We start from the raw sequence: 57,671 nt of genomic DNA, 5'->3' as shown, positions 1-57,671 counted from the left end.
AATCGTTCCTCCGGTCCCGGAAGTTGCAACGAAGGCATCCAAGCGGCCTTCCGTCTGCTCCAGAATTTCCAGAGCTGTCGTTGTCCGATGAATATTCGGATTCGCCGGGTTCTCGAACTGCTGCGGAATATAGCTGTTCGGGATTTGATCCCGCAGCTCCACAGCTTTGGCAATGGCTCCCGGCATTCGCTGCGCGGCAGGCGTAAGCACAACCTCTGCGCCGTAAGCCTTGAGCAGATTAATGCGCTCTTTGGTCATATTGTCCGGCATAATCAGAATCGCTTTATAGCCCTTAGCCGCGGCGTTCATCGCAAGTCCGATGCCCGTGTTGCCGCTCGTTGGCTCAATAATCGTAGCGCCCGGACGAAGCAGCCCTTGCTTTTCCGCCTGCTCAATTAAATTAAAAGCAGCGCGGTCTTTCACACTACCACTTGGATTGAAATATTCAAGCTTCACATAAAGCTCGGCATCTCCCGGTTTGACCAATCGGTTGATTCTCACCGCAGGTGTATCACCGATCAGCTCTGTGATGCTGTTTACCATTTTGTGTTGTGCCACGTATTACTCACTCCTCTTCCCAACAATAACCGATACCCACATTTTTATCGGGAAGCCCTATCGATGTCAAGGTTTAATTACAGATAGCTGCTTTTTCATGAAATACCAACTGAACAGCGTAGAGCTGCCAATGACCAACAACAGCACATTGATGACCAGAGGAGCTTTGCTCCATGAAATGACACAGATGAAAAGCAGAACGCCCAGCATTCGCCCCACATTCAGGGACAGCTCGCGAAGTACGATATACTCCTCCCTTTGCTTTGCGCTCTCTTCATTGGATCCAATAAGATCGAATACAGCCGAAACCATCGGTACCGAGTACATCGGAAAGAACAGCGAAGCTCCCAAACCGAATACGAGCAACGTGGCATAGCCCATTTTCCAGAAAAAAGGAAGGATAACGACAACCGCCATTAAAGCACCGATAAACATGCTGATTTTCCGAAAACGAGGCTTAATGAATCGTCCTGCCGCCCAGAAGCTGACTAAGGACACAGCGGAAGTCATGAGTACAAAATTGCCTAAGCTCGCTTCACTAGCGGTAGAAATGTAGACGAGCAAAGCAATCATGAAACCAAATACCCCTTCTCTAACACCTTGAAATACGAGTGCTAAGCTTACCCGCTTCCAAGGGGTCTCCGATTGCCGCAAAATGCGCAAAGGAAATAACCACTCATACGTGCCCTCGACTTTGCGTTTTTTCAAAAAGAAGCTAATGACCACCCCAAGCAGAAAAATGCCGAGTGAGATGGAGAAAATCAAGCGGTATCCCAAGCCGTCACCCAGGTTAACGATCAACAGCCCCGAAATCCATGGTGCAATGATGCCTGCTCCCGAGCCTAACAGCCCGACCCATCCATTGAAGCGGTCACGATTATCCGGATCTGTCACTTCAAAATAAACGACATTAAAAGCAACCCAGAAGAAAGCCGCTGATATGCCCTGCACCATACCCAGCCACACAAAATAGTGGATACTGCTTGTCCCCATCCATAAAACCAGCATATAAAAAACGGCTGAAACGAAGACACCAGCCCGCAAACAGTTCATTTTGTTATGTTCCTTGACCCATTTGCCAGCGAGCCAGAAGGTAATCGCCATCGTTACGTGTGTCGCTAAAGTAAACCAACCGATTAAAGCGTAATCATTTTTCGCCTTCCACAGATAGACACCCACAAAGGTTCCCGACAAGGCATTCGCCCCGCCAAATAGCGTATGAACGATGAGTAATAAAATAGCCTGAGCGTCTAAACGTCCTTTTTGTACACTAGCTTGCTCCTGAACAGCGCCGCTGCTTTCTCGATTCTCAAAATACGTGCCTGCTGGATTTCCTTTCGCTTTGCCTTGTCCAAATCGCTGTCGGCTCTGCCCTTTTTGCATGCGCGCCTCCCACCCTTTCCCATACATCGAAATCGCTCTTGTTAAGCTTCCCCAACGTAGTGAAAATATGAGGCGTCGCAAATAAAAAACCGAATCCCGCAGGATTCGGCTAACGATTATTCCGATTTAATTCTGGATACCATGAGCAAGCGATCCGTATCCGATAGGATCTTCTCAACCTTGAAGCAAGATGGACATACATAAACATTCAAGGTAAAAGGACCTGTTAGAAAAGCACTTCCCAAGGTTTTGGGAATAACGGGTGTAAATGCCGTTTCACTGACGACTTCATCTCCCGCCAGCAAGAGCAATTCATGACAGTTTGAGCATTCCGGCGCTTCTTCCTGCTCATCTGTGATATGTTGAACCTTTTCCCCGTATTTATCGAGAGGTTCATCAGAGTCATCCCAGGCCAGCGACAAATCTTCATCGGCATCCGTATATTCCTGCTCTTCAAAACGGAGCGGCTGACCTGTCAGCTTCACCTTAAGATCAATACTCCGGTAATCATTCAACTCGTTAAAACAATGTGGACATTCGTCCTCGGGTCCAATTTCCGGATCCCAAACGATCTCCGTTTGGCACCATGGACAAACAACTTCTTCGTTGGCACTCATTGCGTAATCCTCCACTTAATGCATTCATGCATATTTCAATAAATAATAAACCCCTGCCGCCACAAATACAAATGCTATAGCAAACAGAGTGCCCCACAGGTATTTCATCGTTCAAGCCCTCCAAGAATATGTAGGATACTAGGTTACACAAGCTCCAACTACATAGGATAGGGAGACAGATATCGTTAAGGACAGGAATCCGACGGCGCGGTTATCCTTTTTGATTTCTTCATCGATTTTAAAATGAGGCGTCAAGACTTCAAAAATGAAGTAGGCAACTAACAACAGCAAGAAACCGTACCCTGCCCAGATGAGGGAGTGCATCATCGTATCATTGTTGAGAATAGAGAATCGGAACAAATTACATATCCCAAACACTTTCCCACCTGTCGCCATCGCCACAGCTAAATTGCCTTTTTTGATTTCAGCCCAGTCATCATACTTGGTGAGCAAATCAAAAATCTTGAGAAATACGACTAGTGCGATGACAGCCACTGCAAAAAATGCAAGCGTCGATAAATACGGGTTACTAAACAACACATCCACCTCTTCGTTCATATCGTCTCCTGCCTTCCTTCATTGTAGAGAAACTTCGATGCAAAGATCCCTATATATGGTAGAAGAGACTGAGTTTAGCTCAGTCTCTCGCAGGTACTACTTAGTATAACATTAGGATTGTTTTTTTTCAGCAAGCTTTGCTTTCATCGCTGCAAGTTCGTCGTCAATACCGCTGCTGCCAGCGCCAAGTCCAGCAAGCTCATCATCCAAGCTGCGGTTTTTGGCGCGAATCTCGCCGCTTGCTTGCGCTTCAGCTTCCATTTGAAGCACTTTCTCGCTCATACGGTCAAAGCCTTTAGCCGCATTGTCGGTACCAAAACCAGACATAGCTTGATTGATTTGCTTTTGAGCTTTGGCTGTTTCAGCACGAGCAATCAACAAATCTTTCTTGTTCTTCATTTTGTTGAACTCGTCTTTCATTTCCGTCAATTGACGGCGAAGCTGATCCGCATTCGTTTTGGCAAGATCATACTGTTGTTTCAATTCATCGAAACGAACTTGATGCTCTTTCTTGTCTTCCAAAGCGCGGCGAGCCAAGTCTTCATTGCCGGATTCAAGAGCTTTCATGGCCTGTTCGGTACGCTTCGTCACCATTTCTTCCGACTCTTCGAATTGAAGCTTGAATTTCTTCTCAATTGCGATGGACTTGGCAACAGCTGCCTCAGCTTCCAAAATGTCCTCTTCCATGTCACGCAAGAACTGATTCAGCATCTTAACCGGATCTTCTGCTTTATCCAGCAAGTCATTGATTGAAGCCATTGTCATATCGCGCAGCCTTTTGAAAATTCCCATTGTAAATTCCTCCTAAGGTTTATAAAAATTGGATTGTATAATTGGATGTTGCGTTTTGTTTTCTAATCACCGGTGCTTACACACATTACATACGCAGTCCCAAACTAGGAGTTTCAAAAAGTTGAAAAATTTTTGAAAATTATTTTAATTCGACCACCGTTACGCCGGCTCCGCCTTCATTGTAATTGCCCATTCGGTAGCTTTTCACATGCTTGTGACGACGCAGATACTCCTGCATGCCTGTGCGCAGCACCCCGGTGCCTTTGCCGTGAATCAGAGATACTTGCCCGAAATTGTTTAAGAATGACTCATCCAGGAAGCGATCAGCCTCAATCATGGCTTCCTCCATATTCAGTCCACGCATATCAAGCTCCATCTTCACACTGTCGTCACGAGTCCGTTTGACGATTGTCGCCGGCTGGTGTACCGGCTTTTTCTGTGCTGGGCTGCCTATTTTCTCGAGATTCGAGAGGGCAACTTTCATTTTCATAATGCCCAGCTGCACGTTAGCTTCCGTGGCGCTGACAATTTCAACGACGTGACCCTTCTGGCCTAGGGTCACGACACGCACTTCATCGCCGGCCTCAATGCGCTCTGGCCGCTTCTTCACTGCGCGAACCTGCTTATCGCGCAGCTCTGGCGCCGCCTGATCGAGGCGGCGTTTCGCTTCCACCAGCCGGTGGTCCTTGACCCCGCCGGCTTCTTCCTGCGCCATGCGCCGCAGATCGGCGATGACTTCGTCCGCCTCGCGGCGCGCCTTGGCGACTGCCTCGCGCGCGTCGCGCTCGGCCTTCTCGAGCAGCTTATCCCGCTGCTCGTCGAACTTCGCCTGCTGCGACTCCAACGTCCGGCGCATCTCCTCTGCTTCGCGCCGCATCTCTTCCGCGCTTTGGCGCTCGGCTTCCGCAATCAGGCGATTCTCTTCGAGGGAAGCGATCATCGATTCGATACGCTTATCTTCCTCGCCTACCTGTGTGCGCGCATGCTCAATAATGCGGCGTGACAAGCCAAGGCGCTCTGCAATTGCAAAGGCGTTGCTTCGACCAGGAACACCGACTAGCAAACGGTATGTTGGACTTAGTGTTTGTATATCAAATTCCATACTGGCATTAATGGTGCCTTGCTTTTGATAAGCGTACGCTTTGAGCTCGGAATAATGCGTCGTTGCGATAATGCGGCATCCAATTTGATGAATATAATCCAGAATAGAAATCGCCAAAGCCGACCCTTCCGCAGGATCTGTACCTGCGCCTAGCTCATCTAGGAGGACTAAGCTTTTGGGGGTCATGTCTCTCAAAATGCTTATGATATTCGTCATATGGCTTGAAAATGTACTTAAATTCTGTTCAATGCTTTGCTCATCACCGATATCCGCATAAATGGCGTCAAACACACATAATTGACTGCCTTCCTCAGCAGGGACAAACAGTCCTGACATCGCCATCAGACTCAGCAGGCCCACCGTTTTGAGAGATACGGTTTTCCCCCCTGTATTCGGACCCGTGACAATGATTTGCGAGTAATCATTGCCGAGCTCCAGATCAAGCGGCACTACGGTGTCCGCGGCAATCAATGGATGGCGCCCTCGTTTGATTTTGATAAAACCTCTGTCATTCAAATAAGGCATCGTTGCTTTCAATTCCCTAGCTAAACCAGCTTTCGCAAACGTAAAATCAAGCTCAGCCAGCAGATCAACGTCCATGACCAGCATTTCAGCCTGTTCCGCAACAAGCTCGGTTAATGCGCGTAGAATCTTCTCGATCTCGACTTCTTCTTTGAACTTCAGCTCACGAATTTTGTTGTTTAATTGGACAATCGCATCCGGTTCAATATACAGAGTCGCACCTGAAGCGGATTGATCATGAATCATCCCTCCGAAGCTCGAGCGATATTCCGATTTGACGGGGATGACAAAACGATCATTCCGAATTGTAATCAATACATCCTGAAGCATCTTCTGGATGGAGGAATTGCGAAGCATCTGCTCAAGCCGCTCACGGACCCTGCTCTCTCCTGTGCGAAGCTCACTGCGCACGCGTCCAAGCTCTGGACTTGCGCTGTCTACAACAACCGCATTCTCATCAATACAGCTATTTATTTTATCTTCCAATGGTTTATTCTCTGTGAGCAGGTCAACTTTATCTTTGAGCATCGGTACCGCATAGTCATCTTCATGAACCGCCACAACAAAGCGCTTCAGCCTGCGGGTTCCAAACAGCGTCGTTGAAATATCAAGCAGCTCAGAAGGATTTAGCATGCCGCCTATTCTTGAACGGTGCAGCGAGGAACGAATATCCCGAATTCCGCCAAAAGGAGCATTTCCTTTTAAGCGTTCAATGTTCACAGCCTCATCGGTTGCTTGCAGCCTAAGCTTAACCAGTTCAAAGTCGCCCTTGGGTTCAAGCTGCTCTACAGCTTCTTTACCCAAAGAGGTAGCCGCATGATGAGCCAGTTTATGTAAAATCTTCGCATAATCTAATGTTTTGATAATTTTCTTATTCAACAGTTCCAACCTCTTTTCTCTACCGTATATTATAAACCAAATCGCCCCTGATTAGCTACGGAGACAATGATTATATGGAAGATGCTGCCTGCCATAATCTTCTTCCGACTGGGATACACTAAGGTGTGCACCTATTCCTTCTGCCAAAGGAACAACATCTCCAATACCAAGCAAATTCCAACAAAATCATCATTTCTGACTTTGAGACTTCACGCTCATTGCAGAACGAAGGAGGTTCACGACATGCATCTTCTTGGACATCTGGTCAGGTTTATTGTGTCTGCTTTGGTCTTAATGTTTGTCAGTTGGCTTGTGCCGGGCTTTAAAGTCGGTGGATTCTGGAGCGCTTTTTTCCTAGCACTAGTCATCGCCGTGGCCGCTTGGGTCATTGAAGGGGTTTTCGGCAAACAAATCACTCCTTTTGGCAGAGGAATCGTAGGTTTTCTTGTGAGTGCGCTTGTCATTTGGGCCGCTCAATTTGTCGTGAGCAATGTGTCGACGAGTGTAATAGGTGCGATTTTAGCCGCTTTGGTCATCGGAATCATCGACCTGTTCATCCCTGTGAAGACTCCCTTTGAACAAGGGATCTCAGGAAGAGAAGAACGTCGATAACACCCGCCAGCTTCAATAGCTGGTATCCGGGCAAAGCCAAAAAAAGATCGGTCTGCAGCGGATCCATTCGCCGGGCCGATCTTTTCTTTGACATGCTTTCACGAGTTTGTCACTGTTTTTTAAGATTAGGTCGTGTACAATGAGGAAGAAAGTAGCAATCCAACTTATTGTCCGGAGGGGTACACGTGAAAAAATTACTCGTTCTTTTAATGGGAATAGCTTTAGTTCTGGCAATTGCGGCTTGTGGAAGCAAGGATACGAAGTCAGCCGGGTCCACAACAACGCCTGCCGCCAGCGCAGCGGCCGGAGGTCAACAGGTTGTTTTGAAAGCAACGAACTTTAAGTTCGATCAAACCGAATACCGCGTCAAAAAAGGTGAGCCTGTAACGATTTCTCTTGAAAATGCGGAAGGCATGCACGGTGCATCGATTAAAGAATTCAAAATCAATCTAGATAACAGCAAAAAAACAGCCACTTTTACACCAGATAAAGCCGGCTCGTTCCCTATCAACTGCTCGATTATGTGCGGTACAGGACACGCCAATATGAAAACAACTTTGATTGTTGAATAATAAATAACAAAAAGCTTACTGCGATAAAGTCTCGCGGTAAGCTTTTTTTCTCTTTTTAGCTATTCATGATTTTTGCGATTGTCTCTGTGACTTTGTCCTTATGAAAGGGCTTCACCAAGAAATCCTTCGCTCCGGCCGTATAAGATTCCATAATCATTTGCCTCTGGCCCATCGCCGAGCACATCACGATCTTTGCTTTGGGGTCGAATGAAAGAATGCCTTTAACAGCGGCAATCCCATCCATCTCGGGCATCGTAATATCCATAGTCACCAGATCGGGCCTAATTCTTTTATACACTTCTACGGCCTCCAGCCCATTAGCTGCTTCTGCAACTACCACATGTCCGGCATCCATAAGTATTAATTTGAGCATCGTCCTCATAAATGCCGCATCATCCACAACCAGTATATTTGCCAACCCTAGTACCTCCATCCTAACAACTACAAATTTAATGCTTGCTAGGATTATAAATCATGATTCTGGACAATCTCTGAACATTCTATCGCGCGTGATGCTACATGCAAATAGAAGCTGCCCTTTCTAAACAGATTAGAAAAGAGCAGCTTCTATATGGGTATTCCTTGCTTCCACAGGTCTTGGAGCTTGCCTGCTATATTAGGAAGTTCATTGATTAGATACGGAGCCAGGGTAGAGCTTGCGAGCAGCTTTTGGAGTCCATCCGAAGGGATGATCGTAATAACATTGACGGCTATAATAATGATCAATAAGGCTTCAGCTAGTCCCAGAAGCGCCCCGCTCCAGCGATTAATAAAATTCAGTCCTGGGGTCTTGGCCAAAATATTCAGTGCCCTGCCGATGAAAACAAGCGCAAATTTGACGCCAAAAAATAACAGAGCGAAAGCAATTGCATTCAGGATATACGTATCCAGATTGAGCCCTTTTACGATAAATTCGTATTTCTGATAATTCTGATACGTTGGTAATGAGATGGCATTGCGAAGATAGGGCGCAAAATCTTTGTAAAAATAAAAGGCAACGAGATACGCTAAGATGAAGCCTGAAATTGAAACAATTTGGGCTATGAAACCTCTAAAATAACCAAGCAATAAACCCAATGCGACTATTGCCAACAAGACATAATCTAAAGTGTTCATTGTCACGTAGGCTACCTGCTGGGGCTATCTGTTTCTACAAGCTCGATCCATTCGTTATATTCATTTTGCAGTTTCGCATATTCTTCGCGCAGTTCTCTGTATTCTTCCTTGATTCGTTGAAATTCCTTAAGCTGATCTTCATCATTCACGCTTTGCTGCATCAGCTCTTCTTTTTCTTGCTGTATCTGGGCGAGCAACCTTGCTTTTTCTTCCTCAAAACGACTGGCGAGTGCGCTTCGCTTAGCTTGCTCCTGTGCCAATAAAGTTTCTATCTGGCTTTTATATAACTTGATTATCGTTTCCTTTTGGCTTTCAAACTGTTGAATAATGTTCGTTTGTTGTTCTTGATAGTTCCCGACAAGCTCGCCTTTCTCTTGCTCGGAGAGCTTTAATCTCTCGTTTATGTCGTCTTGATGCATAGCGCTGATTTGCTTGAGCTCCTCATCATGCTTTGCTTTGATGGTTTCTTTATCTCGTTCATATTGTTGCGCCAGCTGTTGTTTGATTTGTTCTTTTTCCCCGTTATAATGCTGTTTCAGCTCATCTGTATCTTTCTGATGGATCTGCGATAGCGTGATCTTTTCAGCCCGGTACTGTTCGTTCAGCTTTTGTAATTGAGCGGCTCTTTGCTGTTTCTCCTGCTCAAGCTGCACTTTCAATTGCTGGTGGTACTGCTTTTCTTGCTCAAGTGCTTGCTGCAACTGATCTTGCAGCTGCAATACTTCGTCTCGCTGCTGTTTGTCTTCTTCCAGCTGTTTTGTAACGTTGTGGTTCTGCTTCTTAGCCTGCTCCAGAAGCTGCTTTGTTTGCTGATGCTGCTGCTTTTCTTGATTCAGCAATTGATTCACTTTGTCTTGCTGCTGTTTGGCTTCGATTTGCTGCTGTTTCTCTTGGTCCAATTGCTGTTTCGTTTGCAGCTGTTGTTGTTTAATCTGTTCCAGCTGCTGTTTCATTTGTTCATGCTGCTTTTGTTCTTGCTCCAGCGATTGATCAGCTTTCTCTTGCTGCTGTTTGGCTTCAGTTAGCTGCTGTTTCTCTTGCTCTAATTGTTGTCTCGTCTGTTGGTGCTGCTGTTTGATCTGTTCCAGCTGCTGCTTGATTTGTTGATGCTGCTTTTGTTCTTGCTCCAGCGATTGATTCACTTTCTCTTGCTGCTGTTTGGCTTCAATTAGCTGCTGCTTCTCTTGCTCTAATTGCTGTCTCGTCTGTTGGTGTTGCTGTTTGGATTGTTCCAGCTGCTGTTTGATTTGTTGATGCTGCTTTTGTTCTTGCTCCAACAATTGTCTCACTTGGGTTTGTTGACGTTTTTCTTGCTCCAATTGCTGCTTGATTTGTTCAGCTTGCTGTTTGGCTTGATCATGCTGCTGTTTCGCACTCTCTTGTTGCTGCTTCGCTTGCTGTAGCTGCTGCTTCACTTGATCCTGCTCTTTTTTTGTTTTCAGCGCTTCTTCTTTGGCTTGCTCGAGCTCTTGATTCGTTTGGGCAAGTGTTGCTTTATGCTCATTGATTAAGGCTTGCTGACTTTCTTTCTCTTGTTTTAAATCGTTGTAGGCTGCCAATAATTTCTCATGAGCTGCTTTGGTTGCTTCATGCTCTTTTTGAGTTTTGCTCAGCTCTTCCATGACTTCGTTCATGCGGAAGCATTCATCAGCCATATTAACGGCGGCAAGGACAGCGATCCGCTGGGAATCCAGTCGTGGATACCCCTTGGCAATGCGCGTCATTTGGTCGTTCACGTATTCGGCAACACTCTTCATGTAATTAGTGCTGTTGCTTGCTTTTAACTTATATTGGTGTCCATATATATCAACGGTAATTCTCGATTTATCTTCAATTGTCACTTTTAAATCCTCCCTTAGATGAAAGGCTGGCCCTATCGAGTGTAATTTCGATAAGACCAGCCTGTTTTCCTGCAACTTAAATGGAAAGTTGCACTATTTTCTTAACTCTGCCTCATATTGCTGTTCTAGGGTTTGAACAACTTTGGCATGCAGCTCTGTGACTTCTTCATCCAGGAGTGTTCTTTCGGCGTGGCGGTAGACCAAAGCGATGGCTACACTCTTGCGATCAGCGCCTAATCGCTCTCCTGTATAGATGTCGAAAACTTGAATGGATTCTAACAACTCACCAGCTACTTCTTTGATGGATTGCTCCATCAGGCCAACGGGAACGTTAGCTTTCACCACGACAGCAATGTCGCGCCCAATGGATGGGTAACGCGGCAGCAATTTGTACACGATGGCATCGCCAGCAGCTTCCAAGATCGGAGAGAAATCCATTTCGAGAACGTAAGTGTCATCGAGGTCACGCTGTTGTTGAACCGTAGGATGCAGCTGTCCCATTCGGCCGATTACCTTTTGATTAAGCACAAGCTCCGCTGTACGCCCTGGGTGGAAGCCATCCGGTGATGCGGATTGATAAGTTAACCCTTTCACACCTAGGTAGCTCACAAGCCGGTCAAAAATCCCTTTGATATCATAGAAATCAACGGCTTCTGATTTTTGCGCCCAATGTGCTTGGCGGCGTTTGCCCGTCAATACGATAGACAGAAGAAGCTTCTCTTGCGGCAAGGTTGTTAAGGTCTCTTCGTCCGTGAGGAAAACTTTGCCGATTTCAAAAATGGCCACATCATCCATCGTACGGTTGCGGTTATAACTTACAACGTCCAGCAAATGCGGAAGCAGGCTGGTACGCAATTGACTTCGATCCTCGCTCATTGGCATTGCGAGGGAGATTGGCTTCGCAGCTGGATATAAACCAGGCAGCGAGGTCGTTTGATTCGGATGCGTGAAGGAATACGTGATGACTTCATGCAGGCCGCTTTGTGTCAGCAAATTCCGTGTAATACGGCGGATCGACTGTTCTTTGGACAAGGAGCCTGGTGTGGTCACACCGCTCATCAAGGTCGTCGGGATGTTGTCGTAGCCGAAGAGGCGTGCCACTTCTTCGATCAAATCGACATCCCGTGTAATGTCTCCGCGGCGGCTCGGCACATGCACGAGCAGCGCGCCTTCGCCCGCCTGCTCATAAGTGAAATGCAGGCGCTCGATAATTTGACCCATCTCGGCCAAAGAAAGTTCAGTGCCGAGATATTTATTCACACGGTCAGCGGCTAGCTGGATGCTGACCGGCTTGTGTGAGCCTGCTACGGCTTCGACGATGCCGTCAGCGACTTGACCTGCTGCGTACTGAGCAATTAGCGCAGCCGCACGGTTCAAGGCCGGAAGCACGGCTTCCGGGTTGACTTCTTTCTCGAAGCGAAGACTCGCTTCAGAGCGAAGGCCCAACTGGCGCGAAGTGCGGCGCACGGAGCTGCCTGCGAACTTCGCGGATTCCAGCAGGATCCGCGTCGTGCCATCGGTCACTTCAGAGTTAGCTCCGCCCATGACACCAGCGATCGCTACAGGCTTCGTACCGTCCGTTACGAGCAGCATGTGCGGCTCCAGCGTACGTTCCACATCATCAAGCGTTACGAGCATCTCGCCGGCTGCAGCGAGGCGTACGTCGATATGACCGTTGTTCAGCTGCTCTGCATCAAAGGCGTGAAGCGGCTGACCATATTCAAGCATCACGAAATTCGTGATGTCTACGATGTTGTTGATCGGGCGGATACCTGCGGCCATCAATCGGTTCTGGATCCACAGCGGAGAGGTGCCAACGCGAACGCCTTCGATTAAACGAGCGGCGTAATGCGTGCACTGCTCTGTTGCCGTAATGTTCACGCTGATACGGTCCGAAGCTTTGACAGCGCTTGTTCCAGCTGTTTCTGCATCAGGCAGCTTCACACTGCGGCCAAGAATAGCTGCGATTTCGTACGCTGCTCCAAGCATGCTCAAACAATCTGAACGATTCGGTGTCAAATCGAGGTCCAGCACTTTATCATTGATCGCCAGAACATCCAGAACAGAGCTGCCGATTTCTGTATCTTCCGGGAGAACTAGAATACCCTCCTGAATTTCTTTGGGCAGGAGCTTGTCATTGAGTCCAAGTTCCTTGGCTGAGCAAATCATTCCTTGAGATTCGACGCCGCGCAGCTTAGCACGTTTAATTTGCAGTCCGCCAGGAAGCACAGCGCCAATCATTGCGACAGGCACTTTTTGTCCTGCCTCCACATTTTTGGCTCCGCAAACGATCTGCAAGTCTTCGCCTTGTCCTGCATCAATCGTACAAACGCTTAGTTTATCAGCGTCCGGATGTTTTTCACGTGTTTTGACATAACCTACGACAACGTTGGTTACACCTTTATTGCGATCCTCCACGATATCCACTTCGATGCCGCTTCGGGTTAATTTTTCTGCTAATTCCTCTGCTGTGAAGCCTGTTACATCCACATATTCCGATAACCATTGATAAGAAACCTTCATGTTTAACCCCTCCTTTTCCTCTTGCTTACAAGTGTAAGAATTGCTTTAAGAATCGCAAATCATTGGTATAAAAATGACGAATATCTTCAATCCCGTATTTCAGCATAGCAATGCGCTCTACGCCCATGCCAAATGCAAAACCGGTATATTCTTTGGGATCATAGCCACCCATCTCAAGCACGCGCGGATGCACCATACCCGCTCCAAGAATTTCCAACCAGCCTGTTTGTTTGCATGTCCGGCAGCCTACGCCGCCACACATCGCACAGCTAACGTCAACTTCAACACTTGGCTCTGTGAATGGGAAAAAGCTCGGACGCAAGCGAATGCGCGTCTCTTTGCCGTACATCTCTTGTACGAATTGAAGCAGCGTTCCTTTCAAATCGCTCATTCTTACGTTGCGGTCGATAACCAGACCTTCAATTTGGGTAAACATATGAGAATGTGTCGCATCATCATCATCGCGGCGGTAAACCTTGCCTGGGCAAATGATTTTAATCGGAACCTCGCCTTTGCGTTTCTCCATCGTCCGAACTTGAACGGGTGAAGTCTGGGTTCGCATCAGAATCTCATCGGTAATATAGAACGAATCTTGCATATCGCGCGCAGGGTGATCCTTCGGCAAATTAAGCGCCTCGAAATTGTAGTAGTCCTGCTCTACTTCTGGACCTTCAGCAACCGTATAGCCCATACCGATGAAGATATCTTCAATTTCTTGAATGACTTTGCTAAGCGGATGCACAGCACCTTGCTGAGACGGGCGACCTGGCAACGTGACATCAATCATTTCTGCGCGAAGTCTGTTTTCCGTTTCTTGCTGTTGATACGCCGCTTGCTTCTCTTCAATGACCGCTTCGATCGCAGCACGAACATCATTCGCTACTTGGCCGATCACCGGTCTTTCTTCTGCACTCAAAGCGCCCATACCGCGCAGAACCTCGGTTAATGGCCCTTTTTTACCCAAATACTTAATCCGTAAATCGTTCAGCTCCTGCTGACTTTGCACGCCGCTTAGCTCTTGCAGCGCTTCTAGCTTTAAAGCTTCTAACCGCTCTTTCATTGCAATCCCTCCTGAATTAGGCCCCTCTATCGCCTGAAATGAAAACACAAAAAAGACCTTCCGCTCCCTCGCAAGGGACGAAAAGCCGTGGTACCACCCTAATTAGATTCGTTCATAAGCAAATAAGCCCCATGAATAAATCTCACTTCATTCCAGATAACGGACAATGTGTCCGGTTCCCTCTACTTAGAAGCTAATTCTAGCTTTCTGTTCAAAGGACTGCTCGGGAGCGAACTTCAGCAGCCTGATTCTCGGGGACCGCTCTCAATCTTCGGCTTTCCCTCCCTGTCAAGAAGCACTGCGTACTCTTCTCCGTCAAAGCATTTCCACGTATATGTATCAGTTATTATATGCAAGATACGTTGGAGATGCAAGTTGAACCGCCTTAAAAGGCAAAAATTCCTGTTGACATCGAAAAGCGATCGGCGTATATTTTACTTAAACAGTTTAACTATTAATTATTATAACAATTTCATTATTTAAATATTCAAAAATTTAATGAAATTTCGGAGGAGGTTTTGCCATGGAAGATGATTTGCTTGCTTACACCGATCGCTTCCGTACAACGCTGGAAACGACTCATCGTAAAATCAGCTTAGCTGTTCTCTCCCAGTTGGATACCGACCTAACCAGGCCGCAGTTGTTCCTGCTATTCATGATTGCCAAAGAAGGCATGCCCAAACAATCCCACCTGGCTGAGAAGATGGGCGTCAAACCTAGTGCAATCACGGTGATGATTGATCGTCTAGTCCAGAGCGGGCATGTTATTCGCAGACATCACGAGACGGATCGACGCATTGTTTTGGTTGAAGTAACGGATACAGGGAAAGCTATCATCAAGATGACTGAGAATGTACAGAGGGACGTTATTGCACGTGGACTTTCTGAGCTTTCTCCGGAAGATCGACATGTTCTTGTGAATGCTTTTGAGAAGCTGAATACTTATTATTAATTTATTTCTTTTATTACAATAAGGAGTGATTCAAGTGGAAAACATTCAAAAATCAACATCTACCGATTCCATTGAAGCAGAAACAGCGCCCGAGCTTAAAAATCGTGGCCTCCTGTTAACAGGTCTCATCATTGCCATGCTTTTCGGCGCCTTGGACGGTACCATTGTTGGTACAGCTATGCCGCGCATCGTCGGCGAATTCGGTGGTCTCGGGCTCATGGCTTGGTTGACCACAGCTTACATGCTAACATCGACGGTTGTTGTTCCAATTGCAGGTAAACTCGCCGATTTAATCGGCCGCCGTGTCATTTATGTAACGGGTTTAGTTATCTTTATCGGAGCTTCCGCCCTTTGCGGGATGTCTCAGAACATGACGGAACTAATTTTGTTCCGCGGCTTGCAAGGTTTGGGCGGCGGTATTATGATGCCGATGGCTATGATTATTATCGGTGACTTGTTCACTGGCAAACAACGTGCCAAATGGCAAGGTGTTTTCGGAGCTATTTTCGGTTTATCTTCCGTTATTGGGCCCCAAGTCGGCGGGTGGATTGTTGACGCATGGAACTGGCGCTGGGTTTTCTACATCAACCTTCCGGTCGGTATCCTAGCTGTTATCCTAATCGCCTTTGCCCTGCCTAAACACAAAGCAACAGGAAAAGTAAAATTCGACATTCCAGGTATCGTCACCATGATTGTCGGGGTTGTCAGCTTATTGCTTGCTTTAACTTTCGGTGGCAAAGACTTCGCTTGGTCATCTTGGCAAATCATTGGCATGATCGCACTAGCTGTCGTATCCTTGGTTTCCTTCGTCATTATTGAAAGCAAAGCGCAAGAGCCTATTCTACCTGTTCGATTATTCAAAAACAGAACCTTTTCAACCATTAACGGCATAGGTTTCCTGATGTCTGTCGGCATGTTCGGCGCGATCATGTTCGTCCCGCTCTTCATGCAAGGCATTGTCGGCATCAGCGCATCTGCATCCGGTACCGTTATGACGCCGCTTATGCTTACGATGATTGCGGCCAGCGTTGTTTCCGGTCAATTCATCCATAAAATCGGAATCAAGCGGCAAATGCTGGTCGGTATGGTCATCATGGCTGCAGGCTTTTATTTACTCAGCACAATGGGTATTGATACAACCAAATTGATCGCATCCAGCTATATGTTGGTCCTTGGTCTTGGTATGGGGCTTGTTATGCCAATCCTGACGCTTGCCTTGCAGGAAAGTTTCCCGAAATCAGAGCTTGGCGTCGTTACCTCTTCCAGCCAATTCTTCCGTCAAATCGGGGGAACCTTCGGGATGACGATTCTGGGGGCCATCATGAATCATAAATCAACGGTTTTATTAGAACAAAACTTGTTGCCCGTCGTTAAGCAGCTGCCCGCAGAAGCGAGTGAGCTAGCGAATCAAATGACAGGAATGGTTCACACGAACCCTCAGTCGCTGTATTCTTCTCTGTTAAGTCCGGAGGCATTGGCCAAAATGCCAAAAGAATTCGTCGAGCATATGTTGCCTATTCTCAAAAATGCGCTGGTTACTTCCCTTCACCAAGTGTTCATCGTAGGCTTAGTGTTCGTCTTGCTTGGGGCCGTGCTTACTTTGTTCGTCGGCAACATTAAAGTGTCCGATCGCAAATCGAAACCAAAAGACGAGAAAGAGCTTTCGCCAAATCCCGCATAACGGAACACACCCGTCAGGAGTTGCTATCTCCTGACGGGTGTGTTTGATTTTCTCTCTATTCGATTGTTCCCATATGACTCAGCGGAAACAAACGAAATACCGCTTTGCCGATCAAATCCTTCTCTGGGACGAATGGAGTTGGCCACAGGTGTGAATCGTAACTTTCATTTCGGTTATCGCCGAGGAAAAGGTAATTCCCTGCTGGAACTGTTACTTGTTTAAATGTGTAGGTCATCGCAGATTTCACGTAGGGCTCATCCACTTTTTGACCATTACGAATCAGGCTGCCATCTTTGATTTCTATCGTATCTCCGGGTAAACCTATCAAACGCTTGACGTAGCGGTCCTTGTTATTGGCCAGCGGCGGCCAGAAGACCACGATATCACCGAAGCTGAAATCGGTTAACGGCTTCATTTTCTCCACGATCAATTCGTCTTTTAACTGGATGGTTGGAAGCATGGAACCGGTTGGCACCGTAACAGCCTGAGCCACATACGTATTGATAATTAGCGCCGCGATTACGGCAACTGCGATACTGGGCACCCATTCTTTCAAGGTTTTCAAAATCATTTTCATCGTAATATGACTTCCTTTCTGTGACGGATGATATCTATATACACATTAGATGATCTAGCGCGAACGTACATTAATATAAAATAAAAGTTTGTTGTATAATGAGGTTGAAACCTAAATAGGAGAGTGATAATCATGAAATATCGTAGACTTGGGAAAACAGATTTGAAAGTTTCCATCGTTGGAGTTGGCACTTGGCAATTCGGAGGGGAATGGGGACTTACCTATACACAGGCTGAAGTCGACGCCATCCTTGACCAGGCAGCTGAGGTGGGCATCAACTTAATCGATACCGCCGAATGCTATGGCGACCATTTGTCAGAGTCGTTCATTGGCAATTATTTATCACGCCGCAATCGCGAGAAGTGGGTCGTGGCTACGAAATTCGGTCATCATTTCCACGATTTGTTTACTAGAACGGACGATTTCAGTGCTGAAGGGGTTATCAAGCAATTGGATGATTCCTTAAAATCTTTACATACGGACTACATTGATTTGTATCAATTCCATTCCGGACCGGATACTCTTTTTGATAATGATCTCCTGTGGACTACGCTCAACAAGCAAGTGCAAGCTGGTAAAATTCGTCATCTGGGCACTTCCATCGGCAGCAATGCGAATATCCACCAAACAGAAGCTTCCAGCAAGGTTAACTCCAAAGCGATTCAAGTCGTCTACAACCGCTTGGACCGCGCCCCTGAGGAGCTTGTCTTCCCTTCATGTGTGAGCCAAGATCTAGGCGTTCTAGCCCGGGTTCCTCTTGCTAGCGGCTATTTGAGCGGTAAATATAAGCCAGGTGCTGTGTTCGGCAATACGGATGTTCGTCACCGTCACGACGCGGACAGTGTGAAACAGAAGCTGGAAGAAGTCCAGCGTATTCAACAAGACGAAGTACCACAAGGGATGGACATGGCCAAATGGGCACTTGCTTGGTGCCTGAAGCACGATGCCGTCACTACGGTTATTCCTGGCTGCAAAAACCCTGAACAAGTCATCGCAAACGCCAGTGCTACAGATTTGATCAGCGACAACCACCCGCAAGCTTGGAAAGCCTAGGCGTAATAAGGAAGGAATGACTTCAAGATGAGTCACAACCCACACGATCAAACATGGAAGCAGCTCACAGACCATTTGGGGGAGTGGGTTACCGAAAGCAAGAAACGTACAACAGATGGTCATGTTGCTTCCTACATTCCTGAACTTGCCAATGCGCCTGCGGATATATTAGGAATCTGCATCATGGATGCAAGCGGCAGCATCGCTGCAGCCGGGGATTCCAATTTCCGATTCACTTTACAAAGTATTTCAAAAGTATTTACGCTAATTCTCGCATTAATGGATAATGGCGAAGCGGCTGTCTTCTCTAAGGTAGGCATGGAGCCCACCGGTGATGATTTCAACTCCATGCTGAAGCTGGAGCTGGTGGAACCAGGTATTCCTTTCAACCCGCTTATCAATGCCGGTGCTATCGCGATATCGTCTTTAATTGCAGGCAAGGATTCAACGGAGCAGATTGCACGAATCGTGACATTTTTCCGGGAGATTGCGGATAATCCTTCACTTGAAATCAATGCTGATGTTTACAAATCCGAGTCCGATACTGCGCACCGCAATCGTTCGCTTGCTTACTTCTTGAAAGACAACGGTGTGCTCGACTGTGAAGTAGATGACGTGCTTCGCAACTATTTCAGCCATTGCTCCATCGAGGTCAACTGTACGGACTTAGCTAGAATGGCACTCGTTCTCGCTCATAACGGGGTTGATCCGATTCGCAATCAACGTCTTATTCCGCGGCGCTTCGTACAGATCGCCAAGACGTTCATGTTTACCTGCGGCATGTACAATGCGTCAGGCGAATTCGCCATGAACGTTGGCTTGCCTGCCAAAAGCGGGGTGTCCGGCAGCATTTTATCGATGGTGCCTGGGCAATACGGGATCGGCGTAGTCAGCCCGCCCCTGAATCGCAAAGGCAACAGCACCGCCGGCGTTCACTTATTGGGCAAGCTATCGCAGGAATTCGATTGGAGCTTGTTTTGAGCACGTTAACGTTATCGGGATCTGGCGTTTCCATCGAGCATGGTTTCACATGCTGTTAAAACCTGCGAAAATGCAGGTTTTTTCCATAAAATCAGATGAAAAGTGGAAAAGCCCGCAATAAGGCAGGAATTTTCCACTTTTCCATCCAGTCATCAAGAAAAGGCCTCAAAAGCCTGCAGAATCGCAGGAATTTCACGTTTATAGGTTAATCCAAGCTTAAAAGGATGCACAATTGCAGGTTTTTATAAATAAATGTGAGTTCATCAAAAAAACTACGACAGATTAGCATCCATGCATGGAGCATGGCTTATGTTTGTAAAAATCCAGACTGCGCACACGCAGGCGTTGCGTATAAATCTGCTCAAGCTGAGATGCTTAGCATGAAGCATTCCTCGTATGGATATGAGCTTTACTCGCTATAAATTTCGAAAAGTACTGTGGGATCAGCGTATAACCAGCGTTATATTACGCAAAAAATTCAATCGTAATAGAGCAGTTGTCTCTTTCACCAAGGAAGCAGTTATTACAAAAATAGAAGCTATAGTTCAAGTTAACCCAAAGCCGCGAAAGTGGCTTTGGGTTCTTTAGTGGGTGCAGGCTCAGAGGCACGCATCCAGCAGCCATAGCTATGTGATCTTCGATATTTGATGATTGCCTTTACTTGAATTGCGCTTCTGACGGAATCGAATGACCGTCTCGATGAATAGTAAATTGGGAATCCAGCACAGCCATGCGACGACATGATAAGCGGCAATAAAGCTGCCATCGTAAAGAATCAGTAATACAGGGAGCCAGAGCCTCAGCGTAACGGCAGCAAAAGTGAGAGCATAGCTCCGCAGCATCCATTCCTTGTGTGCCTGAATATCGCCCAGTACTGCTACTTTGTTCACACTTATCCAAGTGACACTAACCCATAGTACATCTAACAGTAGAAAACCTAGTCCAGCCACCCACCCGCCTGTCGCATATAGAGATAAATATACACTGACGAGCCCGCTAATCGAAACGGATAGAACATACGTATAGCCGAGCATACGGTGCCTCTTGACCCGTTTCAGGCTAGTAGGCTTCAAGAACAGTTGAAACGGACCGATCACAAGAGCCAAAACGGCAGTAATGATGTGAGCATACAGGACATAGACCCACGGCTCTAGATGGAAATCGGGCTTCCTAAGCTTGATGGAGACGAAGCCGGCATCTTTGGCACTGAAAAAACCGTATTGGATTAGCGCATAGGCGCATATGCCAAAAGCCAAAACAAAGACAACGATGCGGATTGTGATTTTACCCAACGATATTCCCTCCTCTATCCCTGTCGATATACCTTCACTTTGACCGAAACACTTGAATTTTTCCATTGGTTGTAGACAAAAGCATCGCGTGGGAACCTGTTCCCATCGTGCTCGAATATTTACCATTTCCGTCGATTTGCCATGTGGCGTCTCCACCTATGCTGCCGTTCGATGTTTTCGCTTGAATAGTAACATTTGGCTCCCCGGATAGGGTCATCTTAATCGTTCCATTCGATGTATGACTTTCCCAGTCTTCATTTACGACAGAGGTGGCCTGAATATCACCATTAGATGTTCTCGCAAATACCGAGCCGGCGATGCTCGCAATCGTAATGGAACCGTTACTTGTGTCCATATAAGCGGATCCTTCAACCTTTGTCATTGCTATGGAACCGTTAGAGGTTTCAGCTTTGACATTGCCTTCAACTTGTTGGACGGCGATGGGCCCATTGCGAGTATTCATCTCCATATCGGCTTTCATATCCATGACTTCGATTGCGCCGTTGCTCGTGCTCACTTTCGTCAACAAATCTTGGGGAACTTGGACGTTCAAGTACGGCGATCTTGGGGATTTGCGGAGCCAATCGAATAGACTGAAATTGCGGCTGAAATAGGGCTGCTCCAGCGTGAGCACCAATCGATCCCCGGATGTCCGAATTTTCCAGTTCGCTGCAATCGCTTTGTCCGCCTCCGACTGCGACGACTCCTTTGACGCTAATTGACCGGTATACGAAAGTACTTGTTCTGTTGTCCCGGTAATGCTGACTTTCCCGTCAGGAATTTGGATCTCGACTTGCTTGATCGTGCTGCCCACCTGAACCTTTCCATCGAGCGGACTGCTAAACGTCGGTTGCCAAGGAAGAATAAACTGCGCTAGGTTGATCATCAACACGATGATTAGCAGCATAATGCTTCCCATGCCAAGTGTTACCTTCTCCCCTGTCTTGGACTGGAAGTACAAGCCTCGTAAGATTTCTATTCCGAATACGATTAAAAGAGCTGGGCCTATATATTCGAAAAGCTGAATCGCGACCCTATCCATCCATCTCATCAGGATTAGAATACATGTCAATATCAATCCGAATGTTAAGGTCAAAGTACCTATTTTTCTTGATTTCACATTACGGTCCCCTTTCGGCTCCGAGCATGTTTCACGCTGCCCTACTTTTTGCCGACATGCTTGCTGACTTGCCAGATTCCGAATCCAATGATCACGAGAGCCAATAGTATGCTGCTATTTTGCTCCTGAAGCAACCATGACCACACTTTGGGAAAAAGGATTCGGCTTAAAACAACAATACCGAGCATAATTGACCCGATGCCTATCCACAGAGGAGGAATTGCATTTTCTTTGTACAAAGTCTGAATTTGATCAGCATCCAACCTATATTGATGTAACAGCGTCGCCTTCTGCAGCGCGTCAAACAACCCGTAAAACCAAATTACCGCTAGTACAAACGGGAACACCATGGGAAACGGCGGAATGAGCGAAATACAAGCAAACCCGCCGATTAAAAACTGTAATCCCCGTTTATTCAGTCCCAAATACAAATGCCCAACCCCGGGAATGAAGGATAACAGGAAGGTTATTATTTTGTTTGTCCCAACCATTGCGACAACTCCCTTTTCCGAATATGGAGCTGAATCTTAGCGATCCAGTAACACATGTTTTTCCGACATGTGTTGGATCGTGTGGGAAATATTTATACCCACATGCTCAAACACACCGAAGTAAAATAACGCGAATGCCAATGAAGCAGCGATTCCATAGTGGTACAAAACAGTAAACTTCGAGAAGCCCAATTTTTTGACAGGAGGTAAGCTTTCAATTTGCTCCATGACGGCAGACACCATATCGATCTCCGGAATCGGCTGGTCCTCTTCCATCCAGATTTGCAGCATAGCCAGCACTTCCTCATGCCAAATACGGCAGTCTAGACACGCGTCCAGATGTTCAGTTAGAAGAATGGAGAGCTCAAGCGTCGTCTTGTCGACAGCAAAGGCTGCCATCTGTTGTTGCGCATCTTCGCACCTCATCATAATCCCTCCCCCCTTTCCCGCATTATTCGGCGCGCTCGATATAATTGGGATTCGACGGTTTTGATTGGCAACTGGGTTCGATTGGCAATATCCTGATAAGAGCAATATTGAAGATAGTACAACCGAACTACAGTCTGGTAAGGCTCTTGCAGTTCTTCGATCATCCGGTGAAGCTTTTCGTTCCGCTCTTTATCCAGCAGTTCGTGTTCAGGCGTTTGCCAAGTGACCGTGTCTTGTTCTGTCAGATTAGCATCGGAACGATGCAGTCGGTCCCGAGCTCTTGATCGACGCCAATCCAGACATTTCCGAACCGTAATCTGGTAAAGCCATGTGGAGAACGACGACTGCTCACGGTACGAAGGAAGGGCTCGATACGCCTGTATGAACACCTCTTGCGCCAAATCTTCTGCTGAGAAACGGTCGTCTGTCATTTTCAGGCATACACGGTATACCATACCTTGGTATCGCAAGACTAATTCGGCATAGGACTCTCGGTGACCGGCGATAACGGCCCGTATATATTCCAGATCCTCCAGATCACTCGCCTCCTCTGTCTCTCCCACAGTTAGACGTTCCCTTCAGTCATTCCACTGCAACACTTTTGTTTATTTATGGAAATAGCCAGCCCAATGAAGTTTGCTTGACATGCTTTTCTCCTTTATAAAAAAGAAAATCCCGATGTGATTTCTCATCGGGACTTTCTCAAAGAGGTCATTTTCCAATTTTCTTTATTTATCATCAACATCTGTCGATAGCAGGTGTAAGGAGCTGGTGGAACCAGGTATTCCTTTCAACCCGCTTATCAATACTGGTGCTATCGCGATATCGTCTTTGATTGCAGGCGAGGATTCAACGGAGCAGATTGCACGAATCGTGACATTTTTCCGGGAGATTGCGGATAATCCTTCGCTTGAAATCAATGCTGATGTTTACAAATCCGAGTCCGATACTGCGCACCGCAACCGTTCGCTTGCTTACTTCACCGCCGGCGTTCACTTATTAGGCAAGCTGTCGCAAGAATTCGATTGGAGCTTGTTTTGAGCACGTTAACGTTATCGGGATCTGGCGTTTCCATCGAGCATGGTTTCACATGCTGTTAAAACCTGCGAAAATGCAGGTTTTTTCCACATAATCAGGTGAAAAATGGAAAAGCCTGCAATAAGGCAGGAATTTTCGACTTTTCCATCCAGTCATCAAGAAAAGGCCTCAAAAGCCTGCAGAATCGCAGGAATTTCACGTTTATAGGTTAATCCAAGCTTAAAAGGATGCACAATTGCAGGTTTTTATAAATAAATGTGAGTTCATCAAAAATAAAGCCGCGGCCATCACATGGTTTCTGTGATGGCCGCGGCCCATTACTACTGTATAGCCTGTTTAATACATTGCAGCGCTTCGATTAACTCATCAATCTCATGCTCATTGAGCCTGATCGCGACATAATTAGGCGCAAGTCCGCCATCATTGACCTCTATAATGGCCGCTTCATCCTTGTCATCCAGCTTTACGGACAATTGATTTCGATCCAACATATGAACCCACGCCATGACCGTCCCCCGCTTTCTACCATTAGGATTGTCCATCCATTAATAAACGATAAATGTTTTGTGATACACCGTTTCATTATCCTCGGGATCCATGACGCGCATTTCCAGATCCCAATTTCCTCTAAATGGCAGATAGGCACCTTCAGCTTTGTAGCTGAATTTGGCAAAGCCGTAGGATTCTTCCTCGGTTTTATCCTCATAGAGCGTTAAAGGCACATTAATCGGAGCAATTTCGGCATCATCGGTGTAATGAAGGATCATTAGCACCTGCTTGGGTTTGCCGCTATTTTCGGGAAGGAAAACCTTGGCTACGAAGGAGTTCGTTCCTTGTATTTTTGGCGTAATATCTGCGGAAACGTGAACCTTCTCGCCCATCTGATGCCACTGCAGCGGCTCATTCTCAGGAATTGGCGCCACATAGGTGATAATACCTACCAGCATGACAATAACGATCATAAGTGTAAGATCAAGTCTTACCCACAAGAAAGAACGTTCTGCCTTCTTCTGACGCATGTAGAACCGAATAATCAAGCCTAAGATCATCACAAGAACGACCGCGCCTGTTTTTACCAGCAGCAGTATCCCCCAAGAGGTGTACAGTAAGTAATGCAAGTTAGGCAAAAACAATAAGACGGATGCGGAGCCAGAAAGGGTTAGCACAATAATTGAAATCAAAGCCATATTCGAAAACTGTTGCATATAGACGCTGAGCTCTGGGCTCTTTTGACGCCATTTCACATAAAGAAGGATCAAGCCTCCCACCCAAAGAGCAGCACCAACCAAATGAATGAAATCAAGTCCAATTGTCGCCCATAAAGGCGAAAAGGAAGCCGCGTGACCGCTGAAGCTTTTCACAGCAAGCAAACTTAAAGGCCATAGGAGATCGAACCATTTGAATCTGCCGGCAAGGGCAAAGCCAAGGAAAGATAACACTAACAACAGAACCCAAGAGATCCCAATATTCGTCGCGCTGAAAAGCTGCCACAATTCATTGATACCGCCACCGCCCAGCAAATCCTCCACATGCGTGAAAATAAGCAGCAATAACGCTACCAAATGGGCTCTTTGCAGATTAAGCGTCCAGGCCGACAAGGATTTACGCGCTTCAACACCGCTTACACCCGGAAGCCGAAGCCATATCATCCAACCTGTCATGGCTAATATCATGAAATACCACAGTCCGCGAGACGCATATTGCAGCAAAACTTTCGTTGTCAAAGGACCTGAACCATGCTCATGACCGGCATGAGCGGAAGGCAGATCAAGCGAATCCTCTTGAGGCGGATTGCCGATCGTAATCGGATAGCTTCCCCCAACCGGATGGCCGTCTGCGGATATCACATGATAGCTAATTAAGTACACACCTTCGGAAAGCTTAGGCAAATCAAGCTCTACGCCGGTTTGTTCCTTGTTCAAACGAGCCTTGTTGCTGGTGACCTCGTTGCCGTCATGATTGAATACTTTGATATAAAATAGCCCTGCGTCCAATGATTCATTGAACGTAACCGCGACTTGCGGCGGTGAGTTCTCAAGCTTTGAGCCGGATTCCGGAACAGCCTGTACTAATGAAGCATGCGCTGATGCGCTCTGTGGTACAAGAACAACACTGCCTAACATCAAAGCCAGCATGCACATCAGCATGGCCGGTGCGAACAAGCTGCGCAAGGAAGCGCGGCGTTTAAATTTTTTAAATATCAACATGATTCATATCCTCTACTCCGAAATCGGTTTACGCCCAGCAAATCCATCTTCTTTGCTATGGTAGTAACGAATTCTGTCCTCTCCTTGTTTCCAACACAGCAAGACTTCATGTCCTTCCAGCATCGCCGGAAAATCAACAAGTCCTGTTTCTATATCCTTGAGCTCGATTCCCGTTGTCTGGAAATTATGAATGAGTCCGCGTGCTTCGATCTGGATAAATTCCAATGCAGCTTCCATAACGAAAAAAGGGTCTTTTTCCTGGCTGGGTTTCTCGGCATGTTCATTTTTCAAATCGCGAAGCTCCACATACTTGTCTTCAAACTGTCGTTTCAATGCCTGCATCTTCTTCAACTCTTGGTCGACAAAAGGGAGCATGGCATTCGCCTCTTCCAGGCTAAACCATTTTTTAACAGACATATCACACCTCCACCCCTAATTTTAGCAAAAAAATCAGCTAACTACGAATCCTGCGGATGGGAATGATGATGTCCATGCGCAGGAGCATGCTCGTCTACATGCGTAACGGAAAGCTCCGCATAACCCACGCCTTTGAGCACTTGAATCCGCTGCTGCAGCTCTCTCAATCTCTGCACTTTGCCGCGAACAACCAATATTTCCAAGCATTGCTGATGGTTTAAATGAATGTGCATCGTTGAAATAATGGCATGATGATATTCATGCTGCAGATCCATCAAAGTAATGGGCAAATCGCTGATATGATGGTCATACACCATGACAATCGTTCCGGCAACCGTCTCTTCCGGCTGCATGCCGCTTGAAGTGAGGAGTGCTTTGCGTGTAAGATCCCGGATTGCCTCCGAACGATTATCATACCCTTGCTCGGCAATCAGCCTGTCGTACTGCTCAATGAGCGATTGCGGCATGGAAATTCCGAAGCGTACAAGAACTTCTTTCTCAGACATCAGACCTGCTCCTCTCTGCCTACCAATTTCCCATACCCTTACTCTAGCAGAAAGTCACTCCGGTGCAAAACGACAGCATTGTGAATTCGCAAAAGCAAACAATAGGATATGGTAATCTGAATTTCTATTTTCGAATCCGCTAAAGCTTTATATTGGTGCTGCACAGGTTTCCCTGTGTGATCAATCTCGTAAGAGCCATCTTCTCTGCTGATTTGATAAACAAATTCGGCCTGAAGTGGTATTTGAAGCTGCTTGGCATATGTGGCGCTATCCGGATCATACCGTATGATCAGGACCCGTTAGGGTTCGAAACACAGCATCCACACATATGGTTTTAACTCTTCAATAATAAACGCTTCATAATAAAGAGCCTTTGGGCTTAATTTGAACTTTATCGGATGAATAGAGGACACCTTCCAGCGCATGGATAAATTCATCGACCCTCTCTGCTCCCATGTTAGGAATGCCCACAACAATAATCTCTTCAACGAACGGTTTTGATTCAATCTATCGACAGTTACGTTTACATGCCAGGAGCAGCCGTTAAAAGCAGCATGGGAAATATTTTGCCCATCATGCATATACAGGACCGGATATTTCTTGTTCTGTTCATACCGATAACTGGGAGGAAGATATACGAAGATATCTCTCTTATTGCCCCTGGAAATACGAAATTCAAAGGACATATCCCTAGGCACCTCAAATGTTCCGCCATACAGCCCTTCATGAATCATCGGCAGTTCTATAACTTTTAACCCTTGCCCAAGTCAATGCCCAAATTAATTCGTGCTTAATGCTGGGCTTTTGGGGCGGGTTCAGAGGCACGCACACATCTCAAGGCTACTTTGCCGCTGAAACATAAAAAAGATTGCCCACCACCTAGCCAAAATGGCAGGGTAGCAGGCAATCAGTTTAACCTTGATAGCTGGTCGCTATGTTTTTATTCCCAACTTCAACAGTAACATCCTTCGTCTGACCATCCCGAGAGATGGTTACTTTCAGCTTGTCTCCAACGGCCGCGGCCTGGACCGCTTTTGTAACGTCATCCGTATTTGAAATGGCTGTGCCATTCACATCCATAATAACGTCGTACTGACGAATGCCCGCTTCGAAAGCTGGCGTGCCTTGCTGCACTTGAGCAACTATAGCACCTTTCGTGCTGTTGATTTTCAAGTCTTCCAGCATATCATTCGTAATATTTTGTAGAGCTACACCGATGTATGGTGCTGGTTCTTTGGGAATCGTTTCGTTATTTTTCAGTTTATCTACAACAGAACTAATCGTACTTGCGGGAATTGCAAAACCCATTCCTTGCGCTTCAGAGTTTACGGCTGTATTGATGCCGATCACTTCACCGTTCAAATTCAAAAGCGGACCGCCCGAGTTGCCTGGATTGATCGCTGTGTCTGTTTGCAGCAGATGTTTGTAATTTCGAGTACCCTGCTCATCGTCGATGCTGATCGTGCGCTCTTTGGCGCTTAAAACACCCGTAGTTACAGAGTAATCGAAGTCATACGGGTTGCCGATCGCAACGAGCCAATCCCCTACTTGCGTATTGTCGGAGCTGCCTAGTTTCAGAGAAGGGAACGCTTTATCCCCTTGAATTTTGAGCACAGCCAAGTCTAAATCGTAGCTGCTTCCGAGAAGCTTTGCCGTAAATGGTGTATCGTAGCCTTGCACGTAAACATCGATTTCGTCTGCGCCATCAATCACATGCTCATTCGTTAAAATATAGCCGCTCGCGTCAAAAACGAACCCTGATCCAATCCCATTTTCAATCGTATCTCCGCTTTCAGTACCTTGTTGTAGCGTGTTTCTTCTATTCTGTCCACTTTTCGTCTGCTTTACTTTGGTCTCAATTTTGACAATAGCTGGACTCGCCGCTTTGACTATGGATGAGATACTGTTCGTCCCTGTTGGCGTTAACGATGCCGTTTGGACATTCGCTGCCGCCGAGTTGGCTGCGGCAGCAGCAGATTGAGCAGGCGGGCAGCATAGCCGAACAAATCCATTTTATCCGACGTAAACATCAACCCGCCAACGACTAGCGCGCCAGCCATAAAAGCTGCAAACATAGATTTCATTTTAATGCTCCGCGGCTTATTTTCAACTTTTATATCATTTAAGTTAACCATCTTGTTCATATCTTCATTTTTGTTCATATCTTCATTCATGCTATTACCGCCTTTCGTATACCATTTATTTGATTGGTGTTGATAAATAAAAGTATAGGCGGCTAACCTGAAGGGTTACTTAAGTTTGGCTGATAGGCATATGAAAGTTAACTGAAAGTATGCTGAAAGCGTCAACTAGACGCAAAAAAACCTCTTATTTAACGAAAATTGTTAAACAGGAGGTTTAGTCTAGCAGCCTTATTGAATATATGACGATTACTATTAACCTATCTTCGCTCCATGCGAAAGCGAAAACAAGACAGCTTGCTCCCTATCCATTCTCATACCTGCAATGGTGAATGATTTAAAATTTACGCCTTCCATTTTTGCCCCTCTTACATCAGCGCCCTGCAGCTTCGCATTGGACAGCAGCGTCATCGTCAGATCGCTGTCTCTTAAATCCGCTTTTTCTAAATTGGCTCCTGACAAGTCTGCTTCATGAAATTTAACCCCGCGTAAATCCTGTCTAACTAATCTGCTATTTCTCAAATTGGTATACGACCAATCGCCTTGATAAATGGTGATCCCATCCATATTGGAGCTTGAGAAATCCGAACCAGTCATTTTACATGTTTCAAATTTGGAAACAAAGAGATTAGCTCCGTTAAAGTTGCAATTCTCAAACGCGGATTCTTTATGATACGAACCATTTAAAGCTGCTCCACGAAAATCACACTCTATGAAACGGCAGTTGCTGGATGTAATCTCATCAAGTGATCCGTTAGCAAACAAGCAACGAGTAAATGTACAACTTATTAGCTCGCCATACCTTAAGTCTTGTGTGCCAAAATCTAATCCTTCATAAGTTTGTTTGCTATGCTGAAACATTAGATGCCTCCTATGTGCTTAGTGCCCCTCACAATTCTTTTTTTAATATAACAACGGCTGTCAAGTACCCGTTTGATCCTCATTAAATGTCAAGCGTTTTATTTTTTCGTAACATGGATATTAGAAGACGCGGCTGCCTGCCGCCAGTGACGAAATGTCATCATATACTTGTGATAAGTTGATCGGATCTGATCGTTAGAAAGCGTCGCCAATAAAGTCGTAACATGAAATTGTGATGATTTGTAACTAGCTTAAATGATAGTGAGTGCGTGACAATTGGACTACTGAAGGCGACACAATTTGCTTGTGTGCAGGAAGAATCGTACTTCAAAAAAATCCATGAGGTGAGCACCATGAACAAAAGAATGAAAATGATTTACGGTGGAGTTGCCGTAATGCTAAGTGCAGCAATTATAACTGCAGGTTGCAGTACGGGACCAACTGAAAAATTGGATCAAATAGGAACAACCCAAGCCGTGGAGACGACTCAAATATCTCAAAATAGTATTGCAAAATCACTGGAATCGCAAGCGAAGCAGCTGAAGACGTTGGATCCGAAACAACCATTGAATGATTTAAAACCGCTAAAAGACATGATAGGGAATGCAACATATGTTGGGTTAGGAGAAGCTACTCACGGAAGCTCGGAGATTTTTATGATGAAGCATCGCCTTGTGAAGTATTTGGTCACTGAGTTGGGCTTTACCAATTTTGGAATTGAAGAGGATTGGGGCAACGGTTTAAAGCTGAACGAGTATATCCAAACGGGAAAAGGCAACCCTAGGGAGTTTTTGAAACTGTTGTACCCCACTGATGAGATCGTCGCTATGGTAGAGTGGATGCGGGAATACAACTCTGATCCTGTACATAAAAAGAAAATTCAATTCATCGGGCTCGACTTAAAAATGCTGGATCAAACTGTCTTCGATAAAGTGATCAATTATGTAAAGAAGCATCATCCTGATTTGCTGCCGGAAGTCGAGCAAAGCTACAAAGAGTTGTCGTTGGTGGCAGGTAATCTACAGGAATATATGAAGCTGACTACTGAAGTGAAAGAAAAGCATATGGCTAACGCGCAAAAAGTAGTCAAACTACTTGAAGACAAAACGAAGTCAAGTCATGAGACTGGTTCACTCGAGCTAGCGTGGGTGAAAGGAACGACTAAGGTGATAGCAAATTTTACGAAGATGATGATTCCAGCTGATTACCCGAGCATGGTGAAGCTGCATGATCAATTTCTAGCCGAGCATGCCGTTTGGGCTGAAGAACAATTTGGCGGGAAAACGATGGTTTGGGGGCACAATATTCATATAGCCAAAGGTGTTATCACGGAGAAGTGGTATCCTAAAGTCGCCGGGGAGTTTCTGAAAGAACGTGTAGGCGATCAATATGTAGCAATTGGCACCACCACCACAGAAGGCAAATTCACAGCATTCAGTGAGGATAAGATTGCAGCTGATACCATTCAGAGAAACGAGAACAGCTCCAATTATATGTTTGGACAAGTTCCATACGATCAGTTCTTGTTAGATCTTCGCAAGTTGAATGGAGCCGCGCAGCAATGGGTAAAAGAAAAGCAGCCGTTCTTGGATGGCATTGCGCAGATCATTCCTAATGAACCGCAATATTATAATGTTTCCCTTAAAGAGCAATTCGACATTATGGTTCATATTCAAAAAACGACCCCTTCGCATATTAAACAATAGAAAATAATAAAGATAATCCCTTAACTTGTTATCAGGATAAGGGATTGTACCGCTCATCCGATAACCGGACGAGCGGTTTCATACATACTACTTCTCCCGCTCCTTAATCACCTGCTCAATCCCCAACAGAATCAGCTTCAACCCGAACTCAAACGCCCCGTCGGTCCCTACCAACTCGAACAGCCCGTTCTTGAACATCCTTCGGAACAGTCCCGCATCCGTCTCGCTCATGGAGTCCAGAAGACGGATCAACTCCCCCTCCATAAGCACTTCCTGGTCCTTAAGGCTAGCATATGTGCGCTGATGCTGATAATTGTCCAGAACGAAGTAGAAGACATAGTTCACAAGCGTAAGAACCGCTTGTAATTTCTTCTCTTGCTCAAGTGGCGTCGATTCCATGCAGAGCAGCATACGGTTGGTAAACCGGATCATGTCTGGTTCAAGGGGCAGCGTTAGCATCATGAGCTGCGTCGAGCAGGGGTACCGGCTGAGCACGCTCCTTACCGTAACTGCAAACTCTGTCAGCTGCTCCTTCCAATCCCCCTCTGAGCGGAACTCCTCCAGGATTATTTTCGATACCTGGTTGGCTAGACGCTGGTAGAGATTCTGCTTGCTCTTGAAGTACCAGTACAGAGAGGGAGCCTGAATCCCCAGCTTGTCGGCCAATCTTCTCATGCTGAATTTCTCGATGCCTTCCTCTCCAAGAAGCTCCCACGAGGTTTGCAAAACCTTATCCTCCGAAATCTGAGGCTGCTGCTTTTTCATCGGTATCCACCCTTTTATCTAACAGTGTAAGTTTATTCTTTACAGGTTCATAGCTTTATGATAACATCTAACACTGTAAGGTTCAATCTAACACTGTAAGTTGAATTTATATCCAAAGAAAGTGGTGACCCATATGGATGCAGAAAACCTCCATTACTTTGAAAAAGCACCAGTCGCAAAAGCCGTAGCTCACTTCGCTGTACCAATGATGTTGGGCATGTCAATGAGTGTCATATATTCGATCTTGAATGCCTATTTCCTTGGTACACTGGGCAGTACGGCCATGTTAACCGCACTCGCACTAACCTTGCCTTTATTCGCGGCCATTATGGCGCTGGGCAACTTGATTGGCATGGGCAGCAGTACATTCATCTCCCGTTTGCTCGGAGAGAAAAAATATGATGATGTAAAGCATGTGTCTTCATTCGCCTTTTACAGCAGTTTAGTTCTCGGTCTTATCCTGATGGCCGCCGGCCTCCCATTGATCGATTCAATCGTTCATGGCTTGGGAGCGACGCCTGACTCCTTCGGCTTCACGAAGGAATATGTCACGATAATGATTATTGGTTCACCATTCATCGTATTATTTTTCACGCTGGAGAATATTGTGCGCTCGGAGGGTGCAGCAATGACGTCGATGATTGGTATGATTCTCAGTGTTATCGTCAATATTATTCTCGATGCGCTAGCAATCTTCGTCTTCCATTGGGGCGTGATCGGCGTTGCGTCTGCTACGGTCATTTCTAACATGGTTGCGAGTGCATTCTACGCCTTCCATATAGGGTATAAGAGCCCATTCTTAACCATCTCCATAAAATGGTTCAAGGCTACCAAGGACATCCTTAACAATGTATTCAAAATCGGAGTTCCCGTCTTTGTTATGAGTATTTTCCTGGGCGCAATGTCGCTTATCTTTAACCGTTATTTGGTCGAATATGGGGAGCAGGCCGTAGCGGCATTCGGAATTTCTTCACGTTTATTGCAATTTCCTGAGGTTATTCTTATGGGCTTATGTGAGGGAGTCGTGCCGCTCATTGCCTTCTCTTTTACAGCGAATAAATTACGAATGAAACAAACCATTGGATTCACGATCAAAGCGATTGTGGCGTTAGCAATCGTGTTCGGCATCATCGTCTTTCTGATTTCCGATCACTTAATTGGTTTATTTACGCATGACCAGCAATTAATTGAAATGGGCAGCTACATTCTACATGTTACGTTCTTATCCTTGTTCATTACAGGAATAACCGCATTGTTTACGGGGATCTTCCAAGCAACAGCGCAAGGAACTGCTGCATTTATTATGTCAATTATTCAAGGAATTACTCTGATTCCTGTGTTGTACATCGCCAATCGAATGAACGGCTTCCACGGAGTTGTCTGGTCGCTCGTCATTTCGGATGCCGCCGCATTCCTTGTTGGTGCCATCATGCTATATGTTCTGCGGACCAAATTGCAGCCAGATTTGGATACTTTAGTCCAGTAGTTTAGTCCTGATGCTGTATGAATTGAACTTTTTTATAAAATTCTTTTGGTCCTTTGTAAACAAATAGCCACGTCGTTCATAGAATCTGTGAGCATGTACTCGACTTGGGTGAGAGAGCAATTTGATCCCAGAAAATCCATTGTTCTTTCCCCACTGCTCAAGACATTCAATCAATATGCTCCCTAAACCTTGGTTTCTATATTTTTCTTTAACAACAAATCCAAGGATATTTACTAAAGAGTCAGAAAAAAGCAATTCATACGGGCTTCCATGTATATACCCTATTACCTCGCGATTGTGTTCATACACAAAGATGATATCTTTTGTTTTCTTGATAATGATTTCAATCTTTTCTTTTACTTTTTCTTCAGAAAATAATGTTAGATTCGAGTTGAATTCTTGATTTAACAAATATATATCATGATAATCAGTTACCCTGATTTCCCTAACCTTTTTTTCTCTCATTTTGGAACACCTCAATTCGTTATATTAACAAGGCAGCTCCAGCACAGCCTCTAGTCCTTTTCCCGACTCGCTGTTGAGCAAAAGCCGACCATGATGAGCCTTCGCAATTCTAGCAACCATGGGCAGTCCGAGCCCGTGCCCATTTGCCGCGGCACGCTGTCTCCCTGAAGCATAAGGAAGCTCCAGCAAGTCGGATAGTGCTTCCTTCCGAATCCCCCGTCCCGTATCCGTTACGACAAGGCGGCACAAGGATATGGAAGATTCCAGTTCCAACGGCTGACTCGTTTCAATCTTTATTTCACAGCCTTGCGGGTTATGGCGGATGCTGTTATGCACCAGATTGGCAATCCCCCGCAGCAGCAGCTTTTCATCCGCTTGCACCTGGATGCTCTCGTCCGAAATATGCAGGGTAATCGGATAGCGCTCATCCAGCCCATTATTAATCAATTCGGAGACCGTCAGTCTTGCGACGGCCGACAGCCGAACCGTCTTCAAGTGCAGAGGCTGCATCTCGTACTCGAGCATGGAGACCAGATTCAAATCGCTGACCAGGGAGCGAAGCTGCTCTCCTTGCTTGCGAATAATGCCCGCATGCAGCCGCTGCTGCGCGGGTACCTCTTCGTGCTCCTCCAGCTCACTGGCATAACCAAGCACCATGGACAGAGGCGTGCGGATATCGTGGGAAATTCCAGCTATCCAGTTCGAGCGCGCTTCATCCCGTGCCTTGAGAGCCGTATTTTTGCTTTGAAGCTTGTCGGAGGTGCTGTTGATGCTTTTGGCCAAGTCGCTCAAAATCCCTTTTGGTTCAACATGCACAGGCTCTTCTTTGGCAAGAGCGTGGATTCCGTTCACCAGAGGTCTGATGGATCGAATCATCCGTGTGCCGATGAAAATTGACAGCAGTAAAGCCAGAACCATATTCCCGAGCAGCAGCAGCGCAAGCCGCAGCGGCAAAGTACGGATCCAGCTAATGGAGAAATTGTACTGATATTTGGCATAGCTGGATTGAGGATAACCTACAACGACCAGACCGTCGTCTGCGTGTTCCCAACTGTATACCGGATAGTCCAATAAATAATGACGCGAAAGCTTTGCGATCTCTTGCAAGCTATAAGAAAGAGGAATTTCATCGGGGAGCCGATAGCTCCACGTTACTGATCCCCCGCCGTTGATCAGCATAGCCCATGCCTTATGTTGCTCCAGCAATCTTTCTTCATTGCCGCCCAACTGATAGCCTGCTTTCCCCGCTTGTCTGTCAACGGCTTCAGCCACCTGCTGGGCCACTGCGGCCGGAGACCGTTCTTCTTTCGTTTCATTAAAGATCAGCGTACCGAGCAAGGCAAAATTGATGATGAGCAGCATTGCGAACATAAACAAGGTGCTTCCGATAAAACGCCGTAAAATTCGGATAACGCCATCCATTGCCCATTACTCCTTTACGACCAGCTTATACCCCAAGCCTCTTACCGTAAGTAGATACTTCGGCCTCGAAGGATCCTGTTCGATTTTTGCCCTGATACGGCGGACGTGCACCATCAGCGTATTTTCATAGCTATAGGCGTCATCCCCCCAGACAGCCTGGCATAACGCATCGCTAGTCACAATTCGCCCCTGATTCTCATAAAGCTTGAGCAGCAATCCCCGCTCCTTCGGAGTGAGAGCAATTTCCTCCTCATTGTGAAACACGGTGGCAAGCTCCAGATCGATCTTGTATTCGCCAAGCTGAAAGCAAGGCAGACTCTCCGGCACGGCCGGGGCGTAGACCCGCTTTAATACAGCCATTAGTCTTAGCATCAGTTCACGAGGCAAAAACGGCTTCACCACATAATCGTCCGCCCCCAGGCCAAGTCCCAGCAATCGGTCTTCATCTTCTCCTCTCGCAGACAAGAATAGAACCGGCATGCTGGAAAATTGCCTTATCGCTGTAATCAGCTCGAAGCCGTCTATATCTGGCAGCATCACGTCCATTATCGCGATGTCCGGCTTGTCCGCCCGGCAAACCGAAAGCGCAGATCCCCCGTCAGCTGCGGCATAAATCCGGTAAAACCCCTCTTTGCGCAAAAAACCTTCTATCATCCGCCTGATGTCAGGCTCGTCGTCCACAATCAAAATTTTTCTATCTTTGATATGTTCCATCTCTCATCACCTGACCTCATTATACATCACCCATTCCCTCGTCCGTCAGAGGTGAGGGCGAATTTAAGGTTGCCGTAAGATTGACTTCAGACTCTTGCAAGGTAGGAGGCTTACAGTGGATTAAGCAAGCTTACGCTGCGAATACAAAGAATGGAGTTGATTCGGATGCATACGGATTCCATCGTGTCCACCCACAACCTGTCTAAGCGCTACAACAACGTTTGGCGGGTACATAAAGTCAATCTTTACGTAAAGCAAGGGGAAATATATGGTTTTCTCGGTCCTAACGGAGCTGGAAAATCCACCTCACTCAAAATGCTGCTGGGCTTGACCAAGCCTACGGATGGCCGGGTCACTATATTCGGAAGAGAGCTGCATAGCCACCGTTCATCTATTTTGAGCCAGATCGGATCTCTCATTGAATCTCCATCCTATTATGGGCATTTGACCGGATTGGAAAATATGCGCGTCATGCAGCGACTGCGCGGTGTACCTGACGCCAACATAAAGGAAGCTCTGCAAATCGTCCGTCTGGAAAATCAAAAGCATAAAAAAGTAGAGCAATACTCGCTCGGGATGAAGCAGCGCCTCGGCGTTGCTATGGCCTTGCTGGCCTTTCCCAAGCTGCTTGTTCTCGATGAACCGACGAACGGACTGGACCCTGCCGGAATCGGCGAAATCCGTGAGCTAATCAAATCGCTGCCTGGCCGCTATGGCATGACCGTCTTGCTGTCAAGCCATCTCCTGTCGGAGATCGATCAAATGGCTACATCAGTGGGTATCATCAATGACGGGGAGTTGTTGTTTCAAGGGAAAATGGAAGTGCTGCGGGCCAAGGGACAGTCGTCTATCTCCATGAAAACGCTGGATAATAGCGCAGCCGAGAAACTTTTGCTCACCCGCGGCTATATGCCAGTGAACAGAAAAGGACGCCTGCATTTTGAAAAGCTGAATGATGAGCAGATTTCACATGCCAACCAAATCATTGTGGAGAGCGGAATTCCGGTCGTGCGTATCGAGGAGCACCAAAAAAGCCTGGAAGATATATTCCTTGAGTTGACGGGTAAAGAGAGGAGTTTGTAATGAAAGTATTGGCCCTGGAATTCTACAAGCTGCGCCGCAAACGGATTGCGCTCATGATGACAATATTTTTAACCATCGAACTAATTTGGATCTTTATGTCTATGAGCATCTATATGTCGCGTAATTCCGGCAGCGTCTCCTGGCCGTCCATTATCGTTATGGCTGCCTCTGTTAACGGACTTTTTCTGCCGGTCATGTGTGCCATTGCCGTTTCACGGATCAGTGATATGGAGCATAAAGGGAATACATGGAAGCTGCTGATCGCTACCTCCGTCAAGCGCAGCCAACTGTATCTCGCCAAGTATATTTGCGCCAATACCGTGCTGTTGTCTTACGTGCTTGTGCAAGCCGTAGCCATCGCAGGCTTCGGGATCATCAACGGCTTCGACGGCTCGCTGCCCCTCCCCTTGATGGTATACTTCATCGGTGGAGCTGTGCTGACCAACTTGGCGGTAACCGCTTTGCAACTCTGGGTATCTCTTGCCGTGAAAAATCAGGCATTCGCCCTTTGCCTTGGAATGATCGGCGGTTTTGTCGGCATGACGGCGGGCTTATTTCCTGCGCCCATTCGCCGTGTGTTCGCTTGGTCTTACTATTCCGAGCTTAGCCCCGTAGGTATCGTATATACCGGCCCAACCGTGGAATACAGTTTCCAGTATGCCAGTGCCGGACTGCTAACCGGTATATGGCTGATGACGATCATTTTTTTTGCTGCCGGAAGCATTCATGTAACCCGGCAGCAAATATAGGAGGCATTAAGATGAGAAGAACCGTTTCCGCAGAATGGCTGAAGCTGCGCAGATCCCGTCTGGCGTTTGTGCTCTCGGCTCTCCCTATCCTCAGCCTACTTATTGGCTGTGCCAACTATTATTTCAACCAAACTGTCCTGCAAAACGAGTGGTACAGCCTGTGGACTCAAGTCAGCCTGTTTTACGGCGAGTTTTTTCTGCCTGTGCTTATTGCCATCTGCTGCGCTTATGTATGCAGACTGGAACATATGAACAACAACTGGAATGCGGTCCTGACGTCGCCCAAATCAATTGCAAGCGTATTTCTCGCCAAGCTGGTTGTGGTCAGCGGTTTAATTGCTATGGTGCAAACTTTTTTTATCGTTTTGTATGTATGCGCAGGCTTGACGCTTGGCTTGTCATTCTCCCCTCCCGTGGAGCTATTCGGTTGGGTCGTACGCGGCTGGATTGCATCCGTTGCCATCAGCGCCGTGCAGCTTATGCTGTCCTTGCGTATCCGCAGCTTTTCTGCCCCGATCGGCATTACTCTGTGCGGAGTCTTTGTTGGATTAGGATTTTACGTATCCAAATTGGGAATGTTTTTTCCCTACTCCCTGCTGACCATCGGCATGGGCGTATTGAGCCAGGAAAGCCTGAGCGTCGCTGAGAATAGCCTGTTCTTGGCAACGACTGCTCTGTTTACAATCGTTTTCTCCGGTTGGGCTATACGAAGATTGCGGAGAGCGGATGTAAGTTAACGAGCATCGTTTTCCAGCTTGATTGATGTAAATTCAATAACTTATTATTCAATCCACTTTCTTGGTCCCACAGTATGGAAAAGATGCTGTCTTTCATGATTTAATGCATCCTCAATACGCTTACATGTAAAATCACTAATCGGTTTAGGAAGTTCATCTCTTGAGCAGAATCTGCATTCTAAAATTTCAGGCGAGCTTGGCTGAGGTATTAGATTATTAGTGTTACTTGCGATGAAAACAAAATGATGCATGTCATAGTTCGGGTCGTAGTATATACCAGTTAATTGCCCAATTCCGACTTCTAACCCTACTTCTTCATGAACTTCTCTTTTTGCAGTTTCTTCCGCTGACTCGTTCTCTTCAGCTTTTCCTCCGGGCAGATCCCAATTATTTTTTGCATAGCTATGCTTCACCAACAATACTCTTCCCTCAGAATCCAAAATAACTGCTGCCGCGCCAATTAACTTAGGCAAAGTGATCCCCCCTTTTGCATGATAGTCTCCTTTTTAAGGCTTATGCCGAATATTTTACCATATTTATACTTTTTCAATAACAAAGAAACCTGCTGAGGCAATAAGCCATTCGCAGGTTTCTTTACTTTCACTTTATGGGAGGGCAATTGTACTGCTCGTACCATCTACATATTGAGTTTGGCTAAATGATTCAGAAGCTGATTGCACATCTGACCAGAACCAATCCTTTTGGGAGACATCATTCCAAACATTCTTGCCTAGTTTAGGGGTCGGACGCTTCAAAAGGTTATTAATGACTTTCACCGCTTCAGCACGTGTTAAAGGTTGATCCGGTCGGAAGCTTCCATCCTCATAACCAGACATGAGTCCAGATGCCTTGGCCGCTTGGATGTAGCCGGCTGCCCAGTGGTTTTTGGTATCTACAAAAGCCTGAACATCGTTATTTACTGCTAGTTTGTTAATTTTTACGATAATTGCGGCAAGCTCACCTCTAGTTATTGGAGCATCCGGTTTAAATGAACCGTCCGGATAGCCGCTTAACCACTCGGCTTTCTGAGCCTGATGGATAGCACCTGCTGCCCAATGCTGGTCCGCAACATCCTTAAAGTTCTGTGACGCAACCAAGGATTGAGGCTTAGCGATCGCTTTTACAAAGATACTTGATACTTCAGCACGGGTGATAGACTTATTCGGTTTAAATGTCCCATCCGGGTAACCTTCAATCCAGCTTAGATAAGAAATCGTATCGATCGGCTTTTTCAGAATCTCGATCATACTAAAGGTACTGAACTTAGTAATGATAATTTCCATACTTACCGGATTTCCTTGCGCATCATAGTTAATCTTGCCTTTTAGCCATTCCTTCTCGCCATCACTATGCTCAATATAAATGCCAAGCGAGGCCAAGAATTCATTTCTTTTCTTAGGATCTGTCGGAATGTTAATCCCTTTGAAAGAGAAGTTCAACATTACTTCATTATTCGTGATATTCGATTCAATCGTTAACGGCAAACCAACAACCGCTACTTGCCCACTGCCAGCAGCCTCGGTTACGAGGACCGCCGTCATGACCCGCTTCTCGATTTGCTGTTTGACTGCGTCCGATGAAATCGGAATAAAGCGGATCAACAATTCTTCTTTGGATTCTATGGCTTTAGCCATTGTTTGAAGCGGAATCGTCATTTGAACGACTCCCGTTTCGATACTAATAGCTGTGCCGCCTTTATTTAAAGCTTGTAAGGCATCAGGTGTAAAACCAACGTTAAACTCGTCACTGCCGTCCGGAATTTGCGGGATATTCAGCTTGATCAAATTGCCTTTGCTGCCTGCTGATCCTGCTAATTGAACAATCTCCGGTGTTATGGCTACCATGTCGATTACTCGACCATCGGCTGTATGCTTACGCTCCAAATGGATTGGAAGCTCAGTGCCATTATCTCCGATGCGGATAAAGACTTGTGTCGGTTCTGATGACCCACCTGCTGATCCTGAACTTGAACTACTTGGCTGCCCCTCACGAGTGATAACAGCCGTATACGTTTGCGCATCACCAATTCGAGGTGTAACAACGACTGAAATCGTATTGCTGCCCTCGATTAATTGAATCGGCGCATTAACGTTATTGATTCGAACATTGTTGTGGTATATAGCTATTGAAGCTAATGGGTCATACACAGAGGCAGACACCGTTGTTGACTGAACGTCATAAGAAACAGTTCCGTTATACGCCAATGTTTTAGAAGCAAACAATGGTGCTAACGTCACCCCGCTCAAACTAAATCCATTCAAATCTGCGCTAGTGTTGCGTGTTATCTCGATATTGTATACTTGCTCGCTCAAATTTTGTGCAATGACTTTAACGACTACCGCGTTAGAACCATCTTGCAGTGCAATTACTCTACTTGCCCCAACTACATTGTTAATCAGGATTTGCGATGTTGGAGCGTACACGCTGCCTGATACAGTCACGCTGTATACTTCATTGGTCACAGTGACGGCATATGAGAATTTGCCTTGAGAGAAGCCTGGGACACTTTCCCCATTTAGAAGCAAACTACTCAGGCTCATATTACTGTCTCCGGCGCGAACTATGTTTACGGTGTAACTCATAACCGTTGTCCCATCTTCCGCTGTCACGGTTAATGTGACCTTATTGCTGCCTACAGCCAGATCAGTTCCACCTGCTACAGCAACTGCAGCCAATGGATCTTCTAACGTTTCTGTTACAGCAACCGAGGTTGTCGTATTCGGGACATTCAACGTGTACGTTGTCTGGCTAGGTAGAAAGCCGATAAGACTAACACCATCAATTTGAATATTGCTTAATTTGGCGTTAGCAGATTTGCTAGAACGAATTACCGTCACCGTATATTTCTGTATATCCAAATTTTGCGCTGTCACGGTTATCGTTACGGTATTATTGCCCACGCTCAAGTTACTGCTGCCTACTACACTTACTGTTGCTGTGGGATCTGTTTGCGTACCTGTTACTGAAACCGATGCCGTTGCATTGGAAACATTGACGGTATAAGTAAACTGTCCTGAAGTAAAGCCTGCAATTGGTGTACCATCCACACTCAGACTACTCAAACTTGCATCATTGCTTGCTGCTCGCACAACAGTCACGGTATAAACCTTTTTAGTTGTGCCATCCTCAGCTGTCACGGTTACCGTGACGGTATTGCTGCCTACGAGTAGGTTACTACCTCCATCAACATCATAGGCCTTCGCTGCTGGATCTGTTGTTGTAGCGGTTACTACAACAGATGTCTGGGCATTCGGCACATTGACTGTATACGTCAGCTTCAGAGGATCAAAGTTGTCAACAGACGTTCCATCTACTTTCAACTCACTCAGGCTAGCATCATTGCTTGCTGCTCGCACGACAGTCACGGTATAGACTTTCTTAGTGCCATCCTCAGCTGTCACCGTTACCGTGACGGTATTGTCACCTACGACTAGGTTACTACCGCCAATAACTACAGGATCACTTGCCGTCGTCTCTTTCTTTGTCCCAACTACCACAACCGACTTAGTTGCATTGGGAACATTGACTGTATACGCCAGCGTATTGGGGTCAAAGTTGTCTACAGACGTTCCATCCACTTGTAGGGCGCTTAGGCTTGCATCACTGTTAGCTGCCCGTACGACCGTCACCGTGTAGACTTTCTTGGTTGTGCCATCCTCAGCTGTCACCGTTACCGTAACGGTATTGTCACCTACGACTAGTTGACTACCACCAATAACATCAGGATCAATTGCCGCTGAGTCATCCTTCGTTCCCACCACAATAACCGACGTTGTCGCATTAGGAACATTTACCGTATAGGTGATTTTAGCTGGAGCAAAGTCCGGTATGCTCACGCCATCCACGGTTAAATCTTTTAAATTAGCATTCGTGGACTTGTCAGCTCGCACAACTGTGATCGTATAATCTTGCTTGGTTGTGCCGTCCTCAGCCGTCACTGTTACAGTTACCGTATTATTACCTACGATTAAATGACTTCCGCCTACCACTGCTACACTCGCAGTTGCATAAGCTTTAGTTCCTGTTACGTTAATCGAAGTCTTCGCGTAGAGCACATTGTATGTGTAAGTAAAAGTATCCGATGCAAAGCCTGTTAACGGTGTTCCATCTACACTCAAACCACTCAAAGTCGCATCATTATTTGCTGCACGCACTATGGTCACGGTATAAACCTTTTTAGTTGTGCCATCCTCAGCTGTCACGGTTACAGTGACTGTATTGTTGCCTACCACTAAGTTGCTGCCGCCATCTATACGAACATTCGCTGTTGGATCAGCTTTGGCTCCTGTTACTACAACTGAAGTTGTCGTATTCGAAACATTTGCCGTATACGCCAGAATCAGAGGATCAAAGTTGTCTACAGACGTTCCATCTACTTTCAGCTCACTCAAGCTAGCATCATTGCTTGCTGCTCGCACGACAGTCACGGTATAGACTTTTTTAGTGCCATCCTCAGCTGTCACCGTTACCGTGACGGTATTGTCACCTACGGCTAGGCTGCTGCCGCCAACAACAACAGGATCACTTGCCGTCGTCTCTTTCTTTGTCCCAACTACCACAACCGACTTCGTTACATTGGGAACATTGACTGTATACGCCAAACTATTGGGGTCAAAGTTGTCTACAGACGTTCCATCCACTTGTAGGGCGCTTAGGCTTGCATCACTGTTAGCTGCCCGTACGACCGTCACCGTGTAGACTTTCTTGGTTGTGCCATCCTCAGCTGTCACCGTTACCGTAACGGTATTGTCACCTACGGCTAGGTTACTACCGCCAATAACTACAGGATTGCTTGCGGTTGAATCTTCTTTTGTTCCCATAACCACAACAGAAGTATTGGCATTAGGAACATTTACCGTATAGGTGAGTCTACTTGAAGAGAATCCTGCTACACTTACACCATCAACTTTCAAATCAGTTAAATTAGCATTCGTGGACTTGTCAGCTCGCACCACTGTGACACTATAAACCTTCTTGGTTGTGCCATCCGCAGCTGTCACCGTGACTGTCACCGTATTATTGCCAACGGCTAAGTTACTGCCTCCTGCTACTACTACGTTAGCAGTAGGATCCTCTTTTGTTCCTGTGATAACAATTGCAGATTTGGCATAAAGCACATTGAGCGTGTATGTGAGCGTATCCGATGCAAAATCTGCTAATGGCGTTCCATCTACATTCAAACCAATCAAGTTCGCATTATTGCTTGGTGCACGAACCACGGTTACCGTATACACTTTGGTTGTGCCATTTTCCGCTGTCACGGTTATCGTGACCGTATTATTACCTACGGCAAGATTGCTGCCGCCGGTCACAACAGGCGTACCTGCCATTGCATCCGTCTTGATCCCTATTACAGTAACAGCCTTCTTTTCATTAGGTACATTTACTGTATAGGCCACATCGGCAGGTGCAAACCCTTCAACCGTTACACCATCTACTGTTAAATCTTTCAACGTAGCATCATTAGATTGCAGAACGCGATTCACAGTAATTGTATATGACTTTGTAGCGCTGTTTTCCGCTGTTACAGTGACGGTAATGACATTTGAATTCCCTACGCTTAAAGGGATCGACCCACTATCTTGACCACTGGTTACCAAGGTATTGTTCACTTTCACCGTTGCATGAGACTCATTCACAACCGGTGTTACCTTTAATGAATTTACTGCATACGGAACATCAACCGTGTACGCAATCGTTTCAGGTGCAAAGGTTTCCTTTAACACAGCATTCGATAAGGTGAGTCCCTTCAGCGTCGCATCCTTACTAAGTACTGTCGTATTGTGCGTTCCTGTATCATTGCTGACATCAAGCTCATCCCCGCCAGAAACAACAACCGAACTCGTTACCGAACGAGGGGTGTCCACAGCCACATCTACGGTTACGTCGATGACTGGATAATTACTGCCCCCATTTAATACGTCTGAACGAGAACAGGTTAGCGTCGCAGTTGGACATGTCCATCCGCTTCCAGCTAAATTCGTAGCCGTTAATCCCGTTGGTAAAGTAACAACGGCGGTAACGATTCCATTCGTTTTCACTTTACCATTATTCGTAACCGTTACTGTATAATGTGCTCCTGTCTCCCCTTGAAAGAAAGTTCCGTTCGGGGACATCGTAACGATCAGATCCGTCCCATCGGAGTTCACAGCTACATTGCCACCACTGTTGCCCGTAAAGCTCGTGCGAGTTAACACAGGGGCTTTACTGGCATTGATGAACATACCTCCCCCTCGGACAGCTGAGTTGCCGGTCCCTTCTACATCCGTAAGTGATACGGTTCCTGCAAAGAAATCAAGAACCAATCCTCCTCCGTCGCTCCCCGCGGTATTCCCCGTGAAAGCTGTGTTTGTAACAACAGCTGGACTGCCCAAGTAAAGTCCGCCTGCACGACCTTCTGTTCCGCCATTTTTACTAAACGCCTTATTGCTGCTGAATGTACTGGAATCAATCGTGACATTTCGTAAAATCTTACTTGCCGACACAATTGCTAAACCACCGCCAAGCCCATAAGAAGTATTGTTTTGGACCGTGAGGTTCGACATTTCAAGGGCCATATCCCCCTCTAGATACATACCGCCGCCTCGCGAACCAAAGTTCGCCGTGAACGCTGCTCCCGCTGTATTGTTACTGATCGTAACATTTGTCAATTTAACCTTGCCCGCTGAAGTGCCTGATATGTAAAGTCCGCCCCCGAATCCGTCTTCGGCAGTCGTATTATTAGCAATAATAGAATCAGTAATGGTCAGGGTCTTGTTGCCGACATCGCCACCGATTCCGCCGCCTCCGTAGTTATTAAGAGGTGTAGAGTTACCATAACGGATTGTTAATCCCTGTATCGTAACATTGTATCCAGTGTTATCTAGATCAGGATTAATTTCCACCACCCTATGTGTGGAGGCAGCCGCACTTAAACCAGCTTGTATAATGGTTGCTGCTGAGTTGCTTCCTTGCAGAGTTACATCATCTCTTATTTCCAACTGCGCGGAAGCCGTCGTATAGGTGCCAGTTGGAATAGTAATCACATCTGCGCCAGGAAGTGCGTTTGCTTGCATGATCGCCGCACGCAGTGTACATCTACCATTACTATCTGCGCACACCCCATCACCAATATTGGCATCTACGGTGTCTGCTGTATCGTTTACCATGAAAGTCGCAGCACTCGCTTCACTCACTGCTCCTATACCTGCCGCTACAAGCAGCAACAGTCCCAGCAAGGCTACTTTTGAATAGAATTGATTTACCTTAAACGTACTCCACATATCTCGCCAATGAACCACTGTTCAGGCTCCTCTCCGTCTTACCTTCTTTCTTACTATCAGATCATATATCTACGAACGAGGCGGGTACACACCCTGCAAAGCGATACAAAAATTAAGCGTTAGATACGGCTGCATATTATTGTGAGGCTGACCGCCTCCGGAAGGCAAAATTGCTTCCGCGCCCATCGCAGCAGTATTTACAGCTCCCGTATAAGCCAAGGCCCCACGCCGCCCGCCTGTATCCTTCCAAATTTGCCCCGTCGGTGCTTCCTGTGAGCCTGGGGTAGTTCCATATTGCAAGGCATGACTATGCATAGGCAGTTCAGTACTCAACAAGGTGACCTTCTCTGAACCTCCGGTTTGGCCAAGACTATACAAGGACAGCCCTACGCCTTGACCAGGGTGCATCGGAACCCGGCCTTGTAGATCCGGGAGTGCGAATGTACTTTTCCCATCGCCTCCGTAATAAGTTCCCAATAACGAAAAGAGCGCAGTATTTTGCGATATAGGCAGAAGTTGCCCATTGCAAAAAGCCCACCCCTTAGGCGCAAAGTTAAATGGAAATAGACAAATTTCCCCAACAAATGGATCTGTTCCCGGCATATGATCTCTCCTTAATTTTGACTTGGAAATATTCCCGTTGTTGCAATAATGGCCGTCAATGCTAGATATGGCTGCATATTGTTATGGGGCTGACTGCCGCCAACCAAATCGGTTACAGAAGTGGATTGGCCATCCCGCACAAAAGCATAAGAACTTGTTGACGCCACGCCAAACGTATTTCCTTGGGCAGTTTTTGTAGAAGCTTCATTCTTGCTTGCATTTAAGTAATGGGAGTGAGTAGCTAGCTCACTTTGGATTAATGTGTGGGCTTGTTCTCCGCCTGTTTCTCCCAAGGTATGGCCATTCCCCATGTGAATGGGAGCTCTTCCTCGCAAGTCCGGAAGCCCGAATGTAGTTTGACCATTGCCGCCGTAAGTAGTGCTCAGCAATGCGAATAAACCTTGATTCTGATTGATGGCCAATATTTTTCCATTGCACAGTTCGTTCCCGCTGGGTGCAAAGTTAAAAGCAACCCAACGCACCTCACTTAGAAACGGTTCAGTAACATCTGCTCCGCCGCCCTGTGAAGGATAAGTTCCAAACAAACTAATGATATAATTAATCGTCAAAAAGGGTTGCAAATTCGTGTGAGGTTGATTGCCTCCGGTAGATCCTAGCACTGTGCCAGCGTTCATCATCTTAGCTTGTGATCCGGCAGTATCTGTAAATTGATTCAAGGTCGATCTCGCCACAACAGTGCCTTCCGGACTGTTTGTGCTGCCAAAATTAGATGAAACACCAGCTGTATGGCTGTGAGCAGGTATCTGCTGAACGGTTAAGGTAACATCCTCCGTTCCTGCTTGCTGGCCAAGCATAAATCCATTTCCTTGATGGAGCGGAATTCTGCTTTGCAGATTAGGCAAATTAAACGTAGACTGACCGTCTCCGCCATACGTCGTCCCTATCAAATTAAACAAAGTATCATACTCCGAAATAGACAAGGTTTGACCATCACACTTCATCCAGCCTGCCGGTGCAAAATTGCCCGCAAACATCCGAATTTCACCTACAAAAGGCTGTCCCATCAACTTTCCCCCTCATAATTGTTCAACTGCTATGTATTAAAAAATTATTTTTCCCTAGCGCTCGAAATATGTCGAATTTTATAATACACTCTATGTATAATTCTATCAAAATATTTAGAATAAAGCATTTAAATTCATAGATTATGTGGTATGTTTATCTCAAGATCTTTAACATTCGGAGGAATTCCTATATGGAAATGAAAAAACCGTTATCTCGCCGACATTTTTTGAAATATTTAGGAACTAGCGCAGCTTCCTTAGCTGCTGCTTATTCCGGCCTCAGCTCTCTAACGCAAAAAGCTAACGCTTCTGCCTCCAATATCAATGCTTACGACGAATTGCCGGAAACATTCAACCCTACACGACATACGGCCGACGACACCGATCAGTTGCTTCTCGCGAATGGATTTTCTTACAGCGTCTTGGCTGCCTATGGTGATGTTATTAATAAGTCTGGCGATACATTGGGTTTTAACAACAGTTACACCTCCTTTTTCCCTATTCCCGGATCAAATACAGAAGCCCTACTGTGGGTTAATCATGAATCTGCGCAGTATCCATGGATGCTGGATCGTTCAAAGACCATCGCTTGGGAGCAGCAAAAACAGCTTCTGAACGAACAAGGTGCTTCTATCCTTCATATCAAGAAAGATGCCTTAGGCCAGTGGAAACTCGTTTCTGACTCTCCCCTTGCCCGTCGTATTTCGGGATTGACCCCCATTGAACTGACAGGCCCTGTCCGAGGTTCCCAATCCGTTAACGGTGCTACCCTTGTGCAAGGTACGTTCGCTAATCGCGGTGGCAGCCAAACGTTGTGGAATACCCAGCTTACTTGCGAGAATCGTTTCGAAACCACTTGTCGCGATGCCGGCCTAGCACTTTCTCACTATGGCTGGATCGTTGAGGTTGATCCTTTCGATCCTACGAAATTACCTGTGAAACATACCGCACTTGGACGCTTTCATCACGGCAGCGCAGCCATGACACTGAATTCGGATCAACATGTCGTTGTCTATATGGGAGAAGATTCGGCTGAGGGATTTGTTTATAAATTTGTCAGCGCTGAGCAATGGTCAGAAGATAAGAATGCTAACACAGCTCAACTCCTAAGCAAAGGTTCCTTGTATGCTGCTGACTTAATCAAAGGCCGCTGGATTGAATTGACCATTGAGCTTCTTCGCAAACAATTAAGCAGCCTAACTTACCAAGTACCAACCGTTCTCAACAAATCCAAGGATGTATTGCTTAAACAATTCCAAACTCAGAACGATGTTCTCACATCCGTCAGCGAGGCTGCGCTGATCCTTGGGGCTACTCCCTGTGATCGTCCGGCTGAACTTACGGTTCGCCCCTCCAATAAACAGGTGTATATTGCCTTTACTCAGAATGACAGCCGAGGCAACCTGCACGGCCAAATTATTAAATTGAAGGAAAGCGGCAGCGGAGAGACATTTGCGTTCGAAACCTTCATTACAGGTGGTCGACAAAGCGGCTTTAGTTCTCCAGGCGCCCTGGCATTCGATAAGAATGATAACCTGTGGGTTTCATCCGATATTTCACCTGACCAATTGAACACTGGCGCATGGTCAGAATTCAAAAATAACGGTCTGTATCTCATCCATCCATCAGGTACAGAACGAAAAACAAAGCAATATGCCTCATCTCCAACAGAAGCAGCATTGAGCGGTCTTTCATTTACAGATCATCAAGCTACTGTATTCGTAGCGGTAAACCACCCTGGCGCATCCGGCGCAGGAACAACTTCACCAACAAGCCAATGGCAGCACCGTTTTGGTAAAAAGGATCCTCGTTCTGCTGTCGTTGTTATTACGCGATCACTGCTGTAAATGATAAAAAGGACCTAGCCTGCGGCTAAGGTCCTTCTTAATTTCATGCTCGAAAATGAATCGATAATACGTCAGAAGAGATACAGCTTCTGGCGTTTTTATTTTGCACGAAAATATAATCCGTCCAACCGTTATGTATTCCGTCTACAGGTGGCTCACAGCAATAGGAAGAGGTAAAATCGAACTCAATGAAATGAGAATGATTATCATCAATTGAATGGAGAGAGATTGAACTATGTTTTGTCTAAAAAAAATGTCGTTTGCAAGTATTATTGTACTCATGCTTTTTTTGTATGGATGTAGTGATAATAATGGAGCAGGAACCGCTTCGTCCATACCTTCGAACTCCCCGTCACCTTCTTCAGCAGCGTCTAATGAAACGGGTTCGCTGCAAACACGTACGGTCAAGGATGCGAAGGGACAGGTGGATATTCCGGTTAATCCCAAAAGAATCGTAGATATTTCGGGTTCCACCGAAGAGCTGATAGTTCTCGGCCTTCCACCTGTACTAACCGGAAATACCGATATGGCTAACCCCACAGATGTAACTCCGATTCTCAAAAAAGAGCTGGGGGACAAAGTCGGCGTTGCTGGCTGGTTTCAGACCGAAGTTAGTGTAGAAGCGATCTTGGCGGCGAACCCCGATCTCATTCTGGCAGGGCCCACACAGGAGAAGATTTACGAACAGCTGCAGAAAATTGCCCCAACGGTGAGAGTACCTTACGGATTTAACGCCTTTCGTGGGCGCTTTGCGTTTGTAGCGGAAGTTTTCGATAAGAAAGCGGAGATGGAGGCATGGCTGAAGACGTACGATGAACGTTCCAAACAATTACACGAGCAAATTACAGCTGTCTCCAAGCAGGAAACATTTGCAGTGATTGAAGCCACAGAGAAAGAAATTAGAATCTATTCCAGCACAGGAATTGCCGATATGATTTTCCAAGATCTGAAGCTGCCCAAAGCTCCCGGCACACCGGACCCAGATCCTTGGGGTGGGAAAGTAACGAATCTGGAGGGGCTTTCCACACTTAATCCTGATCATTTGATCCTACTCGTAAACAGTGATAATAATGTGCTGGAGCAAAGCAAAATTTGGAGCAGCCTCAAGGCGGTGAAGGCAGAAAATGTCTATCGGATGACAAGTAAACAAAATTATAACGAAGCATTTTTTGCAATTGGCAAGCAATCGGTCTTGGAGCAGATTTCGGGTGATATCCTGAAACATGCGAAACAGTGAGATGGAAGCTGGCAACGTATACTGACCAAAAAACGAAACAGCGGCAGCCATGGACAAGAAAATAATGTCCTAGACTGCTGCTGTTTTATCTTCTGCCAGAATAGTGGTCTAGTGTAAAAACGGTTCAACCCCTATCGTGTAATTGGACAGCAATTTTGCGGCAAAGAAACGATGCTGCGAAACTCAGTTGCAAACAAATATTGCATTCCTCAGCGGGGTCTACGTCCTCATGCTGGATGTCTTCAAAATAAAGATCAATATACTGTTCCAACTCGCCTGTAGACGTATGCCTAATCGTCACGGACAGATTCTTCGGTATGTCATTCCGTTCCGAGACTTCCATACATACCTCCGTAATTTCATCGTAATGAAACGGGGGGAATAAACCGAACCTATCGATAACAGCCTGAGCTCCTTCTATGGAGATGAGGGGCGAGAACGTGCGTTCAAACCGATGTGCATGCAATAGATCCGACTCGTATTGGGGGCTCGTATACAGCAGGATGGATTCAGGGCCGCATTCCACTGTAGTTCCGATAAAAGCCGCCCACGTGGGTCTACCCAATTCGCCAACGGTAATCAAAATCTGATCTTGAGCACGTAGATCTATTGGCAGATCTATGTTCAAATGCAGTCGGAAGCCCTGTATCTGCACCTGCCACTCGGTGTTTGGGGCCAAGATGATTTCTTCCCGTTCCACGGATCGAACGCTCACGTTCCATACCCCTTCATTCTTCATGCGTTCACCACCAAGTTGTGTCGTGAAGTCAATAAACTATCCCCAGTTTGCCATCTTTGCGGCCGATATCATATACATATATATCACTCCTCGCTTTTACGGTAGCAGTCCCATATACATAAGCTCGGACGGATTTGCCGGGTTATGGCCCAAGCCTACACGATCTCCCGCGCGTGGAATTTGGATTTTCGATACGAGTGTTTCCAATGTCGTCTGGTACGTGTTCCCGTCGTTTTCTGTCACATCCAAAACGAGGACGACGATCGGATCGAAATTAATAAGTTTGCCCGTATCCGTAACCGATATGACGATGGCGGTTGCGCTAATCGATACGATGCCGCTCGATGCCATTTGCGCCTGTTTCGCCGTCTCTAGGCTTTGGTTGATGCGATCCCTATTTTCTTTGGAAACCGCGCTTTTCATAAGCAGCCCCGACAGTCCTTTATTCATCAGATTATCTGCCTGCTCCAGAGCATTTTGCGGTTTTTTCTTTTTTCCGAACCATCCCATCACTCGCTTCACGCCTCTCTTTGTTTGGTTTGTCGTTGTATTTTAAGTATATACGACGGCTGTTTAGCCAGACAATAGGATCGGAGACATACAAACAAATGAGCGAAAGTTCGCGTTTTTCTGCAGGTTCAAGCTCCATTTTCTTTGCAAAATAAAGCTTACTCGCAATACTTCGGGTTCCTTACACGATTCAATCGACCCTTTCGCTCCGAATTTTGTATTTAAACCTGACGGTAAGCCCCTCCCCCACCGTTATTTTTTAACAGATACACCAGCTTTCGATAATAAAAAGACGATTCTTTGTAGCGACGGCTTTCCTCAGAGACGACCGCCAACGTTTCATACAGGTGCTCGAGACGCATCGCATGCCAGGTAGATTCGAAATAGGGCAAGCATTCCAGCGCGCGGGACTGAAACGTCTCGATGTCCCCTTGGTTGAGTGCCAGTTGGCTTTCATAAAAAGCCAATGCCATCTCCTGATCTGTGCTGGTATCGAGAGTCCGCAACCGCTCAACCCCTTCCGAGAGCAATTCCCAATTTCTCTGAAAAAAAGCGGCTTCGCACCTGTAAATGGTCGTCACCGGCTCGAACATTTGCTGGGTTTCCTCCGGCTCATTGGCGATCATCGCTTCGAAGCGGACAATTTCATCCAACGCTTTATCCGGTTCTCCCGTCATCGTTAGCATGACAATCCGGTTGTTCATAATCGTCGTGACCACATCGCCAGGCTGTTGCAAATAAACGAGGTTGGCTTCGGCCATCGAAAGCGCCCGCAATGCTTCTTGCACAAGCCCCATCGCGAAGCAGTAGCCGCTGTATGCCACATACAGGCCAGACAGGCGGTGAAACAGCCGATCATCTACAATTTGTCGCATTGTCTGCTCGAACACCTGCTTCGCCTGCTCAAACTGCTTCAACAGGACGCATGCTTCCATCCTGATGTTTTGCGCGGTTAACCATATTTCAGTCCCGGCTTCCACAAGCTCACTCAAACGATTCACATCGTTCAGCACATCGTCGTAGCGGCTCTGGGAGCGAAAGTATTGTATTTTATACAGGAGAAGAGCTTTTTTCAAGGGTAATGGCAGATCGGCTTGGTCTGTTTTTCCATATTTATCTAAATAATGGTTCAAGTAAGTCTGATGTAAGTAGTCGTAGGCCGTCTTGTCGTTCATCTGCTGATAATAGATGGCTTTCATAAAGGAAGTCGTCAGCTCGATCACGAGTGCATCATCCCGATCATCGAGAGCATCCACGTAGCTTTCGGATACCGATTGCCCAGACATCGTCTGGAAAATGTGCTCCGCTCGCTGCAAAGTCTGTTCGTCAGCTATCGCTACATGATTCAAATAGTTAACCGGAACGCCAAGACGGCTGGCAATATGCTCCGCCAAATCGTCAGCTAACGGATACCTTCCTGCCAATATGTTGGCAAAATGAGCCTGCGTTACGAGTCCCTCCACGAGGTCTTTCCGCGATATTTGCTTCTTCTTGCACAGATGCTCGATACGTTCCTTGAGCACAAGGCTCCCCCCCGCTTTCTGAAACTACCTCAACTCACCTTCTCTATCGATATAACTAATTCCACATTTTGTTAAATATTCCTGTCACCTCTCATGTTCAATCAGACTCCTAAACTATCGTTCCCCGACGTTGAATCCCTTTCGGTTGCAAAAGGTTCATAATGAACATGAACTTCGTATACGTTGGCCAGCTTTTTCAATTCATCTTCAACCCTTGTTGCAATATCGTGGGCTTCTTGAAACTCTAAATCAGACTGTATAAGCAAAATAACGTCAATCACAGCATTACTGCCATAATTCCTTGCCCTAATTTCCTTTACATCTTCTACGCCCTCAATACTCATTACGGTATCTTTATACGACTCGATGATTTCTTCATCAAAACCGTCTGATAAGTGATGTGACGCGTCCCTGAAAATATCCCATGCTGTTTTACAAATAATAATGCCTATAATTATCGCAGTTAATGGGTCTAGCCAAGGTATTTTGAATTGAGCACCAATGATTCCAATCACTGTTCCAATACTCACTAAGGCATCCGAAATATTGTCTTTTGCTGCTGCCATGACAGCTTGGCTATTGATTTTAAGCGCAAGGTGTTTATTGTAGCGATATACAGCATACATGACAACTGCACAAAAAACTCCTGCCCAAGCCGACATTAGATCAGGTGCATGTTGCCTACCTTGAAACATTGAAATGCATGCTTCAACCAGTACCTGTAGACCAACAGCCATCATTATGAATGAAGCCACAAGAGAAGCAATTGTCTCCGACTTCCAATGACCGTAAGGATGATCTTGGTCTGCCGGCTTCTGGGCGATTTTCAATCCAATTAATACGGCAAAAGATGCTACAATATCGGTCGCATTATTTAATCCATCGGCTTTTAATGCTTCTGAATCCGCTAGAAAGCCAATTATTAATTTAATAGATGATAAACAAATATAAGCTATGATGCTAACTATTGCGCCGCGCTCACCCAATTTCAAATTATCGAACCTCATCTGCTGATCCATCTCTATGATCTATCTCCTCTCAGCCCCTGTTATGCATTCTCATATTACCAGCCAGCTAGGAAGTGGGTCTAGAGAAACGTTGTTTCATTTGGTTTAAATAATGACCATATGGAAAGAATGTTGGTTCTATTAAAGCTTGTTGCTCTACGCAAAAATAAAGCAGATCGCCGCAGCGCCTGCTTTATTGGTCTCGTGTGAATCAAAAAAGCGTTCGAACCGGAGAACCCGATAGATACGCTTCAATACCTTCAACCACGTCAGTATAAAAGGCCTCATAATTCGCTTTCGATACATAGCCGATATGCGGCGTAGTGAGAAGATTCGGAAGCGATCGGTAAATATCATCCTTCGGCAACGGTTCCACTTCGAACACATCTACCGCGGCTCCGGCGATCCAGCCGTTTTGCAAAGCCTCGGCAAGCGCAGCTTGATCCACGATCGGAGCGCGTGACGTATTGATCAGATATGCGGAAGGACGCATACGCTTAAGATCTGCGGCATTAATCAACCCTCTTGTCCGGTCGCTTAATACAAGATGAATGGACACAAAGTCACTGCTCTCCAGAAGCTCCTCCTTGGAAGCAGCTAATCTCACTCCAACTTCGTCGGCCCGCTCTTTCGTTAAATTCTGGCTCCACGCCGTGACATCCATGCCGAATGCATGGCCAAATTTGGCGATCTTGCTGCCCAGTTTGCCAAGACCAAGCACGCCAAGCGTCTTGCCGTACAAATCCGCTCCAATCGTGCTTTGCCACTGACCGCTGCGGATCGCGTTGTGCTCCTGCACAATGCCGCGGGCAAGCCCCAAAACCAAAGCCCAAGTGAGCTCGGCAGTTGCGTTGCCTGCACCTCCCGTGCCGCAAACAGTAATGCCTTGCGAAGCGGCTGCGGCCATGTCAATCGACGCATTGCGCATGCCCGTCGTAATTAACAGCATCAGGCGAGGAAGCCGGGCAAGCAGCGATGCGCGGAAAGGAGTCCGTTCACGCATAATCACGACAATCTCACAGTCGGCGATCTGTTCCACCAGCTCATCGGGTTGATCGATATGCCGATCGATACTTTTGACCTCCACCTTGTCCAAAATCTGAGACCAATCCGCGGCAGTCAATGCCACTTGCTGGTAGTCATCTAATATCGCACAGCGAAGCTTCATAACCAATTTTCCTCCCTCATCGTACACAAAATGTATTTTCAGTATATTCCTGTTCCAAGAGCCTTGTAAACAGGTGGCGAACTGCGTTCTACTCCCAAAATGCCAACCGTAAATAGAAGACATATTGAAAAGATTGACGCCTGCCCAAGAGATTCCTGTAAGAAATGCTGTCGTACACAACATTTGGATTTTATTCAACATTTAAATGACATCAAAAAAGCTGCCAAGAGTTTCTTGACAGCCTGATCCCTTTGCTTTCAATTGGATGGAATGATTCGAATATCCTTATCCAAATTGGCAAGCATTATGAAATTGCGATTGAAAGTAAAAATGCGTTTTACCTGATAATAAGACATGGTCACAGCAGTGAATGCTTCGCTGAGCGAGAAGCGTAGCTCTGGCCTGTCCATAAGCAGTCTGCGCGATTCGCCCTCGAATTCAGGGCCGCTGGAGACAACCGCCAGCTTGCCTCTGCTCACAGCTTTATCAATTGCTTTCAGGAAATATTCCGCCTGCTCGTAGCTGTATTCATTGCGAAGCCATTCGTGAAGTTCAAATATAATGGAGTTCGTGGTTATATAATTACGTTCAAGATCATGCAAATCCAGAAACAAGGAACGAGCTTTCGCATAGCGAGGGTTTTGAGGATTCATTAAAGCGGCTAAAGCTGTCTCATCCAGAAAAATCGCATCCTGAACGTTCAAGTGGTTATCCATATGTCAACACTCCTTAATCCTCTTGTTTGCAAATACCATCCAAATACAGAAGTGGGTTATCTTCCTTTTGACCCACTGAGATGGGGGTTGGTTCGTATGAGGCGCTTTCCAGATATTGAACAATAATTCCATTGATGATCGCTTCAACGGTCGTATGCTGCATGTCGGCAATTGCTTTCAGATCAACATAATAGTGCGGATTGATTTCTATAATGCCTTCTTCTTGTTCTTCACTTCTCGAAGAAATGAATTCGGAAGCGGTAGACTTCGCTTTTTCGAATTGATTTTGAATGAAGCGTTTGTAATTATTCGCCATCGTGATTCACTCCTTTTGCATAGCTTTTATAACGATTCGTCGAATTCTGTCGATTTCAGGGGGTGATGTCGAGCGTTAATTCAATTCTGCTAGGCAATGCAGTCCTAGAGCAACTGAATGCAGGTCATAGTAAGCGAGTGATCGGAATCGAACCTACATTTAAGATAAAATCACCGACAAGGGGACTTCTTGCTACCATGCAATAACATTTATTCGTTCATACACAAAGAAATCCCTCAAAACCACTGGAAAGTGAATTTTGATGAGTTCTAGATTGTGTTGTTTGGGATAAAAAGTTTAGATTTTCATACGAAAGGGAACTAGGATACGCTATATGTGGAAAAAAGGGGAGATTTCTATCGAAACGGAACTACGATCCGCTATATGCCCAAAAAGAACGATTGATTGAGCATTTTGGAGGAATTAGCGTACTGTAGTTCCGCTTGGGGTGGGATTTGAGCTCATTTTTCTAAAATAGCGTACCCTAGTTCTGTTTCATGCTGCGGCTAATCATAAATTGTAGCTCGATGTATTCGATCCTAAAATAGAAAAGGAACCTTACACGGATTTCTCCATGTAAGGTTCCTTAAATTGCTTGGCAACGTTCTACTCTCCCAGAACCCTGCGGTTCAAGTACCATCGACGCTGGAGGGCTTAACGGTCGTGTTCGAGATGGGAACGCGTGGGTCCCCTCCGCCATCATCACCAAA

General features: G+C 46.2%; 53 protein-coding genes, 1 rRNA gene and 1 pseudogene (1 of these 55 running past the window's edge). 14 read left to right on the top strand and 41 right to left on the bottom strand.

Annotation, left to right across the window (positions count from 1 at the left end):
* From cysK to HQN90_RS31335, 6 genes are all read right to left on the bottom strand, one after another.
* Positions 1-543, bottom strand: the 5' portion of a protein-coding gene (gene cysK, locus HQN90_RS31360) for a cysteine synthase A (RefSeq protein WP_173226502.1). 369 nt of this gene lie to the left of the window's left edge; only the first 543 of its 912 coding nucleotides appear in the window; it begins with the start codon at positions 541-543; the stop codon falls past the left edge of the window.
* Between the two features lie 81 nt (positions 544-624).
* A complete protein-coding gene (locus HQN90_RS31355) occupies positions 625-1,941 on the bottom strand; it encodes an MFS transporter (RefSeq protein ID WP_173226454.1) in 1,317 nt (438 codons plus the stop codon).
* A 116-nt stretch (positions 1,942-2,057) separates the two neighbouring features.
* A complete protein-coding gene (locus HQN90_RS31350; protein ID WP_173226452.1) occupies positions 2,058-2,558 on the bottom strand; it encodes a hypothetical protein in 501 nt (166 codons plus the stop codon).
* Between the two features lie 138 nt (positions 2,559-2,696).
* Positions 2,697-3,116 carry a DUF350 domain-containing protein gene (locus HQN90_RS31345; RefSeq protein WP_173226450.1) on the bottom strand — a complete coding sequence of 140 codons (420 nt, stop codon included), beginning with the start codon at positions 3,114-3,116 and terminating at the stop codon, positions 2,697-2,699.
* Positions 3,117-3,227: 111 nt separating this feature from the next.
* Positions 3,228-3,908 (bottom strand): PspA/IM30 family protein, encoded by a 681-nt coding sequence (locus tag HQN90_RS31340; RefSeq protein WP_173226449.1) that lies wholly within the window; start codon positions 3,906-3,908, stop codon positions 3,228-3,230.
* Positions 3,909-4,047: 139 nt separating this feature from the next.
* Entirely contained in the window at positions 4,048-6,411 is a 2,364-nt protein-coding gene (locus tag HQN90_RS31335) for an endonuclease MutS2 (RefSeq protein WP_173226447.1), read from the bottom strand.
* A gap of 243 nt (positions 6,412-6,654) precedes the next feature.
* Here HQN90_RS31335 and HQN90_RS31330 point away from each other — a divergent pair, with 243 nt between their 5' ends.
* Positions 6,655-7,023 carry a phage holin family protein gene (locus HQN90_RS31330; protein WP_173226445.1) on the top strand — a complete coding sequence of 123 codons (369 nt, stop codon included), beginning with the start codon at positions 6,655-6,657 and terminating at the stop codon, positions 7,021-7,023.
* Between the two features lie 185 nt (positions 7,024-7,208).
* Complete coding sequence (locus HQN90_RS31325) at positions 7,209-7,595, top strand: cupredoxin domain-containing protein (RefSeq protein WP_173226444.1); 387 nt, start codon at positions 7,209-7,211, stop codon at positions 7,593-7,595.
* A 55-nt stretch (positions 7,596-7,650) separates the two neighbouring features.
* On the opposite strand, the gene HQN90_RS31320 is transcribed toward HQN90_RS31325, so the two are convergent.
* From HQN90_RS31320 to pheS, 5 genes are all read right to left on the bottom strand, one after another.
* Positions 7,651-8,013, bottom strand: coding sequence for a response regulator (locus HQN90_RS31320; RefSeq protein WP_173226443.1), 363 nt, complete (start codon positions 8,011-8,013; stop codon positions 7,651-7,653).
* Positions 8,014-8,162: 149 nt separating this feature from the next.
* On the bottom strand, positions 8,163-8,711 hold the full coding sequence (locus HQN90_RS31315; protein WP_173226500.1) for a CvpA family protein: 549 nt from the start codon (positions 8,709-8,711) through the stop codon (positions 8,163-8,165).
* A gap of 11 nt (positions 8,712-8,722) precedes the next feature.
* On the bottom strand, positions 8,723-10,552 hold the full coding sequence (zapA, locus tag HQN90_RS31310) for a cell division protein ZapA (protein ID WP_173226441.1): 1,830 nt from the start codon (positions 10,550-10,552) through the stop codon (positions 8,723-8,725).
* 93 nt (positions 10,553-10,645) lie between these two features.
* Positions 10,646-13,075, bottom strand: coding sequence for a phenylalanine--tRNA ligase subunit beta (pheT, locus tag HQN90_RS31305; protein ID WP_173226439.1), 2,430 nt, complete (start codon positions 13,073-13,075; stop codon positions 10,646-10,648).
* 25 nt (positions 13,076-13,100) lie between these two features.
* Positions 13,101-14,135 carry a phenylalanine--tRNA ligase subunit alpha gene (pheS, locus tag HQN90_RS31300; protein ID WP_173226437.1) on the bottom strand — a complete coding sequence of 345 codons (1,035 nt, stop codon included), beginning with the start codon at positions 14,133-14,135 and terminating at the stop codon, positions 13,101-13,103.
* A 523-nt stretch (positions 14,136-14,658) separates the two neighbouring features.
* Here pheS and HQN90_RS31295 point away from each other — a divergent pair.
* A complete protein-coding gene (locus HQN90_RS31295; RefSeq protein WP_173226435.1) occupies positions 14,659-15,087 on the top strand; it encodes a MarR family winged helix-turn-helix transcriptional regulator in 429 nt (142 codons plus the stop codon).
* Positions 15,088-15,157: 70 nt separating this feature from the next.
* Positions 15,158-16,768, top strand: coding sequence for an MDR family MFS transporter (locus tag HQN90_RS31290; RefSeq protein ID WP_326070352.1), 1,611 nt, complete (start codon positions 15,158-15,160; stop codon positions 16,766-16,768).
* Between the two features lie 55 nt (positions 16,769-16,823).
* On the opposite strand, the gene lepB is transcribed toward HQN90_RS31290, so the two are convergent.
* Positions 16,824-17,345 carry a signal peptidase I gene (gene lepB, locus HQN90_RS31285; protein WP_173226433.1) on the bottom strand — a complete coding sequence of 174 codons (522 nt, stop codon included), beginning with the start codon at positions 17,343-17,345 and terminating at the stop codon, positions 16,824-16,826.
* A 132-nt stretch (positions 17,346-17,477) separates the two neighbouring features.
* On the opposite strand from lepB, the gene HQN90_RS31280 reads away from it, so the two are divergent.
* Together HQN90_RS31280 and glsA are read left to right on the top strand one after the other, a co-directional pair.
* Positions 17,478-18,398, top strand: a complete 921-nt coding sequence (locus HQN90_RS31280; protein ID WP_173226431.1) for an aldo/keto reductase — start codon at positions 17,478-17,480, stop codon at positions 18,396-18,398.
* A gap of 27 nt (positions 18,399-18,425) precedes the next feature.
* Positions 18,426-19,379, top strand: coding sequence for a glutaminase A (glsA, locus tag HQN90_RS31275; RefSeq protein WP_173226429.1), 954 nt, complete (start codon positions 18,426-18,428; stop codon positions 19,377-19,379).
* Between the two features lie 626 nt (positions 19,380-20,005).
* On the opposite strand, the gene HQN90_RS31270 is transcribed toward glsA, so the two are convergent.
* Genes HQN90_RS31270 through HQN90_RS31250 form a run of 5 tightly spaced genes read right to left on the bottom strand, consistent with a single transcriptional unit; the run spans position 20,006 to position 23,274 of the window.
* On the bottom strand, positions 20,006-20,671 hold the full coding sequence (locus HQN90_RS31270; protein WP_246362928.1) for a DUF2306 domain-containing protein: 666 nt from the start codon (positions 20,669-20,671) through the stop codon (positions 20,006-20,008).
* Between the two features lie 34 nt (positions 20,672-20,705).
* The gene (locus HQN90_RS31265; RefSeq protein ID WP_173226425.1) at positions 20,706-21,791 is read right to left on the bottom strand and encodes a DUF4097 family beta strand repeat-containing protein; all 1,086 of its coding nucleotides are present in this window, start codon (positions 21,789-21,791) and stop codon (positions 20,706-20,708) included.
* Positions 21,792-21,832: 41 nt separating this feature from the next.
* Entirely contained in the window at positions 21,833-22,282 is a 450-nt protein-coding gene (locus tag HQN90_RS31260) for a hypothetical protein (RefSeq protein ID WP_173226423.1), read from the bottom strand.
* A gap of 36 nt (positions 22,283-22,318) precedes the next feature.
* On the bottom strand, positions 22,319-22,711 hold the full coding sequence (locus HQN90_RS31255) for a hypothetical protein (RefSeq protein ID WP_173226421.1): 393 nt from the start codon (positions 22,709-22,711) through the stop codon (positions 22,319-22,321).
* Positions 22,708-23,274 carry a sigma-70 family RNA polymerase sigma factor gene (locus tag HQN90_RS31250; RefSeq protein WP_173226419.1) on the bottom strand — a complete coding sequence of 189 codons (567 nt, stop codon included), beginning with the start codon at positions 23,272-23,274 and terminating at the stop codon, positions 22,708-22,710. The genes HQN90_RS31255 and HQN90_RS31250 overlap by 4 nt, the downstream gene beginning before the upstream one ends.
* A gap of 202 nt (positions 23,275-23,476) precedes the next feature.
* Between HQN90_RS31250 and HQN90_RS31245 the strand changes: the two are divergent.
* Positions 23,477-23,713, top strand: a pseudogene (locus HQN90_RS31245) (glutaminase); the annotation flags it as partial.
* Between the two features lie 356 nt (positions 23,714-24,069).
* Here the strand turns inward: HQN90_RS31245 and HQN90_RS31240 are convergent.
* The 8 genes from HQN90_RS31240 to HQN90_RS31210 form a co-directional block, all read right to left on the bottom strand.
* On the bottom strand, positions 24,070-24,255 hold the full coding sequence (locus HQN90_RS31240) for a hypothetical protein (RefSeq protein ID WP_173226417.1): 186 nt from the start codon (positions 24,253-24,255) through the stop codon (positions 24,070-24,072).
* Between the two features lie 39 nt (positions 24,256-24,294).
* Entirely contained in the window at positions 24,295-25,956 is a 1,662-nt protein-coding gene (locus HQN90_RS31235; RefSeq protein WP_173226415.1) for a copper resistance CopC/CopD family protein, read from the bottom strand.
* A 12-nt stretch (positions 25,957-25,968) separates the two neighbouring features.
* Positions 25,969-26,373 carry a DUF2203 domain-containing protein gene (locus HQN90_RS31230; RefSeq protein WP_173226412.1) on the bottom strand — a complete coding sequence of 135 codons (405 nt, stop codon included), beginning with the start codon at positions 26,371-26,373 and terminating at the stop codon, positions 25,969-25,971.
* A 41-nt stretch (positions 26,374-26,414) separates the two neighbouring features.
* Entirely contained in the window at positions 26,415-26,879 is a 465-nt protein-coding gene (gene nikR, locus HQN90_RS31225; RefSeq protein WP_173226410.1) for a nickel-responsive transcriptional regulator NikR, read from the bottom strand.
* A 299-nt stretch (positions 26,880-27,178) separates the two neighbouring features.
* A complete protein-coding gene (locus HQN90_RS40050; protein ID WP_216855519.1) occupies positions 27,179-27,565 on the bottom strand; it encodes an alpha/beta hydrolase-fold protein in 387 nt (128 codons plus the stop codon).
* 226 nt (positions 27,566-27,791) lie between these two features.
* The gene (locus HQN90_RS39760; RefSeq protein ID WP_338042412.1) at positions 27,792-28,592 is read right to left on the bottom strand and encodes a S1C family serine protease; all 801 of its coding nucleotides are present in this window, start codon (positions 28,590-28,592) and stop codon (positions 27,792-27,794) included.
* Between the two features lie 209 nt (positions 28,593-28,801).
* Positions 28,802-29,053 (bottom strand): hypothetical protein, encoded by a 252-nt coding sequence (locus tag HQN90_RS39075; protein ID WP_246362927.1) that lies wholly within the window; start codon positions 29,051-29,053, stop codon positions 28,802-28,804.
* Positions 29,054-29,275: 222 nt separating this feature from the next.
* The gene (locus HQN90_RS31210) at positions 29,276-29,881 is read right to left on the bottom strand and encodes a pentapeptide repeat-containing protein (protein WP_173226407.1); all 606 of its coding nucleotides are present in this window, start codon (positions 29,879-29,881) and stop codon (positions 29,276-29,278) included.
* A gap of 353 nt (positions 29,882-30,234) precedes the next feature.
* On the opposite strand from HQN90_RS31210, the gene HQN90_RS31205 reads away from it, so the two are divergent.
* Complete coding sequence (locus HQN90_RS31205; protein WP_420851099.1) at positions 30,235-31,587, top strand: erythromycin esterase family protein; 1,353 nt, start codon at positions 30,235-30,237, stop codon at positions 31,585-31,587.
* Positions 31,588-31,674: 87 nt separating this feature from the next.
* Here HQN90_RS31205 and HQN90_RS31200 read toward each other — a convergent pair whose 3' ends face one another.
* Positions 31,675-32,352 (bottom strand): TetR/AcrR family transcriptional regulator, encoded by a 678-nt coding sequence (locus tag HQN90_RS31200; RefSeq protein ID WP_173226405.1) that lies wholly within the window; start codon positions 32,350-32,352, stop codon positions 31,675-31,677.
* Positions 32,353-32,485: 133 nt separating this feature from the next.
* On the opposite strand from HQN90_RS31200, the gene HQN90_RS31195 reads away from it, so the two are divergent.
* A complete protein-coding gene (locus HQN90_RS31195) occupies positions 32,486-33,838 on the top strand; it encodes an MATE family efflux transporter (protein WP_173226403.1) in 1,353 nt (450 codons plus the stop codon).
* Here the strand turns inward: HQN90_RS31195 and HQN90_RS31190 are convergent.
* The 3 genes from HQN90_RS31190 to HQN90_RS31180 are packed head-to-tail and all read right to left on the bottom strand — an operon-like array spanning position 33,827 to position 36,439.
* Positions 33,827-34,303, bottom strand: a complete 477-nt coding sequence (locus HQN90_RS31190) for a GNAT family N-acetyltransferase (RefSeq protein ID WP_173226401.1) — start codon at positions 34,301-34,303, stop codon at positions 33,827-33,829. The two genes, HQN90_RS31195 and HQN90_RS31190, sit on opposite strands and share 12 nt — an antisense overlap.
* Positions 34,304-34,327: 24 nt before the next feature.
* A complete protein-coding gene (locus tag HQN90_RS31185; RefSeq protein WP_173226399.1) occupies positions 34,328-35,725 on the bottom strand; it encodes a sensor histidine kinase in 1,398 nt (465 codons plus the stop codon).
* 6 nt (positions 35,726-35,731) lie between these two features.
* The gene (locus HQN90_RS31180; RefSeq protein ID WP_173226398.1) at positions 35,732-36,439 is read right to left on the bottom strand and encodes a response regulator transcription factor; all 708 of its coding nucleotides are present in this window, start codon (positions 36,437-36,439) and stop codon (positions 35,732-35,734) included.
* A 165-nt stretch (positions 36,440-36,604) separates the two neighbouring features.
* Here HQN90_RS31180 and HQN90_RS31175 point away from each other — a divergent pair, with 165 nt between their 5' ends.
* From HQN90_RS31175 to HQN90_RS31165, 3 genes are read left to right on the top strand one after another with little or no spacing between them, the layout of a single operon-like run.
* The gene (locus HQN90_RS31175; protein WP_173226396.1) at positions 36,605-37,522 is read left to right on the top strand and encodes an ABC transporter ATP-binding protein; all 918 of its coding nucleotides are present in this window, start codon (positions 36,605-36,607) and stop codon (positions 37,520-37,522) included.
* Positions 37,522-38,271, top strand: a complete 750-nt coding sequence (locus HQN90_RS31170; RefSeq protein ID WP_173226394.1) for an ABC transporter permease — start codon at positions 37,522-37,524, stop codon at positions 38,269-38,271. The genes HQN90_RS31175 and HQN90_RS31170 overlap by 1 nt, the downstream gene beginning before the upstream one ends.
* Positions 38,272-38,282: 11 nt before the next feature.
* Positions 38,283-39,008, top strand: coding sequence for an ABC transporter permease (locus HQN90_RS31165; RefSeq protein ID WP_173226392.1), 726 nt, complete (start codon positions 38,283-38,285; stop codon positions 39,006-39,008).
* 44 nt (positions 39,009-39,052) lie between these two features.
* On the opposite strand, the gene HQN90_RS31160 is transcribed toward HQN90_RS31165, so the two are convergent.
* The 4 genes from HQN90_RS31160 to HQN90_RS39755 form a co-directional block, all read right to left on the bottom strand.
* Complete coding sequence (locus HQN90_RS31160) at positions 39,053-39,481, bottom strand: NUDIX hydrolase (protein WP_173226390.1); 429 nt, start codon at positions 39,479-39,481, stop codon at positions 39,053-39,055.
* 132 nt (positions 39,482-39,613) lie between these two features.
* Positions 39,614-46,288 carry a cadherin-like beta sandwich domain-containing protein gene (locus HQN90_RS31155; RefSeq protein WP_173226388.1) on the bottom strand — a complete coding sequence of 2,225 codons (6,675 nt, stop codon included), beginning with the start codon at positions 46,286-46,288 and terminating at the stop codon, positions 39,614-39,616.
* Positions 46,289-46,339: 51 nt separating this feature from the next.
* Entirely contained in the window at positions 46,340-46,873 is a 534-nt protein-coding gene (locus HQN90_RS31150) for a phage tail protein (RefSeq protein ID WP_173226386.1), read from the bottom strand.
* Between the two features lie 11 nt (positions 46,874-46,884).
* Complete coding sequence (locus HQN90_RS39755) at positions 46,885-47,898, bottom strand: phage tail protein (protein ID WP_338042411.1); 1,014 nt, start codon at positions 47,896-47,898, stop codon at positions 46,885-46,887.
* Between the two features lie 191 nt (positions 47,899-48,089).
* Between HQN90_RS39755 and HQN90_RS31140 the strand changes: the two genes are divergently transcribed.
* Together HQN90_RS31140 and HQN90_RS31135 are read left to right on the top strand one after the other, a co-directional pair.
* Positions 48,090-49,745, top strand: a complete 1,656-nt coding sequence (locus HQN90_RS31140) for a PhoX family protein (RefSeq protein WP_173226490.1) — start codon at positions 48,090-48,092, stop codon at positions 49,743-49,745.
* Between the two features lie 235 nt (positions 49,746-49,980).
* Complete coding sequence (locus HQN90_RS31135) at positions 49,981-50,982, top strand: ABC transporter substrate-binding protein (RefSeq protein ID WP_173226384.1); 1,002 nt, start codon at positions 49,981-49,983, stop codon at positions 50,980-50,982.
* A gap of 124 nt (positions 50,983-51,106) precedes the next feature.
* Here HQN90_RS31135 and HQN90_RS31130 read toward each other — a convergent pair whose 3' ends face one another.
* The 8 genes from HQN90_RS31130 to rrf form a co-directional block, all read right to left on the bottom strand.
* Entirely contained in the window at positions 51,107-51,721 is a 615-nt protein-coding gene (locus HQN90_RS31130; protein ID WP_173226382.1) for a hypothetical protein, read from the bottom strand.
* A 96-nt stretch (positions 51,722-51,817) separates the two neighbouring features.
* The gene (locus HQN90_RS31125; RefSeq protein WP_173226381.1) at positions 51,818-52,234 is read right to left on the bottom strand and encodes a basic helix-loop-helix domain-containing protein; all 417 of its coding nucleotides are present in this window, start codon (positions 52,232-52,234) and stop codon (positions 51,818-51,820) included.
* Between the two features lie 218 nt (positions 52,235-52,452).
* Complete coding sequence (locus tag HQN90_RS31120; protein WP_173226379.1) at positions 52,453-53,754, bottom strand: helix-turn-helix transcriptional regulator; 1,302 nt, start codon at positions 53,752-53,754, stop codon at positions 52,453-52,455.
* A 101-nt stretch (positions 53,755-53,855) separates the two neighbouring features.
* Positions 53,856-54,773, bottom strand: coding sequence for a cation diffusion facilitator family transporter (locus HQN90_RS31115; RefSeq protein ID WP_173226377.1), 918 nt, complete (start codon positions 54,771-54,773; stop codon positions 53,856-53,858).
* 199 nt (positions 54,774-54,972) lie between these two features.
* Complete coding sequence (locus HQN90_RS31110) at positions 54,973-55,929, bottom strand: D-2-hydroxyacid dehydrogenase family protein (RefSeq protein WP_173226375.1); 957 nt, start codon at positions 55,927-55,929, stop codon at positions 54,973-54,975.
* 257 nt (positions 55,930-56,186) lie between these two features.
* Positions 56,187-56,645 carry a type II toxin-antitoxin system VapC family toxin gene (locus tag HQN90_RS31105; RefSeq protein WP_173226373.1) on the bottom strand — a complete coding sequence of 153 codons (459 nt, stop codon included), beginning with the start codon at positions 56,643-56,645 and terminating at the stop codon, positions 56,187-56,189.
* A gap of 13 nt (positions 56,646-56,658) precedes the next feature.
* Positions 56,659-56,961, bottom strand: coding sequence for a hypothetical protein (locus HQN90_RS31100; RefSeq protein ID WP_173226371.1), 303 nt, complete (start codon positions 56,959-56,961; stop codon positions 56,659-56,661).
* A 593-nt stretch (positions 56,962-57,554) separates the two neighbouring features.
* Positions 57,555-57,671, bottom strand: a 5S ribosomal RNA gene (gene rrf, locus HQN90_RS31095).

The sequence above is a fragment of the Paenibacillus alba genome, assembly GCF_013204855.1.
GTDB classification, from domain to species: Bacteria; Bacillota; Bacilli; order Paenibacillales; family NBRC-103111; genus Paenibacillus_E; species Paenibacillus_E alba.
This window is presented reverse-complemented; position numbering and strand designations above follow the sequence as displayed.

What these genes read in the sequence shown, in the direction of transcription:
- HQN90_RS31355 (WP_173226454.1), bottom strand. Translation starts at nt 1,941, where the DNA reads ATGCAAAAAGGGCAGAGCCGACAGCGATTTGGACAAGGCAAAGCGAAA.
- HQN90_RS31350 (WP_173226452.1), bottom strand. Translation starts at nt 2,558, where the DNA reads ATGAGTGCCAACGAAGAAGTTGTTTGTCCATGGTGCCAAACGGAGATC.
- HQN90_RS31345 (WP_173226450.1), bottom strand. Translation starts at nt 3,116, where the DNA reads ATGAACGAAGAGGTGGATGTGTTGTTTAGTAACCCGTATTTATCGACG.
- HQN90_RS31340 (WP_173226449.1), bottom strand. Translation starts at nt 3,908, where the DNA reads ATGGGAATTTTCAAAAGGCTGCGCGATATGACAATGGCTTCAATCAAT.
- HQN90_RS31330 (WP_173226445.1), top strand. Translation starts at nt 6,655, where the DNA reads ATGCATCTTCTTGGACATCTGGTCAGGTTTATTGTGTCTGCTTTGGTC.
- HQN90_RS31315 (WP_173226500.1), bottom strand. Translation starts at nt 8,711, where the DNA reads ATGAACACTTTAGATTATGTCTTGTTGGCAATAGTCGCATTGGGTTTA.
- pheT (WP_173226439.1), bottom strand. Translation starts at nt 13,075, where the DNA reads ATGAAGGTTTCTTATCAATGGTTATCGGAATATGTGGATGTAACAGGC.
- pheS (WP_173226437.1), bottom strand. Translation starts at nt 14,135, where the DNA reads ATGAAAGAGCGGTTAGAAGCTTTAAAGCTAGAAGCGCTGCAAGAGCTA.
- HQN90_RS31295 (WP_173226435.1), top strand. Translation starts at nt 14,659, where the DNA reads ATGGAAGATGATTTGCTTGCTTACACCGATCGCTTCCGTACAACGCTG.
- lepB (WP_173226433.1), bottom strand. Translation starts at nt 17,345, where the DNA reads ATGAAAATGATTTTGAAAACCTTGAAAGAATGGGTGCCCAGTATCGCA.
- HQN90_RS31280 (WP_173226431.1), top strand. Translation starts at nt 17,478, where the DNA reads ATGAAATATCGTAGACTTGGGAAAACAGATTTGAAAGTTTCCATCGTT.
- glsA (WP_173226429.1), top strand. Translation starts at nt 18,426, where the DNA reads ATGAGTCACAACCCACACGATCAAACATGGAAGCAGCTCACAGACCAT.
- HQN90_RS31260 (WP_173226423.1), bottom strand. Translation starts at nt 22,282, where the DNA reads ATGGTTGGGACAAACAAAATAATAACCTTCCTGTTATCCTTCATTCCC.
- HQN90_RS31255 (WP_173226421.1), bottom strand. Translation starts at nt 22,711, where the DNA reads ATGATGAGGTGCGAAGATGCGCAACAACAGATGGCAGCCTTTGCTGTC.
- HQN90_RS31240 (WP_173226417.1), bottom strand. Translation starts at nt 24,255, where the DNA reads ATGGCGTGGGTTCATATGTTGGATCGAAATCAATTGTCCGTAAAGCTG.
- HQN90_RS31235 (WP_173226415.1), bottom strand. Translation starts at nt 25,956, where the DNA reads ATGTTGATATTTAAAAAATTTAAACGCCGCGCTTCCTTGCGCAGCTTG.
- HQN90_RS31230 (WP_173226412.1), bottom strand. Translation starts at nt 26,373, where the DNA reads ATGTCTGTTAAAAAATGGTTTAGCCTGGAAGAGGCGAATGCCATGCTC.
- nikR (WP_173226410.1), bottom strand. Translation starts at nt 26,879, where the DNA reads ATGTCTGAGAAAGAAGTTCTTGTACGCTTCGGAATTTCCATGCCGCAA.
- HQN90_RS40050 (WP_216855519.1), bottom strand. Translation starts at nt 27,565, where the DNA reads ATGTCCTTTGAATTTCGTATTTCCAGGGGCAATAAGAGAGATATCTTC.
- HQN90_RS39075 (WP_246362927.1), bottom strand. Translation starts at nt 29,053, where the DNA reads ATGAATGAAGATATGAACAAAAATGAAGATATGAACAAGATGGTTAAC.
- HQN90_RS31210 (WP_173226407.1), bottom strand. Translation starts at nt 29,881, where the DNA reads ATGTTTCAGCATAGCAAACAAACTTATGAAGGATTAGATTTTGGCACA.
- HQN90_RS31205 (WP_420851099.1), top strand. Translation starts at nt 30,235, where the DNA reads ATGAACAAAAGAATGAAAATGATTTACGGTGGAGTTGCCGTAATGCTA.
- HQN90_RS31200 (WP_173226405.1), bottom strand. Translation starts at nt 32,352, where the DNA reads ATGAAAAAGCAGCAGCCTCAGATTTCGGAGGATAAGGTTTTGCAAACC.
- HQN90_RS31195 (WP_173226403.1), top strand. Translation starts at nt 32,486, where the DNA reads ATGGATGCAGAAAACCTCCATTACTTTGAAAAAGCACCAGTCGCAAAA.
- HQN90_RS31190 (WP_173226401.1), bottom strand. Translation starts at nt 34,303, where the DNA reads ATGAGAGAAAAAAAGGTTAGGGAAATCAGGGTAACTGATTATCATGAT.
- HQN90_RS31185 (WP_173226399.1), bottom strand. Translation starts at nt 35,725, where the DNA reads ATGGATGGCGTTATCCGAATTTTACGGCGTTTTATCGGAAGCACCTTG.
- HQN90_RS31180 (WP_173226398.1), bottom strand. Translation starts at nt 36,439, where the DNA reads ATGGAACATATCAAAGATAGAAAAATTTTGATTGTGGACGACGAGCCT.
- HQN90_RS31175 (WP_173226396.1), top strand. Translation starts at nt 36,605, where the DNA reads ATGCATACGGATTCCATCGTGTCCACCCACAACCTGTCTAAGCGCTAC.
- HQN90_RS31170 (WP_173226394.1), top strand. Translation starts at nt 37,522, where the DNA reads ATGAAAGTATTGGCCCTGGAATTCTACAAGCTGCGCCGCAAACGGATT.
- HQN90_RS31165 (WP_173226392.1), top strand. Translation starts at nt 38,283, where the DNA reads ATGAGAAGAACCGTTTCCGCAGAATGGCTGAAGCTGCGCAGATCCCGT.
- HQN90_RS31150 (WP_173226386.1), bottom strand. Translation starts at nt 46,873, where the DNA reads ATGCCGGGAACAGATCCATTTGTTGGGGAAATTTGTCTATTTCCATTT.
- HQN90_RS39755 (WP_338042411.1), bottom strand. Translation starts at nt 47,898, where the DNA reads ATGGGACAGCCTTTTGTAGGTGAAATTCGGATGTTTGCGGGCAATTTT.
- HQN90_RS31140 (WP_173226490.1), top strand. Translation starts at nt 48,090, where the DNA reads ATGGAAATGAAAAAACCGTTATCTCGCCGACATTTTTTGAAATATTTA.
- HQN90_RS31135 (WP_173226384.1), top strand. Translation starts at nt 49,981, where the DNA reads ATGTTTTGTCTAAAAAAAATGTCGTTTGCAAGTATTATTGTACTCATG.
- HQN90_RS31130 (WP_173226382.1), bottom strand. Translation starts at nt 51,721, where the DNA reads ATGAAGAATGAAGGGGTATGGAACGTGAGCGTTCGATCCGTGGAACGG.
- HQN90_RS31115 (WP_173226377.1), bottom strand. Translation starts at nt 54,773, where the DNA reads ATGGATCAGCAGATGAGGTTCGATAATTTGAAATTGGGTGAGCGCGGC.
- HQN90_RS31110 (WP_173226375.1), bottom strand. Translation starts at nt 55,929, where the DNA reads ATGAAGCTTCGCTGTGCGATATTAGATGACTACCAGCAAGTGGCATTG.
- HQN90_RS31105 (WP_173226373.1), bottom strand. Translation starts at nt 56,645, where the DNA reads ATGGATAACCACTTGAACGTTCAGGATGCGATTTTTCTGGATGAGACA.
- HQN90_RS31100 (WP_173226371.1), bottom strand. Translation starts at nt 56,961, where the DNA reads ATGGCGAATAATTACAAACGCTTCATTCAAAATCAATTCGAAAAAGCG.